45 protein-coding genes, 1 tRNA gene and 3 rRNA genes (2 of these 49 running past the window's edge) are annotated in these 57671 nt (G+C 31.6%); 30 read left to right on the forward strand and 19 right to left on the reverse strand.

Annotated elements, in window-relative coordinates; genetic code table 11:
• The 7 genes from ABXG81_RS00505 to rrf form a co-directional block, all read left to right on the forward strand.
• On the forward strand, positions 1-357 hold the final stretch of the coding sequence (locus ABXG81_RS00505) for an ABC transporter substrate-binding protein (RefSeq protein WP_316115689.1). The gene continues 1032 nt to the left of window position 1, outside the view; 357 of the gene's 1389 nt are visible here — the last part of the coding sequence; the start codon falls outside the window, past its left edge; it ends in the stop codon at positions 355-357.
• Complete coding sequence (locus ABXG81_RS00510) at positions 357-1214, forward strand: sugar ABC transporter permease (protein ID WP_209814185.1); 858 nt, start codon at positions 357-359, stop codon at positions 1212-1214. Before ABXG81_RS00505 ends, ABXG81_RS00510 begins: the two co-directional genes overlap by 1 nt.
• Positions 1201-2076: a carbohydrate ABC transporter permease gene (locus tag ABXG81_RS00515; RefSeq protein WP_353528867.1), complete on the forward strand. Its 876-nt coding sequence runs from the start codon at positions 1201-1203 to the stop codon at positions 2074-2076. Before ABXG81_RS00510 ends, ABXG81_RS00515 begins: the two co-directional genes overlap by 14 nt.
• A gap of 3 nt (positions 2077-2079) precedes the next feature.
• Positions 2080-3306: an ABC transporter ATP-binding protein gene (locus ABXG81_RS00520; protein ID WP_353528868.1), complete on the forward strand. Its 1227-nt coding sequence runs from the start codon at positions 2080-2082 to the stop codon at positions 3304-3306.
• A 722-nt stretch (positions 3307-4028) separates the two neighbouring features.
• A 16S ribosomal RNA gene (locus ABXG81_RS00525) occupies positions 4029-5557 on the forward strand.
• Between the two features lie 147 nt (positions 5558-5704).
• A 23S ribosomal RNA gene (locus ABXG81_RS00530) occupies positions 5705-8856 on the forward strand.
• A gap of 38 nt (positions 8857-8894) precedes the next feature.
• Positions 8895-9011, forward strand: a 5S ribosomal RNA gene (gene rrf, locus ABXG81_RS00535).
• Together the 16S, 23S and 5S rRNA genes form the textbook arrangement of a ribosomal RNA operon.
• Before the next feature lie 490 nt (positions 9012-9501).
• Here the strand turns inward: rrf and ABXG81_RS00540 are convergent.
• On the reverse strand, positions 9502-9750 hold the full coding sequence (locus tag ABXG81_RS00540) for a zinc ribbon domain-containing protein (RefSeq protein WP_353528869.1): 249 nt from the start codon (positions 9748-9750) through the stop codon (positions 9502-9504).
• A gap of 228 nt (positions 9751-9978) precedes the next feature.
• On the reverse strand, positions 9979-10521 hold the full coding sequence (locus tag ABXG81_RS00545; RefSeq protein ID WP_353528870.1) for a hypothetical protein: 543 nt from the start codon (positions 10519-10521) through the stop codon (positions 9979-9981).
• Positions 10522-11148: 627 nt separating this feature from the next.
• Here ABXG81_RS00545 and ABXG81_RS00550 point away from each other — a divergent pair.
• Positions 11149-11224 (forward strand) — tRNA-Gln (locus tag ABXG81_RS00550).
• A gap of 337 nt (positions 11225-11561) precedes the next feature.
• On the opposite strand, the gene ABXG81_RS00555 is transcribed toward ABXG81_RS00550, so the two are convergent.
• Together ABXG81_RS00555 and ABXG81_RS00560 are read right to left on the reverse strand one after the other, a co-directional pair.
• Positions 11562-12308 carry a ZinT/AdcA family metal-binding protein gene (locus ABXG81_RS00555; RefSeq protein WP_353528871.1) on the reverse strand — a complete coding sequence of 249 codons (747 nt, stop codon included), beginning with the start codon at positions 12306-12308 and terminating at the stop codon, positions 11562-11564.
• A gap of 360 nt (positions 12309-12668) precedes the next feature.
• Positions 12669-13175 (reverse strand): Na/Pi symporter, encoded by a 507-nt coding sequence (locus ABXG81_RS00560; RefSeq protein ID WP_353529230.1) that lies wholly within the window; start codon positions 13173-13175, stop codon positions 12669-12671.
• A gap of 659 nt (positions 13176-13834) precedes the next feature.
• Here ABXG81_RS00560 and ABXG81_RS00565 point away from each other — a divergent pair.
• The 5 genes from ABXG81_RS00565 (at position 13835) to ABXG81_RS00585 (ending at position 27035) form a co-directional block, all read left to right on the forward strand.
• Positions 13835-15211 (forward strand): CAMP factor family pore-forming toxin, encoded by a 1377-nt coding sequence (locus tag ABXG81_RS00565; protein WP_117522289.1) that lies wholly within the window; start codon positions 13835-13837, stop codon positions 15209-15211.
• 37 nt (positions 15212-15248) lie between these two features.
• Positions 15249-16640, forward strand: a complete 1392-nt coding sequence (locus ABXG81_RS00570) for a CAMP factor family pore-forming toxin (protein WP_117522288.1) — start codon at positions 15249-15251, stop codon at positions 16638-16640.
• A gap of 65 nt (positions 16641-16705) precedes the next feature.
• Positions 16706-24622: an MG2 domain-containing protein gene (locus tag ABXG81_RS00575; RefSeq protein ID WP_353528872.1), complete on the forward strand. Its 7917-nt coding sequence runs from the start codon at positions 16706-16708 to the stop codon at positions 24620-24622.
• A gap of 63 nt (positions 24623-24685) precedes the next feature.
• Positions 24686-25402 carry a hypothetical protein gene (locus ABXG81_RS00580; RefSeq protein WP_353528873.1) on the forward strand — a complete coding sequence of 239 codons (717 nt, stop codon included), beginning with the start codon at positions 24686-24688 and terminating at the stop codon, positions 25400-25402.
• 82 nt (positions 25403-25484) lie between these two features.
• A complete protein-coding gene (locus ABXG81_RS00585) occupies positions 25485-27035 on the forward strand; it encodes an IS1182 family transposase (RefSeq protein WP_353528659.1) in 1551 nt (516 codons plus the stop codon).
• Between the two features lie 177 nt (positions 27036-27212).
• Here ABXG81_RS00585 and ABXG81_RS00590 read toward each other — a convergent pair whose 3' ends face one another.
• Positions 27213-27440, reverse strand: coding sequence for a hypothetical protein (locus ABXG81_RS00590; RefSeq protein ID WP_353528874.1), 228 nt, complete (start codon positions 27438-27440; stop codon positions 27213-27215).
• Between the two features lie 198 nt (positions 27441-27638).
• Positions 27639-27773 carry a hypothetical protein gene (locus ABXG81_RS00595; RefSeq protein WP_281063106.1) on the reverse strand — a complete coding sequence of 45 codons (135 nt, stop codon included), beginning with the start codon at positions 27771-27773 and terminating at the stop codon, positions 27639-27641.
• Between the two features lie 388 nt (positions 27774-28161).
• Between ABXG81_RS00595 and ABXG81_RS00600 the strand changes: the two genes are divergently transcribed.
• From ABXG81_RS00600 to ABXG81_RS00615, 4 genes are all read left to right on the forward strand, one after another.
• Entirely contained in the window at positions 28162-28245 is an 84-nt protein-coding gene (locus tag ABXG81_RS00600; RefSeq protein WP_353529231.1) for a DUF4368 domain-containing protein, read from the forward strand.
• Positions 28246-28717: 472 nt separating this feature from the next.
• Positions 28718-29476: a polymorphic toxin type 35 domain-containing protein gene (locus ABXG81_RS00605; RefSeq protein WP_117522284.1), complete on the forward strand. Its 759-nt coding sequence runs from the start codon at positions 28718-28720 to the stop codon at positions 29474-29476.
• Positions 29473-29850 carry a hypothetical protein gene (locus ABXG81_RS00610; protein ID WP_117522283.1) on the forward strand — a complete coding sequence of 126 codons (378 nt, stop codon included), beginning with the start codon at positions 29473-29475 and terminating at the stop codon, positions 29848-29850. Before ABXG81_RS00605 ends, ABXG81_RS00610 begins: the two co-directional genes overlap by 4 nt.
• A 79-nt stretch (positions 29851-29929) precedes the next feature.
• Positions 29930-30448 (forward strand): helix-turn-helix domain-containing protein, encoded by a 519-nt coding sequence (locus ABXG81_RS00615; protein WP_353528875.1) that lies wholly within the window; start codon positions 29930-29932, stop codon positions 30446-30448.
• Between the two features lie 301 nt (positions 30449-30749).
• Here ABXG81_RS00615 and ABXG81_RS00620 read toward each other — a convergent pair whose 3' ends face one another.
• Positions 30750-31520 (reverse strand): hypothetical protein, encoded by a 771-nt coding sequence (locus ABXG81_RS00620; protein ID WP_117522281.1) that lies wholly within the window; start codon positions 31518-31520, stop codon positions 30750-30752.
• A 208-nt stretch (positions 31521-31728) separates the two neighbouring features.
• On the opposite strand from ABXG81_RS00620, the gene ABXG81_RS00625 reads away from it, so the two are divergent.
• Together ABXG81_RS00625 and ABXG81_RS00630 are read left to right on the forward strand one after the other, a co-directional pair.
• The gene (locus ABXG81_RS00625) at positions 31729-32970 is read left to right on the forward strand and encodes a putative DNA modification/repair radical SAM protein (protein WP_117522280.1); all 1242 of its coding nucleotides are present in this window, start codon (positions 31729-31731) and stop codon (positions 32968-32970) included.
• Positions 32971-32972: 2 nt separating this feature from the next.
• Entirely contained in the window at positions 32973-33695 is a 723-nt protein-coding gene (locus ABXG81_RS00630) for a TIGR03915 family putative DNA repair protein (RefSeq protein WP_353528876.1), read from the forward strand.
• Positions 33696-33995: 300 nt separating this feature from the next.
• Here ABXG81_RS00630 and ABXG81_RS00635 read toward each other — a convergent pair whose 3' ends face one another.
• Both ABXG81_RS00635 and ABXG81_RS00640 read right to left on the reverse strand, forming a co-directional pair.
• The gene (locus ABXG81_RS00635) at positions 33996-35582 is read right to left on the reverse strand and encodes an ABC transporter ATP-binding protein (RefSeq protein ID WP_353528877.1); all 1587 of its coding nucleotides are present in this window, start codon (positions 35580-35582) and stop codon (positions 33996-33998) included.
• A complete protein-coding gene (locus ABXG81_RS00640; protein ID WP_353528878.1) occupies positions 35563-36888 on the reverse strand; it encodes a radical SAM protein in 1326 nt (441 codons plus the stop codon). Before ABXG81_RS00640 ends, ABXG81_RS00635 begins: the two co-directional genes overlap by 20 nt.
• Positions 36889-37539: 651 nt before the next feature.
• Between ABXG81_RS00640 and ABXG81_RS00645 the strand changes: the two genes are divergently transcribed.
• The 11 genes from ABXG81_RS00645 to ABXG81_RS00695 all read left to right on the forward strand — a co-directional run bounded on the left by ABXG81_RS00645 (position 37540) and on the right by ABXG81_RS00695 (position 47162).
• Entirely contained in the window at positions 37540-38211 is a 672-nt protein-coding gene (locus ABXG81_RS00645) for a response regulator transcription factor (protein WP_117522278.1), read from the forward strand.
• Positions 38201-39313, forward strand: coding sequence for a HAMP domain-containing sensor histidine kinase (locus tag ABXG81_RS00650; protein WP_117522294.1), 1113 nt, complete (start codon positions 38201-38203; stop codon positions 39311-39313). The genes ABXG81_RS00645 and ABXG81_RS00650 overlap by 11 nt, the downstream gene beginning before the upstream one ends.
• A gap of 47 nt (positions 39314-39360) precedes the next feature.
• Entirely contained in the window at positions 39361-39507 is a 147-nt protein-coding gene (locus ABXG81_RS00655) for a CD1871A family CXXC motif-containing protein (RefSeq protein WP_181965157.1), read from the forward strand.
• Positions 39500-40393 carry a 4Fe-4S binding protein gene (locus tag ABXG81_RS00660; RefSeq protein WP_353528879.1) on the forward strand — a complete coding sequence of 298 codons (894 nt, stop codon included), beginning with the start codon at positions 39500-39502 and terminating at the stop codon, positions 40391-40393. The genes ABXG81_RS00655 and ABXG81_RS00660 overlap by 8 nt, the downstream gene beginning before the upstream one ends.
• On the forward strand, positions 40347-41027 hold the full coding sequence (locus ABXG81_RS00665) for a TlpA disulfide reductase family protein (protein WP_353528880.1): 681 nt from the start codon (positions 40347-40349) through the stop codon (positions 41025-41027). Before ABXG81_RS00660 ends, ABXG81_RS00665 begins: the two co-directional genes overlap by 47 nt.
• 94 nt (positions 41028-41121) lie before the next feature.
• Entirely contained in the window at positions 41122-41859 is a 738-nt protein-coding gene (locus tag ABXG81_RS00670; RefSeq protein WP_353528881.1) for a hypothetical protein, read from the forward strand.
• A gap of 225 nt (positions 41860-42084) precedes the next feature.
• Positions 42085-42531 (forward strand): MaoC/PaaZ C-terminal domain-containing protein, encoded by a 447-nt coding sequence (locus tag ABXG81_RS00675; RefSeq protein WP_353528882.1) that lies wholly within the window; start codon positions 42085-42087, stop codon positions 42529-42531.
• 419 nt (positions 42532-42950) lie between these two features.
• Complete coding sequence (locus tag ABXG81_RS00680; RefSeq protein ID WP_316111367.1) at positions 42951-44186, forward strand: dicarboxylate/amino acid:cation symporter; 1236 nt, start codon at positions 42951-42953, stop codon at positions 44184-44186.
• A gap of 84 nt (positions 44187-44270) precedes the next feature.
• A complete protein-coding gene (gene sdaAB / locus ABXG81_RS00685; RefSeq protein WP_117522272.1) occupies positions 44271-44933 on the forward strand; it encodes an L-serine ammonia-lyase, iron-sulfur-dependent subunit beta in 663 nt (220 codons plus the stop codon).
• Positions 44934-44942: 9 nt separating this feature from the next.
• A complete protein-coding gene (sdaAA, locus tag ABXG81_RS00690; RefSeq protein ID WP_117522271.1) occupies positions 44943-45821 on the forward strand; it encodes an L-serine ammonia-lyase, iron-sulfur-dependent, subunit alpha in 879 nt (292 codons plus the stop codon).
• A 186-nt stretch (positions 45822-46007) separates the two neighbouring features.
• Complete coding sequence (locus ABXG81_RS00695; RefSeq protein WP_353528883.1) at positions 46008-47162, forward strand: iron-containing alcohol dehydrogenase; 1155 nt, start codon at positions 46008-46010, stop codon at positions 47160-47162.
• Positions 47163-47263: 101 nt separating this feature from the next.
• On the opposite strand, the gene ABXG81_RS00700 is transcribed toward ABXG81_RS00695, so the two are convergent.
• The 10 genes from ABXG81_RS00700 to ABXG81_RS00745 form a co-directional block, all read right to left on the reverse strand.
• Positions 47264-47851, reverse strand: coding sequence for a GNAT family N-acetyltransferase (locus ABXG81_RS00700; protein WP_353528884.1), 588 nt, complete (start codon positions 47849-47851; stop codon positions 47264-47266).
• A 104-nt stretch (positions 47852-47955) separates the two neighbouring features.
• The gene (locus ABXG81_RS00705; protein WP_353528885.1) at positions 47956-48945 is read right to left on the reverse strand and encodes a sugar kinase; all 990 of its coding nucleotides are present in this window, start codon (positions 48943-48945) and stop codon (positions 47956-47958) included.
• A complete protein-coding gene (locus ABXG81_RS00710) occupies positions 48946-49572 on the reverse strand; it encodes a bifunctional 2-keto-4-hydroxyglutarate aldolase/2-keto-3-deoxy-6-phosphogluconate aldolase (protein WP_117522267.1) in 627 nt (208 codons plus the stop codon). It abuts the gene before it with no gap.
• A gap of 9 nt (positions 49573-49581) precedes the next feature.
• Positions 49582-50994 (reverse strand): glucuronate isomerase, encoded by a 1413-nt coding sequence (gene uxaC, locus ABXG81_RS00715; protein ID WP_353528886.1) that lies wholly within the window; start codon positions 50992-50994, stop codon positions 49582-49584.
• A gap of 11 nt (positions 50995-51005) precedes the next feature.
• A complete protein-coding gene (locus tag ABXG81_RS00720; RefSeq protein WP_316122491.1) occupies positions 51006-52307 on the reverse strand; it encodes a TRAP transporter large permease in 1302 nt (433 codons plus the stop codon).
• Between the two features lies 1 nt (position 52308).
• Positions 52309-52962: a TRAP transporter small permease gene (locus ABXG81_RS00725; RefSeq protein ID WP_353528887.1), complete on the reverse strand. Its 654-nt coding sequence runs from the start codon at positions 52960-52962 to the stop codon at positions 52309-52311.
• Position 52963: 1 nt separating this feature from the next.
• Complete coding sequence (locus tag ABXG81_RS00730) at positions 52964-54007, reverse strand: TRAP transporter substrate-binding protein (RefSeq protein WP_353528888.1); 1044 nt, start codon at positions 54005-54007, stop codon at positions 52964-52966.
• Positions 54008-54067: 60 nt separating this feature from the next.
• Entirely contained in the window at positions 54068-55162 is a 1095-nt protein-coding gene (locus ABXG81_RS00735; RefSeq protein WP_316111925.1) for a mannonate dehydratase, read from the reverse strand.
• A 27-nt stretch (positions 55163-55189) separates the two neighbouring features.
• Complete coding sequence (locus tag ABXG81_RS00740; RefSeq protein ID WP_353528889.1) at positions 55190-56770, reverse strand: mannitol dehydrogenase family protein; 1581 nt, start codon at positions 56768-56770, stop codon at positions 55190-55192.
• A 252-nt stretch (positions 56771-57022) separates the two neighbouring features.
• On the reverse strand, positions 57023-57671 hold the 3' portion of the coding sequence (locus ABXG81_RS00745; protein ID WP_353528890.1) for a LacI family DNA-binding transcriptional regulator. Its footprint extends 353 nt past the window's final position; the window shows 649 of its 1002 coding nt (coding positions 354-1002); its start codon lies off the right edge, out of view; its stop codon occupies positions 57023-57025.

Genomic DNA, 57671 nt, shown 5'->3' on the forward strand with positions numbered 1-57671 from the left:
AAGGAAAAGATGGAAGGTACTTGGGATTTTATTAAATTCCTAGTAAATGTAGATTCTCAAACATATTGGAATGCGAATACAGGTTATTTCCCAGTAAATAAAGGCGTATTAGATACAGATAAGTTTAAAGAATTAATAAAAGAGTCTCCACAATTTGAAACAGCTATAGATCAATTGCACGACTCAACACCGGATGATCAAGGAGCTCTTTCAACAGTATTCCAAGAATCTCGTCAGGTTATGGAAAAATATATAGAAGAAATGCTAAATGGAAATGTGAGCCCAGAAGATGCAAGTAAAAATATGGCAAAAGAAATGGATGATGCTCTTGAATCTTATAATAAGGTTAACAAATAATGAAAGAATATAACAATAAAGCCTACTTATATATGCTACCAGCATTGGCTCTATTAATAATATTTGTATTTTATCCTTTTGTACAGACTATAATCCGTAGTCTGTACACTACGGATAATATGGGTGCTAATACACTATTTGTTGGATTAAAAAATTATTCTAATCTTTTATCATCAGCGTCTTTTTGGAATAGCATAAAAGTAACTTTTATATATGTATTAATAGTTGTAATAATTGGAGTATTACTTGGATTTGCTACGGCCTTATTATGTAGAGTTAATTTTCCGGGTATTAGAATATTTTCAGCAGCTTATTCTCTTCCTATTGCTATAGCTTCATCAGGTATGGCTCTTGTATTTAAAGTTATGCTTAATCAATCAGTTGGTATTTTAAATGTAATTTTAAATACACACATTAACTGGATTGGAGATCCTAAATGGGCTTTAGTGAGTGTTGGTATTCTTACAGCTTGGTTAAACTCGGGTATGAACTTCTTATACTTTTCATCAGGACTTGCCAGTATAGATGATAGTTTATATGAGGCGGCATCTATAGACGGTGCAAATTCTTGGAATCAATTTATACACGTAACCTTACCATCAGTAAAACCTATTATGTTTTTTGTTGTAGTAACAAATATTATAAATGCATTCCAATCTTTTGGACAGATTAAACTTCTTACCCAAGGAGGTCCTGGAGAAGCAACCAATGTCATAGTACATGATATTTATAAAAATGCCTTTATGAACTATAGATATGGTTATGCTTCAGCAGAATCTGTAGTTTTATTTTTTATAGTAATGATTCTTACTATTATAGCCTTTAGATCAAATGGAGATAAGAATGCAAGTAAGTAGTAATAGAAATCAATCTAGAATGTTAAATGCAAAAATAACCAATAAACAAAGTGTGGACGGCTCTAGAGTTTTTAGGCTTATTTTAAACATTATAGTAGTAATTTTAGTTCTATTTCCAATAATATATGCTTTTGTAATGAGCGTAAAACCTAGTCATGAATTGTATGATAAGACATTTTTTACTGCAAACCCAACTTTGCAAAATTATGAAGATGTTTTTAAGATAGCGCCTATTGAAGGGTATATAATAAACTCTTTAATAGTTTCAATAATTATTACGGTATTCCAAATGATAACTGCAATACTCGCAGCTTTTGCTCTACATTTTCTAAATTTTAGAAAAAAAGGTTTGCTTTTTGCTGTTATAATGGCAACCACTATGATACCAGGTGAAACAACTATAATTTCTAATTTTCTGATGATTTCGGGCTGGGGTTTTACAGATTCATTCTTTGGTTTAGTTGCTCCATATCTAACAAGTGCTATGGGAATATTTTTATTTAGACAAGCCTTTCAATCTTTTCCAATGGAAATATATGAAGCAAGTAAAATGGATGGTGCAAGTGATTTGGGTTTTATATTTAAAATACTAATTCCTTTATCAAAACCCACTATTGGAGCTTTGGCGGTCCAATCATTTTTGGGAGCTTGGAATATGTATATGTGGCCACTACTAATTACAGGATCTGATAGATATAGGACGGTTCAAATAGGTATATCTATGTTAAATTCAGCGGATTCTCAGTCTATGCTTTTAATGATAGCGGGGGTAGTAATTTGTATGATACCGTCACTAATAATTTTCATGTTCGCACAAAAAAATATGGTAAAAGGATTAACGACAGGAGCGGTAAAGGGTTAAAATATGGCAAGAGTAAGATTAGATCACGTATCAAAAGTTTATGAAAATGGATTTGAGGGAGCAAAAGATATAAATCTTGATATAAAAGATAAGGAATTTGTTGTCTTGGTTGGACCATCTGGTTGCGGGAAATCGACAACACTTAGAATGATTGCAGGTCTTGAGTCTATAAGCTCAGGTGACTTCTATATAGATGATACAAAAATGAACAATGTATCACCAAAAGATAGAGATATAGCAATGGTATTTCAATCATATGCACTATATCCACATATGACGATAAGGGAAAATATGGGCTTTGCACTAAAAATGCAAAAAATTGATAAAAATACCATTAATCAAAAAGTAGAATCAATAGCTGAAACATTGCAACTTAAAGATTTATTAGATAGAAAGCCAGCTCAATTATCTGGTGGACAAAGGCAAAGAGTTGCATTAGGTCGAGCTATGGTAAGAAATCCTAAAGTGTTTTTGTTGGATGAGCCATTATCAAATCTAGATGCAAAATTAAGAGTTGAAATGAGAACTGAAATAGTTAGACTCCACAACAAACTAGACACAACTTTCATTTATGTAACCCATGATCAAGTAGAAGCAATGACAATGGGTGATAGGATAGCTGTACTCAACAAAGGTGAATTAGTACAGTTCGATACACCCTTAAACCTATACTATCGTCCCAAAAATAGGTTTATAGCAGAATTTATAGGTTCACCAAAAATGAATATAGTAAAGACTACACTTAATAGAGACGGATCAAGCTTTTATGTAAACTTATTTGGTAAGGAAATTCCACTTCCGGCTTTCAAGGTAAAAGACTTACTAAATTATAAAGGTGACGGTAATAAGATTCTAATAGGTATTAGATCAGAAGAATTTAATTATAATGAAAACTCGGAAATAAAAGTTAAATTTGATAATGTAGAATATATGGGATCAGATACTTATGCTTATATGATTACTAGCGATGATACAGTTATAGCTATGAGATTTAATTACTCTAGCCCAATAGTATCAAATAAAGAAATTCCAATTAATATTAATATGGAAAATACATATCTATTCGATGTTTTAACGGAGGAGTGTATATCTTTTCCAGAAAAAACTCCTGATCCACAGAATATAAAAATATTGAATCAAGACTTAAATAAAAGATACGACTTAAAAGATAAGGCTAATAGAGCAGTAGATAAAAAAGAAATGTTGGAAGCTGGGACTGTTGCAGAATGAATAAATCGTCCCAAAATCATTAGAAGAACTTCTACGGAAAATTTACAATTATAAGTCGGCAGGCTATGTAAAAAATTCCTAAGAGAACTTTCTAATGATGAGACGATAATTATCCATAGTTTTGCAAGATGATATCCAAAATAAAAAGCATATTTAACTATCCTACTTGGAATATATAAAGATTAATATTAGGCATAGTTAAATGTGCTTTTGTTATTTATAAATATATTTGGAAATAGAATCATAAAAGATAAAAAACATAGCATAAAATAAAACTTGACATTTAAATAAAAAGCTAGTAACATAAATATCACCACTTAGAAAGACTGTTTAAAAAATAATTTAGAAAATATTTGACAATAGCTTCTGGATGGTGTATACTATAAAAGTACCGCATTTGCTGAAACAACGAATTTCAGTAAAAAAGTTAAAATATTGCAAAAAATATTTGACAAGAGATTTTAAACGTGGTACCATATATTTTGTCGTTGAGAGGCGACAACAATGAACCAGATAAGCAATAGCTTATCTATAATTAAATAGTAATTAAACTTAAAACAATTAATTTGAGTAACCTTAAATAATGATTCCAATCTATTTGTATATAGATTAGAATAAATATAAATCACGCATTGATTGAAAAAATCAGTGTAAATGAAGAGCTTGAATCAAAAAAGCTTTTATGAATAAAAAAGAAAACTACGTTAAGTAGAGAAAATATTTTTCATGAGAGTTTGATCCTGGCTCAGGATTAACGCTGGCGGCGTGCATAACACATGCAAGTCGAACGATGAAACTTTAATGAACCCTTCGGGGAGAATTAAAGCGGATTAGTGGCGAACGGGTGAGTAACGCGTGAGTAACCTGCCTTACACAAGGGGATAGCCTTTGGAAACGAAGAATAATACCCTATAAAACCATAAAAGCACATGCAATTATGGTCAAAGTGATAGCGGTGTAAGATGGACTTGCGTCTGATTAGCTAGTTGGTGAGATAAAAGCCCACCAAGGCAACGATCAGTAGCCGGCTTGAGAGAGTGTACGGCCACATTGGGACTGAGACACGGCCCAGACTCCTACGGGAGGCAGCAGTGGGGAATTTTGCACAATGGGGGAAACCCTGATGCAGCGACGCCGCGTGATTTAGAAGGCCTTCGGGTTGTAAAAATCTTTTGTATAGGAAGAAAATGACAGTACTATACGAATAAGGTCCGGCTAATTACGTGCCAGCAGCCGCGGTAATACGTAAGGACCGAGCGTTGTCCGGAATCATTGGGCGTAAAGGGTACGTAGGCGGCTAGAAAAGTTAGAAGTCAAAGGCTATAGCTCAACTATAGTAAGCTTCTAAAACTATTTAGCTTGAGAGATGGAAGGGAAAGTGGAATTCCTAGTGTAGCGGTGGAATGCGCAGATATTAGGAGGAATACCGGTGGCGAAGGCGACTTTCTGGCCATTTTCTGACGCTGAGGTACGAAAGCGTGGGTAGCAAACAGGATTAGATACCCTGGTAGTCCACGCCGTAAACGATGAGTGTTAGGTGTCTGGAGTCAAATCTGGGTGCCGCAGCAAACGCATTAAACACTCCGCCTGGGGAGTACGCACGCAAGTGTGAAACTCAAAGGAATTGACGGGGACCCGCACAAGCAGCGGAGCATGTGGTTTAATTCGACGCAACGCGAAGAACCTTACCAAGTCTTGACATATTTTAGAAGCAATTAGAGATAATTGCCTATATCTTCGGATAACTAAAATACAGGTGGTGCATGGTTGTCGTCAGCTCGTGTCGTGAGATGTTGGGTTAAGTCCCATAACGAGCGCAACCCCTATTGCTAGTTACCATCATTAAGTTGGGGACTCTAGTAATACTGCCGGTGACAAACCGGAGGAAGGTGGGGATGACGTCAAATCATCATGCCCTTTATGACTTGGGCTACACACGTGCTACAATGGCAGGTACACAGGGAAGCAAGACTGTGAAGTTAAGCAAAACTCAAAAAGCCTGTCCCAGTTCGGATTGCACTCTGCAACTCGAGTGCATGAAGTTGGAGTTGCTAGTAATCGCAGATCAGAATGCTGCGGTGAATGCGTTCCCGGGTCTTGTACACACCGCCCGTCACACCATGGAAGTTGGCAATACCCGAAGCCTGTGAGCGAACCCTTTGGGGCGCAGCAGTCGAAGGTAGGGTCAGTAACTGGGGTGAAGTCGTAACAAGGTAGCCGTATCGGAAGGTGCGGCTGGATCACCTCCTTTCTAAGAGAACACCAATGGGGGTACGCTCCCATTGGTAGAGAATGATACGTTATTCTCTGACTATTAGAAACACTAAGTTACTCAAATTAAGTTATTACTATTTATAAAAAAACGAACCATAAAAACTAAATAGCAAACAATATTTCCAGTCAAGAAGAAAAGGGCTTAAGGTGAATGCCTTGGCACATGAAGACTAAGAAGGACGTAAGTGAACGAAAACTAGGGAAAGCTCACAAAAAGCATCGACCCCTAGGTATCCGAATGGGGAAACCCGTCTGTGGAAGACACAGACATCATAAAGTGAATACATAGCTTTATGAAGTAAGACCCTGCGAACTGAAACATCTAAGTAGCAGGAGGAAAAGAAAGAAAACTCGATTTTCCAAGTAGCGGCGAGCGAAAAGAAAACAGCCCAACCCAGTAAGAAATATATATTCTAGTAGAATCATTTGGGAAAATGAACCAAAGAAAGTGAAAGTCTTGTAAACAAAAGAAAATATATTGTGGGGGCAAGTAGCAGTGAACACGAGAAATTTGCTGTGAAGATAGGGGGACCATCCCCTAAGGCTAAATACTAACATGTGACCGATAGCGAACAAGTACCGTGAGGGAAAGGTGAAAAGAACCCCGAAAGGGGAGTGAAACAGAACCTGAAACCTTAAGCCTACAAGCAGACAGAGGGCAAAAGCCTGATGTCGTACCTTTTGTAGAATGGGCCAGCGAGTTATCATATATAGCAAGGTTAAATCTTTAAGAGATGAAGCCAAAGCGAAAGCGAGTCTTAATAGGGCGAAAGTTAGATATGATAGACCCGAAACCGGGTGATCTATCCATGGTCAGAGTGAAGGTGAAGTAAAATTCACTGGAGGCTCGAACCGGGTGCGGTTTAAAACGCATCGGATGAACTGTGGATAGGGGCGAAAAACCAAACGAACCCGGAGATAGCTGGTTCTCCTCGAAATAGCTTTAGGGCTAGCCTATGATTAAAGATTTAAGGAGGTAGAGCACTGACTGGCCTAGGGCGGCTAACCGTACCAAAGCCTATCAAACTCCGAATGCCAAAAAATCAGATCATGGAGTCAGACTTAGAGGGATAAGCTCCTAAGTCGAAAGGGAAAGAGCCCAGACCGACAGCTAAGGTCCCAAAATCTGGATTAAGTGGAAAAGGATGTGAACCTACTAAGACAACCAGGACGTTGGCTTAGAAGCAGCCATACATTTAAAGAATGCGTAATAGCTCACTGGTCAAGTGGGTTTGCGCCGAAAATAAACGGGGCTAAAATTCAGTACCGAAGCTTCGGATTGATAGAGGATTTAAATGCTTGACCTAACTTGATTTATGAAATAAATCAAAAGTAGGTCAGCCGCAGGCTTTCCCAAGAGAGCAAAGCTCGATTGGCAAGAAAGCTACGCGCAAACAAAGGTAAAACTTAGACGGAAATATTGAACAATACAATCAAGATAAACGAGTTATAAACGAAAATTATTTACGCAAATATCACAAGTAAATGGTAAGTTGTATATAACTACGATATCACCGAATGAACAGTCATAAAACAAAAAGTTTAAGATGACAACTGGTTAAAATATCGTCAAAGTATTTACCCAAGCATTTAAATACTCTATCAGTGGTAGAGGAGCATTGTATTAGGGAAGAAGCCTAAGCGAAAGCAAGTGTGGACTTAATACAAGAGAGAATGCTGGCATGAGTAGCGATAAGGAGTGTGAGAATCACTCCCGTCGAAACCCTAAGGACTCCTGAGCAAGGCTCGTCCCCTCAGGGAAAGTCGGGACCTAAGGCAAGGCCTAAAGGCGTAGCCGATGGATAACAGGTTTATATTCCTGTACCGCTTAAAGTCGCAATAAGAGACGTGATGACGCAAGAGGATAAACTATCTGCCCGATGGAAGGCAGTCTAAGCACAAAGGCCGATTAGTAGGCAAATCCGCTAATCATAAAGCTGATGTGTGATAGGTATCGAAAACATGAGTAGAGAAGTAGTCGATTTCAAATTGCCAAGAAAAGTCACTATCAAGACAAAAGCGCCCGTACCAAAACCGACACAGGTAGGGAGGTAGAGAATACCAAGACGCGCGGAAGAACCTTTGTTAAGGAACTCGGCAAAATGTCCCCGTAACTTCGGGAGAAGGGGAGCCAGAGCGATCTGGCCACAGAAACCAGGCCCAAGCGACTGTTTACCAAAAACACAAGTTTCTGCAAAATCGAAAGATGAAGTATAGGAGCTGACACCTGCCCGGTGCTGGAAGGTTAAGGGGAAGGCTTAGCATAAGCGAAGGCTAGAACTTAAGCCCCAGTAAACGGCGGCCGTAACTATAACGGTCCTAAGGTAGCGAAATTCCTTGTCGGGTAAGTTCCGACCCGCACGAAAGGTGTAACGATTTGGGCACTGTCTCAACAAAGGATCCGGTGAAATTGTAGTAGTCGTGAAGATGCGACTTACCCACGCTAGGACGGAAAGACCCCGTGGAGCTTTACTGTAGGCTGATATTGGATTTTGAGATTAGACGTACAGGATAGTTGGGAGACAAAGAAACTTGCACGCCAGTGTAGGTTGAGTCAACCTTGGGATACCAACCCTCTAATATCAAAATTCTAACATTGACCCCTAATCGGGGCAAAGGACATTGTCAGTCGGGCAGTTTGACTGGGGCGGTCGCCTCCCAAAAAGTAACGGAGGCGTTCAAAGGTTCGCTCAGAATGGACGGAAACCATTCGAAGAGTACAAAGGCAAAAGCGAGCTTAACTGCGAGAGATACATCTCAAGCAGAGTAGAAATACGGACTTAGTGATCCGGTGGCACCGCATGGAAGGGCCATCGCTCAACGGATAAAAGCTACCCCGGGGATAACAGGCTTATCTCCCCCAAGAGTCCACATCGACGGGGAGGTTTGGCACCTCGATGTCGGCTCGTCTCATCCTGGGGCTGAAGTAGGTCCCAAGGGTTGGGCTGTTCGCCCATTAAAGAGGCACGCGAGCTGGGTTCAGAACGTCGTGAGACAGTTCGGTCCCTATCCAGCGTGGGCGTAAGAAATTTGAGAGGACCTGTCCTTAGTACGAGAGGACCGGGATGGACATACCACTGGTGTACCAGTTGTTCCGCCAGGAGCATAGCTGGGTAGCTAAGTATGGCACTGATAAGTACTGAAAGCATCTAAGTACGAAGCAACCCTCAAGATAAGATTTCTAAGAGTACGTAAAGAAAATACGTTTGATAGGTCCAAGGTGTAAGTGCAGTAATGTATTAAGCTAATGGATACTAAACTTTAAATCTTGACTGGAAATATTGTCTGCTATTAAAAGGTTCATAAATTAAATATATGGTGATTATGGCATGAGGGATACACCTGTTCCCATACCGAACACAGAAGTTAAGCCTCATTACGCTGATGGTACTCGGAGGGCAACCTCCCGGTAGAGTAGGAAATCGCCAAATAATTAAGGCTTAGTCGTTTGACTGAGTCTTTTTTAGTATATAAGGATATACCTAAAGCTCTGATGGTAATGAATCTTAGCTGTTCTCATTCGCTAGAACTGAGCCTTTTAATAGAGTGAGAAATTGTCAAATAATTACGAAATAGTTGCTTGAATAGTTCTTTTTTATTTACGGATTACATCTTTATATTAGCTCGTCCGGATAGTGAAGGAAAATTTGCATTCCACATTATGGAACTCAAGTAGTGGATTAACGAGAAAGAAAATCCATCCTGATGATTGAGGATGGAAGGGCTTAATTATTTATAATAATCTGATTTGCTGATAGTTGCTGAACTATTAGAATTTATTCGTCTTCGTAATTTTTATAATTAATCACTACTATTTTGATTTTTTATAAACACAAATATCTTAATCAAACAAAAAAAGAATCCTTAGAAACAATGTACATAATATCTTCTTTGCTTCTAGAATTCCTATGTTTTTATAGCTTATTCATTATCTTTTAACTTTGTACCACAATTCCTGCAGAATATTTCATCTTTTCCTACTGCTTTATTACAAGATGGACATAGAAATTCTTGTTTCTGAACCTCTCTTACTTTTGCTCCACATTTTATACAATAAGTAGAGTTTATAGGAATTTCAGATCCACGATTATCACACACTATTACATTTCTAAGGCTATTTATTTCTTCTTTTAGTTTGTCGATTCTTGATAGGCTGTTATTAACTTGCAAAATTCTATCATGTTCTTCAGCGTTGATGTCATTTTTGTGAGCTTCGTAATATGATTTTCCAATAAAATAAAATAATTGATTTATTTTAACTTCTTCTTTTTCTATTTCGTAGAGTATAATTATGCTAATAGATAAAATTTATTTTATTAAAAAGCCCATAAAGTTTAATTGAGATAGCTTTTATGGGCTGGGTTACTTATTTAAATCATTTATTTAAATTTTATATTTTTATTCGTAAATTGTAATTTCTGTTATTAGGCCATCTTTTACTTCTATATTTATAGCATAGCCTAAATCTTTAACTTCATCATAGTGTTTAAGAAATTCATCTTCATCATAGAATTGTGGATTTACAGAGCCACCTTGAACATTATACACAGTATTATTACTTACAGTAAAAAAGTGAGTTTGGTTTTCAAGCATTTTATCTACATTTGTAGAATCAGGATCTTTGTTATAATCCAAAGTTCCCTTTACTTCTAAGACATCTGCATATTTATTGATTTCATAGATTGATGGACTTTCAAATTCTTTATCTCTTTTACCTGCATTTTTAGAAAGTAATTGAGCAAAGTAAGAACCATCTTCTTTTTTTAAGTAATTTTCATCAGAAGTTGGTGAATTTTTAGTTTCCTTATTAACTACTTGGTTGACATTCTGTTTATTACTATTTTCACCAGCAGCATTTACCTTGCTCATATTAGATCCATATACTAGACTTGTTGATAAAGCAGTTACTAATAGTAATTTATTTAATTTTTTGTAATTCATTTTCTCCTCCTAATTATATTCATCATTGTCGTATAATCTAGATATTTAGACTAGATGAATTAGTTTTAGAATAATCTAAACTTCAAATTATATGTTTAACTTTTAATATTTGAAGTAAGTACTTAACTTCAACAAATATTATACCCGCATAATTTATCACGTCCACATTGTTAGATAAATAAATATCTAATAAGATACATGCGAATAGATACTTTGTTAATAACGTTATATAGAAATAAATTTTAATTGGAAACTATTAATATTATATAAAGATATGCTAAGAGATAAAATAAAACTATTACTAAATATTTATAAACTATTTTTATAATTGAGAAAAATGTAAGATCATTGAAAACTTGACTAGTACAGTGTCTTTAATTAAAATAAACCAACTAGGTACAATAGATAATCTAATTACATTTTACGCTTAACGTAATGGAATATAAAATTTAATTAGCTAATTTACTTAAGAATATCTACATAACTAACTATATTATTTTATTTATCATCACTATTTACTTTACTTATAGTTATTATTGATTTTCATGATACTTCTTTATAAAAAAAGTCCAATAGGGCTTTTATGCTAACTCTTTAAATGATATAATTATTATGTTATAGAATTATTGGGATATAGCCAAGCTGGTAAGGCACCAGATTCTGACTCTGGAGAGCGTAGGTTCGAGTCCTACTATCCCAGCCATAAAAATTTTAATGTAGAATTATATTATTATTTAAATAATATAGTAATTTTAAATTGTTAATAATCAAGAGAATAGGGAGTGTTGACTAAAAAATTTTATAAAAGCCAAAGGTAAATTAATATTTGCTCAATAGTATTTAGCTTTGTAAATAGAAATATTTATATAAAAGTTTGTATTGATGAAAAGGAACTGCCATGTAACTATAAAAACTTGTATTTTGTAATTTATCAATATTTTCAAATTAGATAATATTACTAAATATAATAGTAAAAGCTATTACAAATAATTACACAGCAGTTCCTTAAAGTAAATTTTAATTAAGGAATAATATAAGTATTATTCTGTAATCTCATCTATTAATTGTTCATTGGTAGTTTGTGGGGATACTACTGTTGGAAACCAGCTTTCTTTATTTAGTATTTCATCTAAATCATTTCCATATCTGAAGTGGAAATGTAGTAAATCTTCATTAGGATCTATTTTCATCAAAGTCAGATATTTATATGGAGCATCTTCATTTGTAGCTTCAAATATATTCCAAGTTATTTTATGCTCTCCTAGCATCTGTTCCTCTGTTTTAGAAAATTTATAAGTACCTTCTCCTATAGTTTTTCCATCTTTTTTTGGAAAGTTATCCAAGAAAGTTACTTTGTCAGCATCTATAATAAGACCAGCAAAATCTGCTTTTCTTTTTGCCAGATAATCTTCTTTTGCTTTATCTTCATCAATTTCTTCATTTTTTGCTAGAGTAGAATAAGCTGATTGAATCTCAGGATCTTCTAGATATTCATACATACTATTCCAATCTCCTTGCCAATCAGATAAACTTACACTAGATTTTGCATCTTTATTATTTTCTCCATCTTTTGTGACGTTTTCTTCATTGTTATTAGAAGCATCATCTTTTTTTTCTGTATCACTAGTTGCAGCACTAGTTGCAGCGGGAGTATTTTTAGTTTCTTCTACTTTTTGAGTGGAATCATTTGTAGATTTATTATCTTTAGCTTCGTCTTTGCTGCAAGCACTAAATATTAATCCAAATGATAAAATGCTGACAATTGCTAATTTATTTTTATTTTTCATATAAACTCCTCTTTTTAAAAATATTATTTTAGCTTTTTATAAAATAATATTAACATTAAATTGATATATAGTCAATAATGATATTCATTATCAAATATTTAAACTATTTTTGAAAAATTTGACGCTCGTAGTAGTAGCACTATTAATAGTGTGTGCAAGTTAGCTAATTGTTCAGCTGGTAAAGGTCTAGAAAATTTTAATGCCATTTGATCTATTGGTATAAATAGTGATAATAGAATAAAAATAATAGTTCCAACAATATTAAAAAGTACATGGCGAGAGCTGCTCTCTTAGCATTTTTGGAAGCTCCAAGTGATGACAAAACTGATGTTATGTAAGCTTCGATATTAAAACCAAATACTATATACATAAATGATTTGAATGATAGCTAAAGCTTGTAATATACCCAAAGAAGCAGATAATGACGTATGATAGCGGTTTTATAATAGCACCAGCTAATACACCTAGAATAGGATTTTGAATTTGGTCATCAAAGTTATAAATCTTGGATAATCTTTTAAAGCTTCCATGATCTTGCTCATAAATTCTATGCTTATAAATAAGAAGCCTAGATCCCATTATTGTTCTACCTGGAAAATTCTTTTCTTTTTTAGAAAATGCGTTCAAAGTAAATCCTATAAAAGCAATTATTGAAGCTAGTTGAGGTATATTTAACTCTACAAGCTGACCTGTAATAGTTGTACCTATATTTGCTACCATTATTATTCCTACTGCTGGATAGATATTCATAAAACCTGCATTAACAAAACCAACTACCATAACTGTAGTAGCGGATGATGATTGTATAATTGCAGTTACAAAAGTTCCTACTAATATGACCTTAAAAAATTGGAAGTCATTTTTTATATTACAATTCTAAGCCTATCACCTGCGACAACTTCAATACCATCATCAATTCCATTCCATATAAGAAAAGAGCAAGGCATCCCAGAAACTCGATAAAATAGTTAATTGACATATACCCTCCATTATCATTCATTAATTTATCTTTTATTGATTATTTAAGATTTATCACAAATATTGAAGCTAAAATTTGATTTATAGATATTAAGAACTTTGACTATTAATTCAGGTGAAAATAAAAAATTAGCCATGTGAAAAATAGTTCATAAATAACATCTTATCTTAAATTCTTTATTATTTTTTCTTATTGATCTAGATACATACTAATAAAGTGTATATAATTTAAATAAAATTTGATTAAAGAACTCTCAAAGTTTATAAGAAAACGACTTCCAGTATTGACATTTGCGGGCTCTAGTGCTAACCTATAGTTAGGTAAAGATATATAAAAAATTTTATTAACAATTCTAAAGTTTAATTGGATTAGATTATAATAAAGTAAATAATGGTCTTAAAAATTTAGTTATTTTAATAAATAGATTAGATTTTTATTTACAACATATTATAAATAACCCATAATGTATATCTTTAATTCTATTTATAAAGTCTATAATTATATTAAAATCTATAGAAATGGCACAGGTACATCAAAAGGAGGGATAATGAAGAAAAAATATCGTGTTCTCTCATTGCTAAGTGTAATCACATTCTTATCTACATCTTTTGCTTTTGATTTTTATAGCAATTCATATGCTATGCAAGAAGTTGAAAGTGTAAATAATGATGATTTATCCTATCTTTATCAGATAAATGAAGATTACGAACTAAACTTAAGCGATGAGGAATTAAGACAAGAGTCAGATTCTTTGCAAGGAGCTAGAATTGAAGGAAATAAAGCTTATGAAATTCCTTTAATGCAGCAAGCTCAACTAGATTTGGCAGAACTAAGCGAAGACAGAGCTATTAATTTACCATCGGGTATAAATACTACTAATCCACAGCAATTCTTTTATATAGGTTCTATTGGAGTTAGAATTCAACTTTTAAGGAAAGTCAACCATTTTATAAATCAAATGACTACTGAGTATATTTATAAGATTCAAGAAGCACATAATCTTGCTGCACAAGTATGTTTTGAAGCAGTAATGGTTGCTATAAATCCATTTAATGGAAGAAAAGATGTTCTTGCGGCTATAGAAAAGCTAGATAATAATATTGAAAAGATCAAAAATATAAGAGATATGACTTCTGGAGACTTAGCTACACCATATGTAAAAAAATTAATGTATAAAAATATTAGAGAAGCTAGGAAATCTCAAAATAAATTTTTTGACCAAGATAATTATGGAACTCGTGGTAAGGAAGAATATATCCAAAGTATTTATAGAAATGAAGTAAATGATATAAATAAACAGGTTGGACAAAAAATCACTTTTGGACAATTGTTAGAACTTGATGCAAGGTTAAAATCTGCATCTTCATCAGCACTTTTATCTAACGAAGTTATTGCAAATCCAAAATGGCTTAATGATACAGTTACTAAAGAAGTTAATAACCAAAATAAAATAAAGGCACAGTATAGAAATCAAATCAGCAAAGAAGACTTTGATACTTGGCAAAATCTTGTAAAAAAAGTAATTGATAGAAAAGTGGAAAAAAATCCTAGATATGACAAGATCACAGAATCAATATATGATTTATGGGACTTCAATGCTGAGTTAATAAATAAATATCCACAAGTTTTTTCTGGGGAAGTATTTGGAGATTTCAATCTAGAAAGACCATCTTCATATATAGAACCATATCAAGTGGCAGGTATAAAATGGATAGTACAACCAACCTTTGATAAAATTCCTGCTGGTATGCAAGCCTCTGGCTCAAGCATAATAATAGGGTTTGGAGGGCAAAAGGCTCAATACGGAGATTACAAAAGTTATATAACAAACAGAAGCACTTTAAGAGATGAAGTAGTTACAACAAATATGGATGGTAAAAATCCAGAATTAATATATCCTGATTTTACTGACCCAAGCAAATAAATAAAAATGTATATTTAAAATTTTTAAGGAGAATAGTATGAAAAAAAACAAAGTTTTTTCATTAGCAATTGCATTTCTAATGTTATTTAACATAGCAGCTCCTGCTATAGCAAGTGCTGATAGCGAAGAAAGCTATGAATCTAATTCATTAATGGAAGAATACCAAAACAAATTACCTCAATTATCTGAATCTAAAATGCTAGAAGGAGCTACAGTACTAGAAGAAAACAAAGTTAAAGACGTTCCTTTAATGAAAGCATATCAAGAAGATTTACAAACTTTAGCTGAAGATAGAGCTTTTGATCTACCACCAGCTGCACAAAAATATAATCCAGATACTATCTATGATCTAGATTCTATAGCACCTAGAATTAAATTATTAGGACTTACAGGAATATTTATACACAGATGTTCAACTGAACTTATATATAAGGTTCAAGCAGCTCATAGTAAGGCAGCAGGAGAAGTTGCTATAGCTATAATCACAGCTTTAAATCCATTTGCTTCAGTTGATGATATAGAAGCAGCTAGTGAAAGAATCTCAACTGCTATGGATGAGTTAGTACAAATGCCTGATTTAACAGCTGATGATTTTGCAACAATTTATCTTAAGAAAGTATTTAACAAAGACGTAAGAGAAGCTAGAAAATTATTAAATAATTATTATAGAGATGATTTATCTGAAGTTGGAGTTAAAGGTAAGAGAGAATTTGTAAGAAGTTCCCTTTCTAAAGAAATTAACGATGTATACAAAAAAGGTAATAGTCAAATTCAAGTTAAAAATTTAATTGAACTTGATGCAAGACTAAAATCAGCTTGTCAATCAGCTTTACTTGAAAGAGATGTTTATGCAAGTCCAAAATGGCTAAGTGGAACAATTGATAAAGAAATTAGAGATATTAGAAATATCAAAAATAAAACAAGTAGATATCTAACAGCAGATGAGAGAAATGCATTTGAAAATGAATTAAGAAAAGCTAATGATGTAAGAAGAGCAAAAGACGTTTCTTACTCTAGAGCTGCTGAAGGTGTTTATATTTTAAGAGATTATGTAAACGAATTAAGAGCTAAACATCCACAAGAATTTGAATCTGTCCTAGCATTAAGAGAAGGCGAAGCAATTTCTTGGAGAGAATTCAATGTTCAATCTGAAATGCCAGATCCTGCAAGAATATCTAAAATCATTTGGTTAAACAGCCCATCATTTGATTTCCTACCAGATGGATTTAAACCAAGTGACAATGAAGAAATAATTGTTGGTTATGGTAATGAAGAAAATAAACTTCAATATGGTTCTTATGAAACATATACTTATAATAGAGATAGATTAAGAGCTTCTGAAGAGGTCGTAGCACCAGACTTTGGTGATGAAGAAGATACCGATAACTCAACAGTAAGTGGTGGCTATTTAATATTTAACTTTAATTAATCTTTACGGAGCATTTTGCTTTTCAATAAGAGGGCTTATGCCCTCTTTTATATTAAGGAGGAAAAATGAGAAGAAAATTTAAAATTTTCTCAATTCTTTTAAGCTTTAGTATTATATTACAAGCTACTTATCCATCTTTTGCTGCTAATAATGACTCAAACAATACTAGTAGTGATTTAGTTGACTTTAAGGAAACTGATAAAAGTAATGTTAAAGAGAAAGAAGATATTGATCTATCAGCTAAAGGCATTGAAAATAAGGAGTTCAATGATAAATCAATAGAGAAAAATTCGTTAAAACAAGACCCCTACGACTTATATACTGACTATTCGTCAATTGATAAAAAGACCAAAAGAAAGAAGTTTCCTAGTGTATTTACTAGGAATATGGTTCTACCAGCTATAGAAACGAAATATGACCTTAGAGATGAAGGAAAGGTTACAAGTGTAAAAGATCAAGGTCCAAATGGATCTTGCTGGGCTTTTGCAACCTATGGTTCAGCAGAATCCGTTCTCATGCCGGATGAGAGAATGGACTTTTCAGAAAAACATATGAGGAATACTCACGGTTTTGATTGGGGACCAAGTGAGGGTGGTACAAGAACAGTATCATCAGCGTATCTAGCTCGTAGATCTGGACCCGTTTTAGAAAAAGATGATCCCTATGATATTTTTCAATCTAATTCTCCAGAAAATCTTCCGGTAGTAAAAGAACTTACTCATGCTATATTCATACCAGATAAGAGAGATGCTACTGATAATAATCTTTTAAAGAAGATGATTACAGAAAATGGAGGTATCTACTCAGCTGTAATGGGCGGAGACCAATATTTAAATAAAAGTACTATGGCTCATTATTATTCTGGAAATCAGGTGCCGAACCATGCTATAACTATAGTAGGATGGGATGATAATTATAGTAGAAAAAATTTCAAGACTACACCTCCTGGGGATGGAGCATGGATTTGCAAAAACTCTTGGGGAACTAATTGGGGTAATCAAGGTGGTTACTATTATGTATCCTATTATGATAAGAATATAGGAACTCAAAACTCTCAGTATATATTAAAAGATATAAACGAGAATGAAAAAATTTGGCAGTATGATAAGTTAGGTATGACTAGTCAAGTAGGACTTGGTGAAGAATCTTACTATGCCAATGTATTTGGTCCTGTAAAAGAAGACACTTATCTTAGAAATGTTGGTTTATGGACATCCGCAAATAATGCAGAGTATGAAGTATTTGTAAATACAAATATTGAAAACAATGCTGGTCTTTCTGATAAGACAAGTATTGGTGAAGGCAAGATGGAATTTGCAGGTTATGAAAAAGTAAAAGTAGAAGATACTTTCATACCAAAAGGTTCAAAATTTGCGGTAATAGTTAAAATGAAAACTCCAGGATATAAATATCCCATACCAATAGAACGTCCCATAAAAGGATTTTCATCTAAAGTTACAGCGGAGCCAGGTCAATCTTTTGTAAGTAAAGAAGGCGAAAAGTGGACTGATCTAACAGATCAAATAGCAAACGCTAATGTATCATTGAAGGCCTTTACAGTGGGCGCTGATTATATTGACCAAAATGATGAGCAAAGCAAGAAAATTACTAGCATAAACTTTAAACAAAAAGAAAAATTAATGAAAATCGGAGAAGAAGCTACTCTTTCGGTAGATATAAAACCTTCTGATATAAAATCATCTGATTTAAGATGGGAAAGCTCTGATAGAACAGTTTGTGAAGTAGATAAAGAAGGCAAGATAAGAGCTATTGGTTATGGTGAATGTGTCATAACAGCAAAGGCTAAGAACTCCTCAAAAGTCTTTGATACCATGAGGGTTAAAGTAGATGAATCTAATGCTGAGTTTAAAGCAAATATAAATGCGGATAGACAAAATTATCTGCAAGGAGAACAAGTAGGCATAAATATAGGCCTAAGAGATCAAGATAATAATCAGATAGTAAATAAAGATATAGTTTGTGAAATTGTAACAAGCCATAATCAAGAGTTCAAATACGATCTAAAAACTAACCTTACAGGTGAAGCAAACTTTAATGTAAGGCTCGATAATAATGCAGCTATAGGTAAATATAGAATCAACATCTACTATAAGAATAAGCTAATTGGGATAAATACTTTTAATGTAGAAAGTAAAGACTTTGCTCCTACAGTAGAAAACCCACTATTTGTTACAAATACTTTAGATAAAGATAAGATTAGACCAAATGATTCGATAAAACTCACTTCTCATGTAGAGGATAAATATGGTCAAATTAAAAGATATGCGAAGGTAGAATTAACCTTAACTACACCAGAAGATAAACAGATAAAGAAAAGTCTATACACTAATAAAGACGGTGATGCTATCTTTGATTTAGGATCCGACATATTTAATCAAGAGGGGAATTATAAGCTAAAAGTAGATTCAAGTTTAAGCGGTTTTGATAGCTTTAGTGAAAACTTAAATGTATTAGTTGATAGAAATACAGCCGAAATGGCAAAACTTGATTTTGACATTACTATGGAAAAAGATGAGATTATGGCAGGTAAAGAAAGCGCTGATATGAACTTTACAGTAAGTCATGAAGGAAAGCCTATATCAGATGCAAATATTAGACTTACCATAACTGATCCAAATCAAAAGTCTTATGAATTAGATTTAAAGACTGATCAAAATGGTAAAGCAGTATTCTCTATGGATATAACTAGCCAAAATGCAACTGGTATGTATAAGATAGATGCTACAGCTTATAAGGATGGCTACTATGATATAGAAAAATCATCTAATTTCTTTGTTAAAAGAGAAGGTAAATATCTAAATATATCATTTGATTCTGCTAAAAAAGATTATAAATTAAATGAGTCTGCTTATATAAAAGTTCAAGTAAGAGATGAAAACAATAATCCAAAGAGAAATGCTTCAGTTGAATTAAGCATAATAGATCCTAATCAAAAAGAAACTAAGATGAGAAAAGTTTCTGATTACAATGGTTATGTATTTATCTATATGACCCCAAAAGCGTATACTTCAGCTGGGGAATATGCTATTAGCGCCTATGCAACAGCTTATAACTATCCATCAGCACGAGCTAATTATAAGGTGAGATTTGGAGAAGAAAATCCAGACTATAAAGACTTAGGCGTAGAAGCTAAAAATAAAAAAGATAAATATTTTGTAGACGAAAAGCCAGAAATTTACATGACATCTGTAGATGAATTTGGTAACTCTGTAAATAATGCAGATATCAATGTGTCTATCAAATCACCAGATAATAAGGTGATTGTAGATAGGATAAAAACGGACGATAAAGGAAAAGCTACATGGTCTTATAAACTAGCAATGGTTCCAGGAAAATATGAAGTAAGCTTTAAGGCAGATAAATCTAACTACAAATCTACTAGCAAAACTGTAAGCTTCTTGGTAGAGGAAAGACCAAAGCTTACAAAGATGGATGCAAAAGTATCTACCGATAAGAAAGTTTATGAAGTATTAGGAAAAACAAAAGTAAACTTAGATCTTGTAGATGAAAAAGGTAAAAAAGTTTCTGATGCAAATGTAAAGGCAATACTAAGCACAAGAGAGGAAAAGAAGGAGCTTAAATCAAAAACAGATAAAGAGGGACATACATCTTTTGATATTGATTTAGATAAAGAAGGCAAATATGTTCTTAACTTTGATATAAGTAAAGACACTTACGAAAATAAATCTTTAAGAGATGTAATTTTTGTAACTAATAAGCCTATAGCAAAAACAGGTGAAACATATATAGGAAAGATAAAGGCAGATCAAGTTGATACTTATATTGCAAATAATAAGCCGTTTATCCTAGATATTAGACCAAAATCAGCATATGATAGAGCTCATATAAAAGGCTCATTTAATCTTGATTACAATGACAGCGACTTTAATCTATTCTTAGATAATTTAAGTAAGGATTCAAGCCTATTTGTAGTGAGCAATCTAATAGATACAGATAATATTATAAAAGAGTTAAAAGAAAAAGGATTCAAATCAGTACGCCTTATAGAAGAAGGTATGGAAGAATATATAAAGATATCTGATTTAACCAATGACTCTTATAATAAGAATCTAGATTTAACGATAAACAGAGATAAGGAAACTTATAATCCTAAAAATGATATTACATTTAAGCTAAGAAGTACAGATACAAATAACAATTATATTGCAAACGCAAATGTAAGTTATAAAGTTTTAGATCTAGCAAATACTATCCTTGATAGTGGAGAAATTAAAACAAATAATATAGGCGAAGCTAACCTTAAACTTAAACTTGCTGATAATACTTATCCAGGCAAGTATAAAATACTTGCTAAAGTAAGTAAAGATGGATATAAAGACTATAATTCTATAGCAATTTTTAATATAGCAAGCAAGGAAAATGCTGATAACTTTAAGGATTATGATTCAGCTAAAAAAGCTCAATACTTTGAACATCTTACAGGAGATACATCTAATCAGAAAGTAATTAAAAATCTCTATGGAAAAAATCTATTAGCAGCACCTATCAAAAACTTGGACGGTAAAGCGGAGATGCTAGGAGATAATTTTGATTTAGATAAGATAAGTCTAATCTTATTTACAGAAGATAAAGATCCTAGTTTAGAGAAATTTGCTAAACTATCGCATGAATCTTATAACTTTATAAGAATAAGCCCTAAATCAGATTTGGCTTATTTGGAAGAAAATAAAATAAAGAGATTGATAGGTTATAGTAAAGTAGATGAAGCAAATTCTCTTAGAAATGATAGGCTGAAACTTGGTAAAACTTCCAAGATACTTGTACTAAATAAAGATGGAAGAGTAATCAATCTTTTAGATGCAAAAGACTTTGATAATATAAATGAAATTCTTGCCAAAGAAAACATTAAGGTAAATAACACTAATGTAGATCCTAATGATAAAGTGTTAGACCAATCAAAGGCAAACATCTCTGTAAGTGCTCCAAGCTCTAGAATTAAACGTAGAGATGTAGTAGAAGTAAATGTTGAATTAAAGGATGCTAGTAATGGTACTGCTCTTGCTAATAGGAATATAAAGTATACTTTAATGGATCCTTTTGGAAGAAGTGTATCTTATAATAGACAAACTGATAAGATGGGTAGACACATCTTTAAAATAGGAACTAACGATAAGACTAGCCTTGGTAAATATAAGATAAAAGTAGAGCTACTTGATGCTCAATATAAAAATAGCTTTAAGTTCTTTGAATACGAAGTTATAGATGCAAATACTCCAGATATGCTTCAAATGAAAGCAGATATTTCTACAGATAAGACTAAATACGATTTAGGAGATGCTATAAACTTAAGCATAGTAGCAAAAGATCTTAATAATTCCTTATTAGATAAAGCAACAGCAGAAGCTACGTTAGAAGACCCATACGGCAAGGACTTGTATTCTAAGAGCCAGACTTCAGATGCTAAGGGTAATATCAAGATAAGCTTCCCAACATCGGATGAAAATTTCTTAGGTAAGTATAAAGTCAAAATAAAAGTTAATAGAGAAGGTTTCAAGGAATACAAGAAAGACTTAGAAGTTCAACTTGGGGATAGTAGTGTCAGTCCAGATCCAAAACCAGAACCAGATCCAACTCCTGATCCTAAGCCAGAGCCTGATCCATCTGATGATGATAAGCAGAAGCCAGAAAATCCTATAGAAGTAGAAGTTAAAGATCAAAATACTCCATTATCATTTGAGGGTGCATATGCACTAGGTTTCTTTGATACAACAGATAAGCTAACTATGGTAAATTTAAAAGCTAGATATGGTAAAAACTTTAATAATCTAGTCTTATATGATAAAAATAGAAAAGCTGTTAAAATTGGAGATATAATTGATAATAAACGTCCAACAATATTCTTAATGGGTGACAGAGTAGATAGCAATTCTATGAAGATGTTTGAAAATTCATCTAAGATAGATGCAAAAGCCTTTAACTTTGTAAATGTAGTTACAAATGGAAGTGTTACTGACTTAGAAAAAATTAGCAAAGAAAAACTTTACAAAGATTCATTCTACAGAGGTAATTCTCTAAATGGACAATTTAGATCAAACAAAAATCAAGTCGTAGTTTTAGATAAAAATGGATCAGTTATAAATGTATTCCCATATAAATCTAATTACGAAGTACTTAGAAGATTTAATATGTCAAATGGCTACTATGCTGATAATGACAATTATAAACCTTTAAGTCTTGACAAATTTGAAAATAATTATCCTATATCTTTTGATCAAAGAAAAGAAAGAGGAGATTATAAAGGCATGTCAGATGAGGAGATGAGATTTAATAATCTTTACTCTAGAGATTTATCTAATGCAAAATTGATAAAATCTAATAATAGCAGAGTGGAACTTAATGATATAGCTAAAAAAGATGTCAAAATTCTCCTTATAGGAGATTATAGAAAAGATGAAACTATAAAGATGTGGGATGATGCTCAATATATATCTGATGGCGACTATGATTTAGTTAATGTATCTTATCTTGGTAGTCAAACTGCTATAAATGCTGAGAAAGAAAGATTTAAATCCCTTTGGGATGTCAAAAGGGATATCTATGTATCAGGAGCATATAATATATTATTTAATGTAAATAAGCCTACAGTTGTAGCTATAGATAAAAATCAAAGATTCCTGTTTAGCAAAGAATATAAGTCTAACGAAGATATAAAATATGTAATAGATAGAACTCTTAATACTAGTGCATCTGACCAGACTATAACAGATTCTTATAAAGAAATAGGAGATTATGATGTATTAGGTGATATTCCTAAAAAAGAAGAAGATCCAGAGAAGATTCATCCGATGTCATTTGCTCAAAGAAGTGAAAGAGGGGACTATAGAATCTTTGAACCTAACGAAAAAGATGTAAATAAAAAATATTACGGCAAGGATATGAACTTATACCTAATGAATAATATGAATCAAGAAGATATTTACATCAAAGATTTCTTAGATAAAAAAGTAAATGTAATGTTAGTTGGTTCTCCTAACGATAAAAAATCAAGGATTATGTGGGAAAATTCGGCATATCTAAATAGAGATAATATAAACTTAGTTAAGATTTCAAACTATAAAGGCATTGAAGACTTAAATTATATGTTTACATCTTACGATATGAATGATGTAGGCGATAATTTCTATTATGGTGGTGCAAAGTTTGACTTTGATAAGGAAGTTTCATCTCCTTATATAGTAGTAACAGATGAAAATGGTAAATTATTATTTGTTAAAAAATATATGACAAATGAAGATATAGAGAGCTTAGTTAATAGAGCATTAAGGACTAAGTATTCAGCTGAGGATGGAGGAGATGATTTCCCTCCAATAGGAAGCGAAAAAATTTCAAAAGATAATAAAGATCATGAGCCACAATATATCGAACATGTAAGTTCGGAAGAATTAGCAGCAAGTTTTCCTTTGACATATGCTCAAAGAGAAGCTAGAGGGGACTATGGACAACTTACAGAAGAAGAGAAAAAGCAAAATCAAAGATTTTATGGTAGAGATATAAAGAATATAAATCTTTTGCGAAATGATAATACTTACATGAGAGTTTCAAATATAGGTGAAGGTGGACTAACGCTATATCTATTAGGAAACTATAAAGAAGAAAGTTCTTTTGAAATGTGGAATAATACCCATCAATATACAAGTGAGGATTTTTCTATAAAACTTCTAAATTATGCTGGAAGTACTAAGCTTTTAAATGATGCTGTAGCAAGTCATAATTTAGAACTAGGAGAAATTTTTACAAATGGGTCTGCTTTAGCATATCTTAATAATAGAGTAAATAACACTATTATAGCTGTAGATAAAGATTCCAAGGTTATATTTATAAAAAACTATAAGGATAATAATGACTTAAAATATGTCCTAGATAGATGTATTAGAACAAAATATTCAAATGATATAAAGTCAAATGACGTTCCTGATATCTATGATATAAAGCTTAACTAGTATAAAAGTTAACCCTGTGATTTACACAGGGTTAATTTTTTATAGAAATTATAAAGAGTGAATATGGATAGAAATTTATTAAAGCAATTAAAACACGATTTTGATATAAGTGAAGACTTAATTTTGAATGGAAATAATATTTTCACCTATAATCAAAGTAATAAAGAATTTATATACTATAATCAATGTAGTCTTGCTATAAATTGTGCAGGTGACAGCTTACTGGTTCGTTCTTCTAATAAAAAACTTCTAGATGAATTAGAGAAAAGCTATAAAGATTATCCTGCAGTTTGGTTTATGGAATTTGATAATATTAGAAAACTTGAAGAAATTCTTACAAAACACGATATGACTGTAAAAAATATGGGGCCTCTCATGACTACTAGTAGAGATTTTAGAAGAATAGAATCTACTTATGAATTTACTAGACTTAAGAAAAAAGATTTTATTAAATTCAAAGGTATTACTAAATTTGCCTTTGCTTTTGATGATGACGATAGGATGGCTTTAGCTTATTATGATAAGGATAAGTTAATAGCTATAGTTTCTGCAAGCTATAACTCTAAATATTTATGGGAAATAGGGGTAGAAAAATTTTCATATGACCCTATTTATAGAAATGTAGCGTCTTATTTAGTAAATAATTTGACTTTTTTAGTAAAAAAAGAAAATCCAGATGTAAGTACTATTTATACAACGCAATTTTCTCATACAAAGTCTATTAATGTAGCAATAAATGCAGGTTATCAGTTTAGCTTATCACTTATAGCAGCAGATTAAAAAAGGGGCTGTTGCAAAAGTCCTAATATAGAAAAAAGACGAGGAAACTGAAATCCTCGTCTTTTTCTGATACAATGTATTTATGAAAACCGTTAAAAATACATCATCATTAACTAATTTTACACTAGTTAATGATACTATTCAATTAAAAATGAATTTTGACACTGAAATATATGTCAGAGATGATGTTAAGTTAAGGCTTGTAAAAAATATAATTGAAAGGATGGATCTATCAGAATTAAAAAAAGTCTACTCATCATTTGGAAGAAAACCTACAGTAAACCCAGTAACAATGCTACAAATAATAATATTTTGCTACTCTGAAGGAATATTCTCATCAAGAAATATAGAAAAATCATGCAAATATGATTTGAGGATAAAATACCTTTTAGATGGAGAAAATCCACCAGATCATAGTACAATAAACAGATTTAGACAAAAAATCGTAGAACTAGCACCAAACTTGTTAAATCAAATGATTCAAATACTAATAGAAGAAAATCAAATAGACTTATCAAGCATATACATAGATGGAACAAAAATAGAAGCCTACGCCAATAGATATAGTTTCGTGTGGCGAGGAAGCATTGAAAAATGGCAAGAGAAACTAAGAGTAAAAATAATAAAGCACTTTAATTTAAATAGAGAACTAACACCATCACAGGTATTAGCAGTAGTAAGAATAGCATTCAATCAGATAAGTACAGAAAATAAAATAAACTTTGTACATGGACAAGGAAAAAGAAAACACCAACTCCAACGAGACTATGAAAAGCTTAAAGATTGGAAGAACAAACTAGAAAGCTACAGGAAACATCTAGAAATAATGGGAGAGCACAGAAACTCCTACTCAAAAACAGACCATGATGCAAGCTTCATGAGAATGAAAGAAGATCATATGAAAAATGGTCAATTAAAACCAGCCTACAACATCCAACTAGCAAGTTCCTCAGGCTTCATCATAGGAGAAAATGTATCCCACCATCCATCCGATATGTACACCTTAAAACCATTTCTAAATAAATTACTCAAAAACCACCCCGACAAACTAAACAAAATAGTAGCAGATTCAGGATATGAAAGCGAAGAAAACTATGTTTTTCTTGCAGAAAACAAGCTCTTATCATACATAAAACCATCCAACTACGAACAATTAAAAACTAGAAAGTATAAAAAAGAAGAAGAATTCAGAAATAGTCTAAGATATGATAAAACATCAGACAAATACATATCAAAAGAAGGCAAAGAATTCATAAGGTGCACTGATAGATACAGAAAAAGAAAAAGCGGATACACAACAACCAGCAAAGTATACAGATGCTTTAACTGGAACAAAGATGGTCAGAAAACCAAAGGAATCTACATAGCAGAAATCTTTCAAAAATATAGGAAAGAATCCTTAGAAAATATAAGCTCAGACCAAGGAATAGAAGAAAGAATAAATAGATCAATCCAAGCTGAAGGTGCATTTTCCAAAATAAAATCAGGACTAAACTACAACAGATTCCACCATAGAGGAAAATCAAATATAATAAGTGAAATATGCCTCTTATCAATGGCACTAAACCTAAATAAACTGGCATCCAAAATAGAAAACAAGAATTTAGAACTCATAAAATACAAAGCTTCTTAAGAAAAAAATATTAAAAATCTTAGCTGTATTAATTGAGCCTATTTTTATGAAAAATGTGGATAAATTCATTTTCATATTAAAGAAAGATACAGAATTTAATGGCTTGATACCAATATACACTAAAAAAGGTGATGAGCAGAATAGATTTATCTATTCTGCAACATCACCTTTTTATTTTTATGATGAGAATGATACTGTTTGTGCTATACCATCTTTTACTTCAACAATTAATGCAAGACCTGATTCAGTAATTCCCTTGTAATATTCATTGAACTCATCAATAGTAAAAGTTTGAGGTTCAGCCATACCACCAGTTGCTTGGAATTTAGTATTTTCATTTATTTTAAAGTTATAAGTATTGTTGTCTAGTTCTTTAGCGTTTTCATAATCCCCAGGATTTATCATATGATCCATAGATCCCTTAACAGTTAAAGATCCATCTTTCGCCTCAACTGAATAAGTATCTGCAATAGATATTTCAGCATCTCTTACACCTTGTTTGCTAGCTATAAGAGTTGAAACATATCTTCCATCTTCTGTTTCTATCTTATTATTGTCTTCTTTAGTATCAGCTGCTTTATTTTCATCAGCATCTTTTATTGCTTAATCAACAATACCATTGGATTCTTTATGATCCTCTGTGACTACTTCTGTAGAGTCTTTGCTGTTATTTATATCTGCTGTACTATTATTACACGCAGCAAGTGATACAGTAATAAGAGGTTCAAAGTATGGCACAACTTCACACCCATTTATAGGACTTTTAATATATGCAGATTGTGGCAGTAAATTAAATTACAGGGATCTGTCAGAACATAGAGAATAGAGAAAAGAAGTATAATAGTATTATTCTTTTGTATGTCAACACTATAGAATCAGAAAAGACACTTGCTGTATGCGCTATATCAAAGCAAAAACAGTTAATAAAATTCTCTTAAAATCAATCAAGGAAATAACAGACTTTGCCAAAGAAGAAAATAAATACTGTATTTTGAACAAGAAATTGAAAGCTAGCAACGGAGAAAGGTTTACACTGATAAATTACTAAAAAATGATAGAGAAATACACAGATTTAAGGTACTGACCGTACCAATGATAAATGAGTATACGGAAAATATTATAGTCCATGAAGCAACGAGAGGAAAAAGGAAAGAATCGAAAACAACAAATTGATGTGTACTTTAATTTTATAGGACATGTAAAAGTATAAAAAAATTGTTAATAAAATAATGCAATCAATACTTGCAAAAATATTAAGTATAGACGTGTAATGTAGATATAGTTATGAGGGGAAACTTTTAATTAAGAATAGAATTAGAGAACTTAGAAAAGGAAAAAAATTACACAAGAAGAACTTGTTGAAAATTTGAATATTACAAGAAAATATATAAGCTTGCTGGAAAAAGTGAAATGGAAGCATCTATAAAAGTTGGCAAATACTATAGCTAAAATTTTGGAGTATGTATTTACAAGGTGTTTGATTTAGATTGGAAAGATACATATTCTTGTAACCATTGAAAGTGAATTAATTAGTCAAGATTTTTTTTATTAAAATATATTAGAGGGGGTGTAGTTATTATGAAGTATTTTAATCCTTAGAGGTATTAAGAATGGAGACAAAATATTTGTTAATATGTAAAAACGCAATATTTAGAAAAAAATGAAAGGCGATAGGTGAGAACATGAGTAAAAAATATAATAAAATCACTAGTTTTTTATTAGCGATGATAATGATGCTATCGGGAATTTTTTGCAATTCCCATACTTCATATGCACAAGAGGTTAGCAAAGTTATTAATGTTGAAGAAAATACAGTGATAACTCTTGAAGACGGCAGAAAAGTAACTGCCGAGGAATTTTTAGATATACTTGAAAATTATTCTGGTGATATTTATAAGATAAATGACAAAGAATTGGAATCAGTATCTAAAAATATTAGTAGAAGTGAAAATGGTATAGCATTGCGTTCTGCTGGGGCAATTCCAATGAATGATGTAATGAAAATTATGGCAGGGACATGGTATATACCCGGTATTGGGGAGATAGTGGTAGCTGGTGGAGCAATTTTAATCGGAGGAGTCGCTATATATAAAGTTAGCGGATGGATGGCAGAGCAGGTGAAAAACTGGCTCACTTCAAGAGCTGTATCGAAGCAGGCTGAAAGAGCAGTAAATGGTTTAGGAGATGTAAACTCTAATAGAGCTAATCACATTCTTCAAACAAAGCATAAGTGGAGTAGTTTAGTTCCAGGTGGATCAAAGGATCCAAATAGATGGAACAAAATAAAAGAAATTATAAAAAAGGTATTAATTGATGGAAAAGAATCTAAATATGGAAGTGCATATAAAAAGACTTTAAATTATAAAGGAAAGGTTGTAGAAGTAACATTTCAAAAACTCAAAGATGGTGTTATTTCTATTTCAAATGCGTGGGTAAAATGAATACAATATTGGAAGACTATTTTTCTTTTGAAAGCAATATGTTTTTTAGCTCAAATGAGTTGATGGATAATTTGAATGAAGAATTTGTACTGGAGGGAGAGAATTATCTTAGTAAAGAAGGAATAGATACATCGAATATATATTTTAAGTTATTGGCACAATTGTATTATCTAAAAAGTGAAAATAATGTAAGTGCCTCGTTGTTAGCACATGTTAACTATATTATTGCTTATTATGTAGGGTTATTTTTACATCCGATTAATGGAGATTTTCTTGCATTAAAATATATAAATGAAGCTATTGAGTTAGAAAATGATAACAACAAAATAGAAAAATATAAAGAGCTAATTGCTATGATAAAGGAAGAAATATAATAATTGAAATAAAAGTAAACTTTAAGTAATAAAAACGGTAAATCTAATCTGAGCTGAACCCCAAAATCTGGAATATTGATTGAGGGGTTTTTCATGCAAAAATACACAAAAGAATTTAAAATTAAAATATTTATCTGGAGAAACAGGAGGTCATAGAGCACTAGCTAAAAATACGATATTCCTGAAGGTACTATTTGAGGGATGGATAGTTAAATACAATTCTGGAGGATTTGCTAACTTAACTAAAAAGAAAAATAATAAATATACTAATGAATTTAAACTATCTGTAATACAATATAGGAAAATTTATACTACTTCGCTTAGACAGACTGCTGAGTACTTCAATATTGTTAATGGATCTATGATATATAGATGGGAGAAAGCATATCAAAAAAGTGGTTTATCTGGGCTAGAAGATAATAGAGGAAGGCCTAGGAAAAACATGTCTAAAGCAGATAAGAAATTTAAGAACGAAAAGCCAATAGAAGAATCTGAAAGAGAAGAAAATAAATATCTTAAAATGCAAATACTATTCGAAAAAAAATTTCAAGCCTTGCTACTGGAAGAGGAAGCAGAAGCAAGGAAAGAACAAAGATAATACTTCATCTTCTTAAAGAACATCCTTATACAAAAGTAAGTGAATGGATAAAAGTAGCTAAATTTCCTAAATCAGTATACTATGAATGAAAGATTAAATTAGAAAATCCAATAGACAAAGATAAAGAAGTAAGAAAAGAAATAGAGACTTATATTAATGGCACAACTAGGACAGGATAGGATAAAGACAAAATTAAACGGAATATCACCTGCCGATTACAGATTACATTCCGCTTAAAATATTATTAAGTTATTCCTTGTTTAGGGGCTTAGCTCATTTTTAAGCTTTACTCTTTTTATTTTTATGATGAGAATGATACTGTTTGTGCTATACCATCTTTTACTTCAACAATTAATGCAAGACCTGATTCAGTAATTCCCTTGTAATATTCATTGAACTCATCAATAGTAAAAGTTTGAGGTTCAGCCATACCACCAGTTGCTTGGAATTTAGTATTTTCATTTATTTTAAAGTTATAAGTATTGTTATCTAGTTTTTTAGCGTTTTCATAATCCCCAGGATTTATCATATGATCCATAGATCCCTTAACAGTTAAAGATCCATCTTTTGCTTCAACTGAATAAGTATCTGCAATAGACATTTCAGCATCTCTTACACCTTGTTTGCTAGCTATAAGAGTTGAAACATATCGACCATCTTCTGTTTGATAACTCATATCTTCATTATTATTAGTTTGGTTATTATTTTGTTCAATTGTGTTAGTTTCTTGCTCTGTATCTTCAGACTTAGAGACCTTATTTTCTTTCTTTTCTTCTTTATTTACGTCTATACTAGTACTCTTTTCTTGCTCAGAGCTCTCTTTTTTCTCTGCTTCTGCTTTATTAGTATCTTCTTTTTTAATTTCCTCAACTTCATCAGAATCAGCTGCCTTATTTTCATCAGCATCTTTTATCGATTCATCAATAATATCGTTGGTATCTTTATTGTCCTCTGTGACTACTTCTGTAGAATCTGCACTGTTATTTGTATTTGCTGTACTATTATTACACGCAGCAAGAGAAACAGTAAGCATAGCTACTAGAAGTGTTTTATTTAAACTTTTGATCTGCATAAACATCCTCCTACTATATATATTTTACCATATTTTTGCTAGATTTCTGTTAATTTATTATATATAGATACCCAATTAATTTATATTATTTTAATATATGATTTGATATTGTTATATAAATTAGTAATAGACAATGAACGACTTGAAAGTATAATAGATTTATCGCATAAGAAATTCCATAAGATAATATTAGCAAAGGAAATGGAATATGAATATAAGAGAAAAACTTGAAATTTTAGCTGATGCAGCCAAGTATGATGTATCTTGCTCATCTAGTGGATCTTCTAGAAAAAATAAAAATAATGGATTAGGCAATGGGTCAATAGGTGGCATATGTCACTCTTGGTCTGAGGATGGCAGATGTATATCTTTGCTTAAGATTCTAATGACTAATTCGTGTATATATAATTGTGAGTATTGTATAAATCGTAGAGAAAATGAAAGAGTACGTGTTACTTTTAGTCCAGAAGAAGTGGTAAATTTAACAATGAACTTCTATCGTAGAAATTATATAGAAGGTTTATTTTTATCTTCTGGAGTCATCAAAAATCCTGATTATACTATGGAAAATTTAATAAGAGTAGCTGAACTTTTAAGATATAAATATAATTTTAATGGTTATATCCATATGAAAGCTATACCAGGGGCAAGTGAAGATCTTGTAAAGCGTATGGGACTTTTGGTTGATCGTATGTCTATTAATATTGAACTACCTACAAAAGAATCTCTAAAGCTTTTAGCGCCTGAAAAGAAAATAGGTGATATAGTAAGACCTATGGGCAATGTTAAAAACGAGATGATGGTCTATGGAGTAGATAGAAAAGTATTTGCGCATACTCCTAAATTCTTGCCTGCTGGTCAAACTACACAGATGATTATAGGTGCTGGTGGTGAAAGTGATCTAGATATAATAAAAACTAGTGAAAAACTGTATAATAATTATTCATTAAAAAGAGTTTATTATTCAGGATTTGTACCAGTTGTAAAGTCAAAATATACCCAAGGTATTGATAAGACCCCACTATTACGTGAACACAGGCTTTATCAGGCTGATTTTTTGATGAGAGGATATAACTTTAAAGCAAAAGATTTATTAGATAGTAAGAATTTTAATTTAGATTTATCTATTGACCCTAAAAGCAATTGGGCTATTAACAATATTGAAAAATTTCCTATTGAAATCAATAAGGCGCCTTATAGTGAGTTAATGAAAGTGCCAGGTTTTGGTAGGACTTATGCTAATCGTATTATTGAGGCTAGAAAGTTTCATAAGCTAACTTATGATAGCTTAAAAGCTATGAAAATATCAACAAAAAGAGCTAAACATTTTATTCTTGTAAATGGAATTTATAAAGGATTTAAGTTTAATGATCCTAATGATCTAAGAACTCTTATTAGTACATCTGATAATATCAACTATGAACAACTATCTATGTTTGATAGGAGCTAATAATGATTTATAACTATGATGGAAGTTTTGATGGACTACTTACAATTATATTCGTAAAATATAAGGAAATTGGTAAGTGTGAAATCAGTACACAAAGTAATCAGGTTAACTTTTTGGAAAGTGAATTTGTAGAAACTGACTTAGTGAAGGCAGAAAGAGTTATAAGTTCAATAAAGGCTAATATAGGTGAAGAATTTTTTTCTAATGTCTTTAAAGTTTTTAAGTCAAATTTTGCGAAAAGAGAAGAAGTTATTGCAATTACGATAAAATCTTGTCTTCTATATGGAAGAGTATATTTAGGATCATCCAAAAAATCAGCTGTCAAATTTAGAGAGATAGTAAAAAGTTTTAATCATGAAGTTCATTTTTATAAAGGTTTAGCCAGATTTAGAGAAATCCAAGAAGGATTTTTATTAGCAGAAATAGAACCAGATCATGATTCACTAATGCATATAACTGATCATTTTTTAAAAAGAATGCCATCAGAAAAATTTATTATTTATGATAAAAATAGAAAAAAAGCTTCTATTTGTATAAACGGGACTTACGAAGAAGTAGAAATTTTAGAAATGGATGCAATAGAAACAAATGATGAGAAAATTTTTAAAGAAGCTTGGATTGGATTCTATAATTCTATAGGTATAGATGAGAGAAAAAATCATAAGTTGATGGTAAGTAATATGCCAAAGAAGTATTGGAAGTTTCTTCCAGAGAGAAATTTTTAAAAAGTAGCTGTCATAATAGTTAGTTTATAATGAACCGTTTAGATTAAGCTCATAATTTAAATTACTAGTTCTCTTGCTACTTTACATCCATACTACCTTCGTAAGTAATCTAATGATAATCTTATTATTTTTGATAATCTGAAGTTATTTTCAGTATTTATTCAACTTCAGATTATCAATTCATATCATTGGATCAACTTTTATATTAACTGTTTATTAAAAATTTTATAAAATACTAAAGTATATCTAGAATTATCACTAGTTTCAATTTAGTCATATTAATAATGAGTATAATAAATTTTATTTATAATCATTCAAGTTGATGACTTTATCAAATTTACTATATTCTTCTTTATCAATAGTATGTTCTACTATTATAAGATTTTTTTTTATACTATAGAGAGCTTCTTTGACTATTTGTACACTATCAGTATCAAGGTTTCTTAAAGGCTCATCAAGAATAATTAAAGATGATTTTTTGTATAAAGCTCTTGCAATCAAAATTTTCTGTTTTTGACCACCTGATAGATTAGATTGGTTTTCATTGATAATAATATTGTCGTCTAGATCATCAATTTTAAGAAGAGATAATATTTTGTTATAGTATTCTTTGTCATAGTAATTAAAAAGTATTATGTTATTTTTGATAGTGTCATTTATTAAATACATATCTTGAGGTGAATATGAGATCTGTGACCAATAATTCTCTTGATTCAAATTCTTGATATTATGGTTATTATTAATCATAATTTCACCTTCATAATCTGTATGGATTTTCAAAAGAATATTAACCAATGTAGATTTTCCTGAGCCATTGGATCCTACGATTAATAATTTTTCATTTTCTTTAAACTGAAAATTTAAAGGCTTTAAATTAATTAAATTGTTTTTGTGCTTTAAAATCAAATTATGTGCCTCGATTTGTTTAATTTTAACGCTATCAATCTCATTTGTAGTTTCATCTTCAAATATAATTTGTTCTAACTTTTCTTTAACTTTTTTAGTCTTTGAAAATGTAGCCATTACCCTAGAAAATCTATATATAGGCAAGATTATGGAGTTAGCCGTAACTGTGATTGCCAATAATGATGCTATATCTAGTTTATTATTTATAATCAGAATAACACCAATTATATATATTCCAATTTGAATTAAGGTTGCTGATACTTGGTTTATAACTTCAGCGATATCTTCTCTAAAAGTTAGGTTAAAAAGATTTTCTGATATTTTTTCAGATAATATATCGAAATTATTAAGATATTTATTTTTAATTCCATACGTATTGATAATAATAATATTTTTGTTTATTTCAATAATTTTTTTAGAAAAACTTTCAATACTTTTATTTAACTCAAATTGTTGTAAAGATAAAGCTTTTATAACATATCTTTGAATTAAGAGGGTTATGCCAGATATAAGTATTAAGTATATTAATAACTCTTTACTAATATTAAAAATTAATAAAGATGATGAAATAAATGCTACTAAAAAATAAAAAATCTGAATAATACCTTGAATGTAATTATCAGTTATTGTATTTATATCAGTAGTAAATAAGTTTAAGTGCTCGGATTGCTTTTCTTTCCACTTTATAGGGTAATCAAATATAGTCTTTCTCATTATTACTTTATTTAAAGAATCCTTAGATTGAACCATAAATTTATCTAAGTATTTTTCTGAAAAGTAATTAGATAATAAATAGTAAATTAAATATAAAAGATTAATAACTAGTAGATAGCTAATATGAAACTCTCTTACACCCTTAGCCATGTCCATATCGTAAAGAATAACTTTAGATAATAAAGGTTCGTTTAAAGAGAACATCATTAAGAATACAAAACCTAAAATTGCGGATTTTCTATTATTTTTAAATAGAAATTTTAACATTTTTTAACCTACTACACTTAGAATCTATATCTTTTTCATATCCATTTATGGTCTTATTTTTATTCAAAAAACAACCTCCATTACAAAATCCAAGATAATTACAGTTATTGCAAATATAATTATCTACTTTATAATCTCTTATTATATCATATTCTTTAGAATCCCAAATTTCTTTAAATGTCTTATCAAACACATTATCTACAAATACATCATCTATTAATACACAAGCAAGTGCTCTCCCATCTGGCATTATTTCTATGTTAGATTGTGCTGCTTGACAACCACTATACAATTTTGTATAGGTATCCATATAGTAGTCTTCTTCTGAATAAATAGCTGAATAAATCATGCATCCTTCAATAGCAAAGTCAAGTTCTTTTACCGTTTCTTTATCATTTTTTATATTAAAATATAAATCAAGAGCTTTTTCCATAGACATTGGGTCTAGGTCTCTATTCTCTCCAGAGAATATTGCTAATGAATATCTATCGATATCATAATTGTTGCAAAAATCAACTACTTTCTTAATATCATTAACATTTTGATTTACTAATACTGTATTGATTGAAGTTTTTATGTCATATTTTTTAGCTAGAATAATTTTTTCGGTGATTTTATTATGATGTATTCCCATCATTAATTTATTTGAATCGTTCAAAGAATAGATAGAAAAAACTATTCCAATGTTTTTTAAATCTTTTATGCACTCTAGAAGATCTTTATTGATGTTTATTCCATTTGTCGTAACAGTATAATGAATCCCTTTACCTTCTAAATATTTCAGTATATCAATTATATGAGTATGTAAAAAAGGTTCACCGCCTAATAAAGATACAGTTTCAACCCCATTATCAACAAATTCATCAATTAAATATTTTACTTTTTCAAGTGGCATTTCATATTTAGAATTAATCTTTCCTTTCATAAAACAAAATTTACAATCTAATTGGCAAAAATCATTCAAATATAAAGTAAGTTCCATAGGAGCTGAAAGAGTTTTTCTATTCTCCATGTGTTTTATTAAATTTTCAGCGTCGTCAATTAAATTCCCACTGCTAATAAATCTCTTAGCTATCAAATAATTGTTTGATTTTGAAAAGTCAATAGTATTTTTATCTATAACTGGTTCGTACTTTAATAGTAATTTCATATAGTCTAAAGAGAGATTATGATTTTTGCAATGATAATAAAACCATAAGTATAACATATCATCTCTATTTAAATTCCACTTGTCGAAATTATCCCTATTTATAAGCAGCCCTCCATAGAATTCAGGGCGTAAAATATAATTTATATTATTAGTCATATATGTATATCCTTTTTTAAATCGCTATAATTAAAAAGCCATTTCTAAAATGATAGTATATCTTAGAAATGACTTTTAAGAATCTTTAAAGTATTGATATTGCCCTATTCCAACCATCGCCTTTAGCAAAATGACAATAGTTAATTAATCCCATAGCTAAATCAGAGCTAGTAACTTTTTTCATAATTCCTCCTTTCTACATATTTATATATAAATATTTATATTTACACTTTAATTATATATATATATATATATATAATGTCAACCTTGGGAGATTATATATTTGTATACTTAGATTTAGGATTTAATAAAGAAGTTATCAATAGTCAGTAAATTATTATTTGTTTTTTAAAATTGTATTATTCTAACATAGCATATTTTTAATTAACTGTACAAAACTCGCTGTGAAAATGTTAATAACTATCTATACCTTTGAGTAGAAATATTCCTGGATCCCTCCTTATTTCGTAGAGAGATACTAATAGTATAATTATATACAACATAAGAAATACGTAGTGGATTTTATTGCTTAGTTTTCAAAAAAATAAAGTTAAATTATATACAAAACAACCTACCAAAATCAAAAAATCCAGCCTTTTTTTATACAAAATTAATATCCTATATAATATAATTATCTAAATGGAGGTAAATATGCGTGTTTTAGTCGTAGAAGACGATTTAGATTTAATAGATTTACTAGAAGAAGGTTTAACTATGTATGGTTATGCTGTTGATAAGGCCTATGATGGAGAAGAAGCTATTGATATGGCCTATGTAGAAAGCTATGACGTTATAGTTTTGGACATAAACTTACCTAAAAAGGATGGATTTGAAGTCTTAAAGGAGGTGCGCAAGAATGACCAAGAAGTTAATATAATTATGTTAACTGCAAGAAGTGATATAGACGATAGGGTCAAGGGACTAGATTATGGAGCTAATGATTATATGGTAAAACCTTTTGATTTAAAAGAACTTGATGCTAGAATGCGTGCGCTTTTACGCCGTAAATCTGTTACGGAATCAAATATTATAGAAGCTTGCGGTATGAAATTTGATACTACCACCCGTGAGGCTTACGTAGGGGATACTAAGCTTAATTTAACTCTTAAGGAAACAGGAATTCTGGAGTATTTATTTTTAAACCAAGAAAAGTATGTATCTAGTGAAGAGCTTATAGATCATGTTTGGGATTCTAATGCTGATAGTTTTTCTAATTCTGTAAGAGTACATATGTCTTCGCTTAGGAAAAAAATTAAGGAAGTTAGCGGAGAAAATAAAATAGAAAATGTAATTGGTAAGGGCTATAGGATTTATGAAGAATGATAAAGTCTACCAATCTATAGTATTTAAGCTAATAGTAGCGGTTGTAATTATTTTTATATCCATGCTTACTATTACAAATTACATGATAAACCAAAAGCAAATTCAAATGACAGAGGAGATGCTATATCAAATAGAACGCTATATGCCAGCATATAGGAATTCTGTAGTAGTAACGGTAAACAATGCTCATTTACAATCAACAGCTGACTTTAGAATATATTCTTTTGTTGTAACAGGTCTTGTTATTGTAATTGGATCAATGATTTTTGCTGTAATAATATCAAAAATTTTAGCTCCTCTTAAGAGTCTTCAGAAAAATATAGCAAAAATTGACATAGATAAACCAGAAACTTTTTCTGATAATCTATTAGTAGAAGATGGATCAAGCGAGATTGTAGACTTATCCAAAAGTTTTAATAATCTCATGGATAGGATCTATAAGGATTATAGGAGACAAAAGGATTTTTCTGCAAATGTTGCCCATGAACTTAGGACACCTGTTGCAATAATGAAAGCTCAGGTCGATGTTTTTAAGCGCAAGAATAACGATAAATATGCACAGGATTTTGCTGAAAAAATAGATGATAATTTAGAGAAACTTAAAAATCTTATAGAGTCAGTTCTTATGTTTTCTAAAAAGCAGGACTTAAATATAAGTGAAGTTTGTGTAACATCTCTCATAGAAGAGATTTTATTTGACCTTGAAGATAAGATTGCTAAGAAGAATATAAGAATTGATTTTGAAAAAAATGATAATTTATGTTTAAAAACAGATGATGTATTGTTGCAAAGATTATTATTTAATATAATAGAAAATTCTGTAAAATATAATATAAATAATGGGTTTATAAAAATTGATACTAAAAAAGAAGAGAATAAATTAGTTATAGAAGTCTCTGATGGTGGTATAGGAATGAGTGCTGAGCAGAAAGAAAAGATTTTTGATTTATTTTACCAAGCTGATAATTCTAGACACAAGGAAGGCTTTGGTATAGGTCTTGCTCTATCTAAGCAAATAGCTGATACATTAGGAGCTAGGATAGTCGTAAAAGATAATCAACCACAAGGTAGTAAGTTTTTATTAATATTTCCAAATTCTTAACACTAAATTAACGTTTTATTTACTATCATTATTTATGAGGTAAAGATATGACAAAAAAGGATAAAAATTTAATTAGTGGAACGATACTAATATTATCCCTAGGATTTATGGTATATGGAGTCTATAGGGGAGAGGTAAATTCTGTATTTACTAAGGCAATTAATCTGTGTTTGGAGTGTATAGGAATTGGATAAGCTAAGAAATATATCGAGAAACAAAATTCAAGGACTAGTAGCTCTTTTATATAATTTACATATACCAAATTTTTTTAAGGGCAAGATTTATAATGGGTCAACTAAGAAAGTTTGCTTACCTGGACTAAACTGTTACTCATGTCCAGGAGCAGCAGGTTCTTGTCCGATAGGATCCATGCAAGCTGTAATGGGATCTAAAAAATACAGGTTTTCCTATTATGTGTTTGGGATGATGGCGTTTTTTGGTGTGATGGTAGCAAGATTAATTTGTGGATTTTTGTGTCCTATGGGTTTGTTTCAAGACTTGCTTAATAAGATACCAACTAAAAAAGTATCTACAAAGAAGCTGAAACCACTTAGACTTATAAAATATATCATCCTATTTTCACTAATTTTAGCTTTAGGCTTAGTTATGAGAGACAGATATGAAGTAATCCCTCCCTACTTTTGCAAGTATATTTGTCCTCAAGGAATTATCCAGGGAGCCATTCCTTTAGCTATCAAAAATCCTTCCCTACGATTGGGACTTGGAAAGTTATTTAATTTAAAACTTGGTATTTTGATAACTACTATTATTCTATCTATAATATTTTACAGACCATTTTGTAAGTGGATTTGTCCACTCGGTGCTTTTTATTCATTTTTCAACAAATACTCCTTCTATCAAATGAAAGTGGATGAAAATAAGTGCATAGATTGTGGCAAATGTGCTAGAGTTTGTAAGATGGATGTAGATATAAGAAAAAATAATGCTCACTTGGAATGTATAAGGTGTCATGAATGTACTAAAGCTTGTCCTACAAAAGCCATATCTTCCTCTTTGTTACAAAGGAGAGAAAATGGAAAAGATAAACAAATATTATTTACTAATTCTAGCAGGTCTTAGTCTTGCTGCTTGCACAAGCAACCAAAAAGCAGATAGACTATCAGATAATAAAACAGAAACTAAAGTTGAGAATAAAGAAGAAGTACCAGCAAAACAAGCAGGTATGAATGATCATTCAAAAGCAAAGAAAGAAGAAAGTACTGAGATAAGCGAAAAGTCAGATTCTAATAAAAAACTTCCAGTATTTACATCTAAAGATCAAGATGGAAATCCATTTTCAAATGAAGATATAGCTAAAAATGATGCAACTGTAATAAACTTATGGTTTACGGGATGTTCAGCTTGCATAGAAGAAATGGATGAGATGAATGATATAGCAGATGAGATTAAAAAAGAAGACGGAGTTGATTTTGTGTCTATGTGTACAGATGTAAACTACGATGATTCTACAAAAGAAGTTTATAGTAGGATTATGAAAGACAAGAAGCCTACATATAAGGCTCTTGCTGTGGACTATGAGGGGGATATGAAAGATTACTTAGAAGGAATTTTTGTATATCCGACAACAATTGTAGTAGATAAAAATGGAAAGATTATAGGGGACCCTATAGAAGGAACTTTGATTCCACAAGAACAAAAAGATAAGCTTAAAGAAAATATAAATAAGGCAATAGAAAGCTCAAAAGCATCCTAAGGTGGGTGCTTTTTTGAATTTAACGATTATTTCATAACGTTTGGGTATAAAATATAAATAAATATTATAATGTAAAGAGAAGAGAAAGGAAACTATGAAGTATAAGAAAATTTTAGCTACATCATTATCATTAGGACTAGTTTTTGCAGGAGCAACCCAAGTTTATGCATCAGAGGATTACATTGAAGAAGCAAATAATAATGTGCTTTCAACTTCAAATGGAGGTCAAGGATTGGAAAAAGCTTGGAATAAAGAAGACTTAGAAGAAACTAATAAGCTAGAAATAAATCCTAAATATGTTGCAGATAATACTCAAAAACTTGGAGCTAGTAGAGAAAGTAGAATTATCGGTGAAGATAATAAAGGCAATAAGGCAGAATCTTCTGCAGTTAAAACTAAAAAAAATAATAATGAAGGTAAAAAGCCAGTTATAATTGAAAAACCAGCAACAAATGATAACAAAAATCAAGATCCTACATCAGAAGCTGGATCAAAAGGAGATTCAACAAATAATAATGGCAACGAAGGTAAAGAGCCTGTAATTATAGATAAAGAAACTTCTGATGATAACAAAGGAAATGAAAATCCTTCTAACACAGCTGATGGATCGCAAATATCAGATGAAAGTGGACTAACAAATGGAGCAAAAGGTCAGGCTTATCCAAAAGGAACAACAATAGAGATTACAAAAGTTTCTAATAATAAAAAAGAAGAGAAAAATACGAACACAGAAGCTGGAGCTAATCCCAAAACAGGTATTTTTGCATCAAGCTCAGTAATTGGAGTTCTTGTAGCAGCAAGTGCAGCTTATACTGGCAGTAAAAGAAAATAATAAACTAATAAGGAGTTGTTGCCAATTATCGTCCCATCATTATATAAGTTTCTCTTAGGAAATTTTTTACATAGCCTGTCGACTCGTGTAGGCAAAATTTCCGCATAGGTTCTTCTAATGATTTTGGGACGATTTATTTACTCTGCAACAATTTCTTTTAGTTTGCAAATATACATAGATATTTATTATCAATCTAGGGTATATATAAAATGAAGTGAGGTAAATATGTATTTTGAAGACTATAAAATTGGTCAAATTTTTGATCAAGAGATAGAATCTTTATCTTTTAGTGAAGATGAACTTATAGGATATGCCAAAAAATATGACCCTAGACCAATCCATATAGATAAAGAAGTTGCAAAAAAATCTCGTTTTGGAAAGATAATAGCATCGGGGTCTTTTGCGAATATGGCTTTTTGGGCTCAATGGGTAAAGACAGGCATAGATGCTGATGGAGTTGTGGCAGGTGTTAGTGTAGATAAGGCAGAGTGGTTAAAGCCAATTTACCCTGATACCCTTTATGATATTAAGGTAGAAACTGTAGATAAAAAAGTACGAATAGAGGGAAAAGATGGTTTTGTAAGCCAAAAGCTTATGGTTTACAATCCAGAGGGAGAACTTTGCTTAACATATATTGGTAGGGCTCTGGTTAATTTTAAAGAAAATAGATAAAATGATTAATTAATAATGATATTTGCTAATAGCGAAGGTAGTGTCTTTTTTGAAAGATACTGATAATATTAAATATTACCAAAATAGAAAAAATTTTATTATAACATTTGGAGGATTTTAAGTCACAATTTATTTTTAGAATATAAGATAACTTTAGGGATGCGTAAATCAATTACTTTAAAACAAGCTAAGTCTTTTGATAACTAGTTATAAAACTTGTTATCTTATATAGGCTTACAATATTAATTGATAAAATTTGATAAATATAAGTCACGAATTAGTCATATTTTAACAAAAATTTAAGCTCTATGTGTAAATCATGGGAATATTTTTGAAAAGTATTTCTTTTTTTTATAAAGTATGATACAATCATTATTGCAAAGGTTTACATATAATTTTTAATTTAAGGAGAAATTTTTATGGCAAGTTCGAAGAAAAAAATCGGATTAGTTCCAAAAATGCTTGTAGCAATTCTTTTAGGTGTACTAGCTGGTAGATATATGCCAGAATGGTTTATCAGAATTGCAATCACATTTTCAAGTATTTTCGGATCATTTTTATCATTTATTATTCCTCTAATGATCTTAGCTTTTGTAACAAAAGGTATATCAGATCTAGGAGATGGTGCAGGGAAACTTTTAGGTGTTACAGTTTTAATATCTTACTTATCAACTCTAATTGCTGGTAGCTTATCATATATTATGTCTAGTAACATATTCCCTAAATTTATTACACAAGAACAAATAAACTCTATAATAGCAACAGAAGGGTCAGACCTTGAGCCGTTTTTTAAAGTACCTATTACACCATTTTTTGATGTAACAAGTGCTTTGATATTTGCATTTATGATGGGTATTTGTATTTCATGGTTAAGAAAAAATGGAAGCGGAGAAGTATTATACAAAGGCTTTAGCGAATTTAATGCAATTATTACTCAAGTATTAGCAAGAGCTATAGTACCGCTTTTACCATTTTTCATTTTTGGTAACTTCTCAGAAATGAGCTATAATGGTTCTGTATTTGCAGTACTTAATATCTTCTGGAGAATATTTATTTGTATTATTATTCTTCACTTATTATATGTAACATTGATGTTTGTTCTTTCCGGTTCTTACACTGGTAAGAATCCTTTTGCTATGATTAAGAATGAAGTAAAAGGATATATGACAGCTGTAGGTACTCAATCATCAGCTGCAACAATACCGGTGAACTTAGAATGTGCAGCAAACAATGGTGTTAGTCGTGAGATAGCAGATTTCGTAGTTCCTCTTGGAGCAACAGTTCATATGCCAGGATCTATGATTACAATTACAGGTTGTACATTCACTATTCTTTATATGTATAATATGCCTCACTCATTTGGTATGATGTTATCACTTATAGCTACTCTAGGAGTTGCTATGGTAGCAGCACCAGGTGCTCCAGGTGGAGCTGTTATGAGTGCTCTTCCATTTATGCCAATGGTAGGTATAGCTCCAGAATCAGCTATGGCAAGTTTACTAATTTCACTTTATCTAACCCAAGACTCATTTGGTACAGCAGCAAACATCTCAGGTGATGTGGCTATTGCTAATGCAGTAGACAAAATATATAATAGAAAAATAAAGGGTGACAAAAATTGGAAACCAATACCAGTAAATCATGATGCAGAATAATACTGGTTTAGCCTTTGCAAAACAAAATCAAGGTAGCATTTAATTGCTACCTTTCTCTTTGAAAAATAAAAAAAGGAGTTTATAATGGCAGTTAATGCTTCAATTTTTGATATAATAGGTCCAGTAATGGTTGGACCAAGCAGCTCACACACAGCAGGAGCTTGCAAAATTGCTAATGTAGCACAAAAAATGGTAGATCCAGGATTTAATGAAGTAGATTTTTATTTACATGGATCTTTTGCAAAAACTTATAAAGGACATGGAACTAATAGGGCTCTAGTAGGTGGAGTATTAGGTTTTGGTCCAGAAGATGATAGAATTATAAATGCATTTGAGTATGCAAAGATAAAAGGATTAAGCTATAAATTTATTGAAACAGATCTTGGAGAAGTACATCCAAATACTGTTAGAATGATATTTAAGTATCCTGATGGTAGAGCACCTATAGATATTCAAGGATCATCTATAGGAGGTGGTGCTATAGTTATCAATAGAATCTATGGTAATCCTATTGAATATTATGCAAAAAGACCAACTTTATTTATGGCTTATGGTGAACAAAAAGGTGTTATAGCTTTTGTATCAAGTATACTTTATAATGATGGTTATAATATACATGAGATGAAAACTATAAAAGATGGAGATAATGTAATGCTAGTTTGTGAGCTAGATGAACCATTAAGAGATGATATTTTTGAAAAGATTAAAGCGGGTAAAGATTTTAACTTTATCAAGTATATAGGTTAGGAAGATATTATGCTTACTAAATTTGAAATTTTAAAAGAAAGATGCAAAAAAGAAGAACTAGAGCTTTGGGAACTTTCTATAATAGATGAAATGGAAAATTCAGATAAAACTGAAGAGGAGATATTTGATAGACTCCAGAGAACTTTAGATGTAATGAAAAAATCAGCTCATGCAGCCCTTGAGGAACCTGTAACATCTGTAACTGGTATGACAGGTGGGAATGCAAAAACTATGAATGATTATTTCTTAGGTGGACAATCAATCTTAGGAGAAACTGCAGCTAAGGCTATGGCAATGGCCTTATCAACATCAGAAGTAAATGCAGCAATGGGTAGAATAGTTGCAGCTCCAACTGCAGGAGCTTCAGGTATTCTACCAGCTACACTTATGACTATGTATCATAAATATGGTTTTGACGATAGAAAGCTTATGGAAGCGATGCTTGTAGCAACTCAAGTAGGTCAAGTAATTTTTGATAACGCTACATTTGCAGGAGCTGAAGGTGGATGTCAAGCAGAAACAGGTTCAGCAGCAGCAATGGCAGCAGCAGCAGCATGCTACTTAAGAGGATCTGATATAGAAACTCAAGAAAAAGCAGCAACTTGCGCTCTATTAAATATTATGGGTTTAGTATGTGATCCAATAGGTGGTATGGTAGAATTCCCATGTAACCTTAGAAATGCTAATGGAGTTATGAATGCTCTAGCAAGTGCTGATATGGCAATGGCTGGAGTTAGAATGTATGTAACCTTTGATGAAGCAGTAGATGCAATGAAGAGAGTAGGAGATGCTCTTCCAAGTGGACTTAGAGAAACAGGTCAAGGCGGTATAGCAGTATGTCCATCAGCTTTAAAATTAAAAGAAAAATATATTGATGGAACAGTCTAAAAATAAATATTAATGAGAGAAGGGTAAGCCAATTAGGTTTACCCTTTTTATGTACAAATTTATATTTATGCTTAGAAATACACTGTTTAAATTTTGCTATAAAGAATATGGTCTATTATTTGACAAAATTAATGATTTATAATAAAATAATGATAAATAAATAATTAACAAAAGGAGATGAGGATTATGCCACTAAAAACTTACAGTGTTCCAAGAGTTATTGTGCATGGTAAAGATGCACTAGATTATCTAAAAGAACTTGATGGCAAAAAAGCTAGCATAGTGACCGGGGGATCTTCTATGAAAAAATTTGGATTTCTAGACAAGGTCAAGGAAATTCTTGAACAAGGGGGAATGGAAGTTCAAATAATAGATGGAGTAGAGCCTGACCCTTCTATCAAGACTTGTATAGAAGGTGGGAGAAAGATGGCAGAGTTTAAGCCTGATTGGATTGTTGCCTTAGGCGGTGGTTCTGCTATGGATGCAGCAAAGGTCATGTGGGTTTATTATGAACACCCAGACTATGATTTTAATAAGCTTGCTAATTTTGAAAATCCTCCACTTAGAACTAAGGCAAGAATGGTATGTATAGCTTCTACATCGGGTACTGCATCGGAGATTACTGCTTTTTCTGTTATAACAGATACAGAAAGTAAGATTAAGTATCCTCTAGTACATGCTGATTTTATTCCAGATGTTGCTATAGTGGATCCTGAGATTCCTTCAAAAATGCCAGCTCTAATTACTGCTCAGACAGGTATGGATGTTATGACTCATGCTATAGAATCCTATGTTTCAACAGCGGCAGATGATTATACAAAACCTCATTCTCTAAGAGCTATAGAGCTAGTATTTGATAATCTTAAAAAAGCTTATGATAATGGAGATGACCTAGATGCAAGGGAAAAGATGCATGATGCTTCAACACTTGCGGGCATGGCTTTCTCAAATGCCTCTCTTGGTATAGTTCACTCCATGGCTCATAAAATTGGTGGAATTTTCCACTTAACTCATGGCGAGGCAAACGCAATAATGTTACCTTATATAATTGATTACAACAGAAAGGAAAGTGATAAATATGATCAACTAGAAAGGCTTCTCGGTATAGATGATATAGCAGAGGAAGTCAGAAAATTGAACGCTTCTGTAGGTATTACATCATGTATAAAAGATGGTAAAAATACAGAAGTAGCAGAAAAAGATTTTAATGAAGTCTTAGAGGAAATGAGCAAAAATGCTTTTGCAGATGCTTGTACACTGACAAATCCTAGAAATACTTCTGCTAGCGATATCAAAAGGATATATAGAGCAGCTTACTATGGAGAAAAAGTAGACTTCTAGAAAATAAATTACTCCTTAAATAACAAATGGTTTATAAAAAATCGGCTATTACATTTAACTGGTAAAATGTAGTAGCCGATTTTGTTTTTTTTTAAAAAAGTTTATAGATAATTGGGTTTAATGTTTATATTTTTATTATGATTTAATAGAATATTTAATGTGCCAGCTTCCTTGGTATTCATATTTGTAGTAAAAACTGTTTTTTTATAAGCTTTAAAGCCACATTTTTTCTGGAGATTTCTGGACGCTTCATTGTAAGCGAAATAACCTGCTAATAAAAAATCATAGTTTAGAGTATTAAATAAATATTCAATGATTTTAAATATTGCCTCACTCATAAGACCACATCTCCAATAATTCTTGCTTAATACAAAGCCTAATTCTCTACCAATATAACTTTTGAATTCTATAAGTTCCTCTTCTGGTCCATATTTTTCTACGCCAATAGATCCTATAGTTTTATTATCTTTCTTATGATAAATAGCAAAGGTTTTATTATCCTCTATAAAATTATCTAAGATGTTCTTTGACTCTTCCTTGCTCTCATGGTGTTTCCAACCGGCTTTTTCTCCCACTCCAGCGATAGAAGCATATTCATAAAAATCATCCAAGTCATATTCTTCAAAAGCCCTTAGTATAAGTCTATCCGTTTCCAAAATTTTTCCATCAATCTTAAAATTAGCATTCATCTTTAACTCCTAATGCTTAGATATTTTTGATGATTTTACTACATATATAAAATTTATAAAGTTAAAGAAAAGGAGATAATGTATTAAAAAAGTTACGGTTTAAGTTACCTTTGTACTAAAGTAGATCCTCCATTTGAAAGCTTTTCTATTTCCTCTTTACTTAAAACATTAGCATCTCCTAATATAGTATGTTTCCATACGCTTGTAGCTGTGGCAAATTCTAGAGTTTCTTGAGTATCTTTACCATCTAATAATCCTGATATGAGACCGCTTGTAAATGAATCTCCTCCACCAACTCTATCGACTATATCAAAGCTATATTCTTTACTCGTGTATAGTTTTTTGCCATCGTAGAGTCTTGCGTATAAGGAGTTGCGGTTTGCCGAATGGCTTTTTCTAAAGGTAGAGACTGCGGTTTTAACTCCATAAGTTTCAACCATTTTCTTTAGTAATTTTTCATGTTTGTCATCACTTAAGTCTTCTTTAATTTCTAATAGGATATCTGGACTAAAACCTATAATTATATCAGCATATTTGAGTAAGTCTTTCATAGTCTCGTTAGCAACTTCTAGACTCCACATTTTTGCTCTGTAATTTACGTCTATAACTATAGTTAATCCCCTTTCTTTGGCAAATTCTAGAGCCTTTTTTGTAAGTTTACAAGCATTAGGACTTACTGCTGGACTTATACCTGTAACTAAGAATAAGTCAGCTTTATCAAAAATTTTATCAAAGTTAAAATCATCGATTTTCACATTAGCAAAAGCTGAATCTGCTCTGTCATAAATTACATTGCTAGCTCTTACAGAGTATCCCTTTTCTAGATAGTATAAACCTAATCTATTTCCACCAAAAATAACATTTTCTGTGTGAACACCGTATTTTCTTAGAGAATTTATTGCAGCATGGCCTATTGCATTGTCTGGTACTTTTGTTACAAATTGAGTTTCATAACCAAGATTAGAAAGGGCTATTGCTACATTTGCTTCTGCGCCTCCATAGTTTATGTCAAAGCTGTTTGCTTGCAGAAATCTTTCATATCCTGGAGGTGAGAGTCTTAGCATAATCTCTCCTAAGGTTACTATTTTTTTCATTTAGCTACGTACCTTTTTTATAGTTTCTAGATATTTTTTAGATTGATAGACTATGTCATCATGGTTACCTTTTACAAGGTTTGATCCAGCTCCTACTGCAAAGACTCCAGCATTAAACCATTCTTCAAGATTATCTAAGTTAACTCCGCCTGTGGGCATGATATTTGCTGTTGGAAGTGGACCGTGAATTGCTTTTACATAGGATGGTCCTGCTAGAGAACCTGGGAATAGTTTTATTAAATCTACTCCATATTCCAATGCTTTTGTTATTTCTGTAAAACTCATACAACCCGGTATATATGGTAGTTGGTATAGATTACACATTTTTGCAACTTCTTTATCAAATCCTGGGGATACTATAAATTTTGCTCCATTTAAGATTGCAAGTCTTGCAGTTGTGCTATCCATCACAGTACCTGCTCCAAGAGTAACTGTTTCAGGAAGCTCTTCATTGAGTTCTTTAAATACATCTAAGGCATTTGGTATAGTAAAAGTTACTTCAAGTATATCTATTCCGCCATCGATTAGGGCTTTACAATAATCAAGGGCTTCTTTGCTTGAATTTCCTCTAATAACTGGAACAATTCCTAATTCGTGAACTTTATTTAATACGTCATATTTTAACATTCTTGCCTCCTACAAGTCTATTTTTATAATGTTTTTAGCATTATTAAAACAAATATCTTTTACCATATTTCCTAAGAATTCTTCATCCCATGGATATTCACCATCAGCTATAATTTCTCCTATAAATCTACATAAAAGTCTTCTAAAGTATTCATGTCTTGGATATGATAGGAAGGATCTTGAGTCTGTTATCATACCTATAGATTTTGCAAAAGCAGATGTTGCAGACATAATTTTCATCTGATCAAGCATTCCTTCCTTATGGTCTATGTGCCACCAGCTCGGTCCTATCTGTGCTGTTAGAACATTTTCATCATTCCCTCTATTAAATGAACCTGCAATTGTCGAAGCTGGGTAGAATTCGGCTGGGTTAAGTGGGAATATTATAGTTCTTGGAATTGCTCCTTTTTGCTCAATTATATCTAAGAGATTAGCAAGATTTTCTGCCCAAGGCTCATCATTTGTTGCATCTGCTCCAACATCATTACCGAGTTTATTGTAAAGCTTAGTTGAGTTATCTCTTATAACACCTATATGAAGTTCCATAGCCCAATTAAGTTCATTATACTTACTACCTAACCATATCATAAGAGCAGTTTTATAAGCATCTTCTTCCCTTATTTCAAGTTTTTCTCCATTTAATTTCTTTCTTATAATCTCATTTACTTCTTTATCACTTATTTCTTCAAATGGAATGTATTTGAAAGCTTGATCGCTTGCTTCACATCCTTTTTCTTTAAAAAAATTCATTCTTTTTTCTAAAGCTTCTTTTAATGTATCAAATGAATTAATCTCTACTCCTGCTACTTCTGATAATTCTTTTATATAGCTAGTGTAGCTATCTTTTTCTATGGATATGGCCTTATCTGGTCTAAATGCTGGTTTTACTTTTGTTTGAAAACTTTCATCTTCTGCTAGTAAGTCGTGATAGTGAAGATCATCTATAGGATCATTTGTAGTACACACTGCAGCCACATTGCTCATTTTGATAAGTTCACGTGGTCTAAAATCATCTTGAGTTAATTTTTCGTTTGTAATATTAAATATTTCTTCTGCCGTATCAGGCTCTAGGCAATAGTCTATATCAAAATATTTTTTTAGCTCTAGATGTGTCCAATGATAGATTGGATTGCCTATTAGGTTAGGCATTGTAGCAGCATAGGATTTGAATTTATCAAGGTCCGATGCATTTCCTGTTATAAGATCTTCATCTATACCAACTGCTCTCATCACTCGCCATTTGTAGTGATCTCCTCCAAGCCAGGCCTTTGTTATAGAATTTATTTTTTCGTTTTTATATATTTCTTCTGCTTCAAGGTGGCAGTGCCAATCAAAAATAGGCATATATTTTGCATAGTTATGATAAAGTATTTTTGCATATTCTGTATTTAATAGAAAGTCATTTGTTAAAAATTTTTTCATCTAAAGCTCCTTTATAGTAATCCTGCACTTTGTGGCCAAGCTAGCGTTATAGCAGGAATATAGGTAACAAGTACTAGTCCTATTAGTATGAATAGATAGTATCTAATCATATATGGCATGACTTTGGATAGGGAAGTATCTCCTACTTTGATGGCCACAAATAAAGTGTTTCCAACCGGTGGAGTAATATTCCCTATACATAGGTTATAAATTATTATAAGCCCAAATTGAACTGGATTCATTCCAAAGGATTCTACTATTGGTAAAAATAATGGTGTAAATATAAGTATAGCTGGAGTTACATCCATAAAGGTACCTGATACGAGTAGGATAATATTCATTATTAAAAGTAGGATGATTGGATTTTCTGTTACTGATAATAGAGCGTTTCCTATCATTTGTGGTATACCTGTAAAAGCCATAACCCAAGATAAGATATTACTTACACCTATTAAAAATACTACAATTGCACTCATTTTCGCTGATTCTATAATGATGTCTATTATTTTATTAAAGTTAAGATTCTTATATATAAGCCCTAATATGAGTGAATAAACTACTGATATAGCTGATCCCTCTGTAGCTGTAAATACTCCAGCTACAATTCCACCTATTACTATAAAGATTAGTCCAAGAGCAGGTAGTGCAGCAAGAGTTGCACGTCCTAGATTTGCCCAAGAAAACTTATCTTTATCACCTTGATATCCTTTTTTTCTTGCGATATGAACTGCAACTATTATGCAGGCAAGAGTCCATATAAGTCCTGGTATATATCCTGCAAGGAATAAAGCTGCTATTGAAGTACCACCTGAAACTAGGGAATAGGTTATAAGGGCATTGCTTGGGGGTATAAGTAGCCCTGCTGGTGCACTTGCTGCATTTGTTGCTGCAGATAGAGCATTGTCATATCCCATTTCCTCTTCTCCTTCTTTTACCATGGAACCAACCGCTGCAGCAGCAGCTGAGGCTGATCCTGAGATTGCTCCAAAAAGTGCATTAGCTCCCGCATTTGTTACAAGGAGTGCACCAGGAAGTTTGCCAAGTATTGCCATTACAAAATTCACAAGTCTTTTTGCTATACCACCCTCGTTCATGAGGTTGCCAGCTAGTATAAAAAATGGAATTGCTGTAAGGGTAAATGAGCTCATTCCTACAAATGTTCGTTGGGCCGCAGTAAGCACTGCTACATTTAAATCTATAGTTGATAATATTGTTATAATTGAAGCTATACCTATTGAAAAAGCTATTGGTACACCTAATAGTAAGAGTATAGCTAATGATATTAAAATTACTGCTAAGGCTTGTCCACCCATTTTACTCTCCTTTGTTGCTATTACTTTCAAATACTAATTTATCATCATTTTGAGGTATCTTATAATCTGATTTTTTAGTTTTTGATTTGTTTTCTTTTAGCTTATCTATATCATTTTCGTTTTTAAACTTGGCAACACTTGCTTGCTTTGCTATGCGTTCAGAACTAGCCGCTGCTGATTCGACTTGGATAAAGGCCACCCTTCCTTTTGCTATATCAACTATGTTCATTAGAGAATAAATCATGTTGATAATTCCGGTAAAGGGGAGTGGGATATAAAATATTCCTATAGCTACTCCTAAAGATGAGGTCATTTGGTTTAAAGCAAGCTTTGTAATTCTTATTCCACCATATGTGAGAACAAAAAGTGAAAATAAAAATATCATTATTTCAGAAAATATAGCCATGTTTTTTTGAAAAACTGGACTTTTCGTTTCTACAAAGGCAGGTATATTCATATGATCGCGTTCGCTTACTATAAGGCTTGCTCCAAATAAGGTAGTCCAAGCAAAGAGAAAGCTTACAAGCTCTTCTGACCAAGTTGATGGATTTTTAAGTATATATCTAGTGAATACTTGCCATATTACAAATATAAGCATTACAAAAAGGGTAGCTGCAGATAAGAATCTATTTATTTTATCTAATACTTTCCTCATTTTACTCAATCTCCTTTTTTGCTGGATATTCTTTGTTGTATTTTTGTATTGCATTATAGTAAAGCTGAAGTTTGGTATTTCTTTTTAGAACTTCATCTGTAAGGGGTGCAACTTTTTTTACAAATTCATTTTGGTCTGGATATATGAATTCTACTCCTTGTTCATTTGCTGCCTTTTTCTTGGCGTTTTCAACGGCTATTACCCATTCTTTTCTTTGGGTCTCATTTAGTATCTTGAACCCTTCTTCAAACACTTTACGATCTTTTTCAGGTAGCTTATTAAGCCAGTCATAGTTTGCAATTACTATATCTGGAACCATTTGGTGCATATCATATGAATAGTATTTACAAATATCGCCATGCCCATTATCTGTTAAGGACATTTCATTATTCTCAGCACCATCTATAATTCCTGCCTGTAAAGCTGTATAAACTTCGCCAAATCCCATAGGAGATGCAGAACTGCCTAATAAGCTCATCATCTTTACATTAGTAGGAGATTGCTGTACTCTAATCTTAAGTCCTTTAAGGTCATTCGCACTTTCTATAGGCCTATCTTTGGTATAAAAGGAACGGCTACCAGCATCTAGCCAAGTTACAGCCTCAAATCCAGCATCTTTTGTAGATGTAAAGATTGGATTTGTTATAGATTTATCATCCATAACATGGTGGTAGGATTCAGGAGAAACAAATAGATAGGGTAAGTTAAATATTTCGTATACATTATCAAATGTTTCTAGTATTGCATTACTAGCTACGCATATATTTATAGCTCCTGTTTGTGTAAGCTGCACCATATCTGTTTGAGACCCCAATAGTTCTGATGGGAATACCTGCACATCGTATTTATCGCCTAAGTTATCTTCTATGTATTTTTCAAAGGCTATAAGACCTAGATGAGTAGGGTGTTTTTGCGATTGGTTATGACCTACTCTTATGATAATTTTATCGGTATTAGTCTTACTATTGGTTTTATTTGATCCACAAGAAGTCAAAATAAGTCCAAAGAATAAAACTAGAGTTATTAATTTCTTATTAAATTTCATTGTTATCCTCAAATTTCAATTATTTAGATGATCTAACATTAGTCAGACCATCTAAATCATCTAATACTTCTTCTTAGAATCGTATCTATCTTCGTCTTTTTCGATTGCTTCTAAAAGACCATTCAGATATGTTACTCCTAAGGCTCTATCATAAAGACCATAGCCTGCGCGTCCTTCTTCTCCCCAAATCATACGTCCGTGATCTGGTCTAATATATCCATCAAATCCAGCATCTTTGAGGGATTTCATGATTTCATACATATCTAGAGAACCATAATCACTCTTATGAGCTGCTTCATAGAATTTTCTATCTCCTGTAAATTTGATGTTTCTAGCATGGACTGCTCCAATTTTTCCTCTTTTAGCAAAGTCATATAGTATAGCAGGAATATCATTTTCTTTGCGGGAGCCAAGAGAACCAGTGCATACACAAAGGGTATTGGATGGGCTATCTACTAAATTTACAATTTTTTCTAGGTCTTCTACAGTAGAGGTTATTCTTGGTATATCAAATATTGGCCAAGCTGGATCGTCTGGATGGACTGCCATTTTGATTCCTAGATCTTCGCAGATTGGAATAATAGCTTCTAGGAAGTATTTATAGTTTTCACGAAGCTTCTTTTCGTCGATATCCTTGTACTTTTCTAAAACTTCTTCTAAAAGCTCAAGCCTTTCTGGTTCCCAGCCAGGTAATTGAAAGTCTCCAGCGCCTTTAAGAATTCCATCTACCATATCACGAGGCGTAAGTCCTTCTACCATTTTTTGGTCAAAGGCTAAAGTATTTGAGCCATCAGGAAGTCCATGTTTAAGCTCTGTCTTAACCCAGTCAAATACTGGCATGAAGTTATAGATTACAGTTTTCACACCGCATTCTGCAACATTTCTAAGTGATTGTTTATAATTTTCTATATATTTATCACGTGTTGGAAGACCCATTTTAATGTCTTCATGAACGTTAATTGATTCTATGATTTCGCATTCAAGACCTGCTGCATGAACTTCATTAACATATTTTTGAAAAGTTTCCTTATCCCAAATTTCGCCAGCTTCAAACTCATTCATCATACACATAACTCCAGTTACACCTGGGATTTGTTTGATATATTTAAGCTTTATAGGATCGTCATTACCATAATGTCTAAATGTCATTTTCATAAGTTTTATTCCTTTCCATTTTTAATCTTACAGATATTTTTCTAAAGTTTTACGAACAGCTCCAGGTCCTGCTATTAGCTCTCTAAAGTATTTAATAACTTTATCATCTAGTCCAGCATCTGCTAAGTTTACACCAAATATTTTTTCGTTTGATAATAGTCTTTGGATAGCTTTGATATCTTCTAACTCTTCTCCTAATTTTATATTAGCAAAAATTTCTCTTAATTCATCCCTTAGTGGATCAGGAGAAAGTTCAAAGTCATTTCCCTTATCGTCAACTCCTAGTAAATATCTTAGCCAGCCTGCTATTGCAAGAGGAATATATGTGAGAGTTGCTGAATCTAGTTTGTCATTTTCCATATATCTTTTTATAGTTTCACCGAATCTTACTGATATTTTTTGACTTGTATCAGTTGCAATTCTTTGAGGAGTATCAGGCATGTTTGGGTTTGGAAATCTTATATTAATTACTTCATCTATAAATTCTTTTGGACTTATAATTTTTGGATCGATAACCACTGGCAATCCTTCATCATAGCCGATTTTTTTGATAAAGTCTACGAGTTCCTTGTCTTTCATTTCTTCTGCAATAGACTCATATCCAAGTATACAACCATAAGTTGCAAGAGCTGTGTGAAGTGGGTTAAGACAGGTTGTAACTTTCATAGTTTCAACTTGATTTACAGTATATCTATCTGTCATATACACACTAGCTTCTTCGAAAGGAGGACGACCATTTTTGAAACTATCTTCTATTACTAGATATTCTGCCTCCTCACTATTCACGAATTGCGCAATGTAGGTATTTTTTTCTGTAATAACTGTATCCATATTACTAAATCCAAGATCTTCTACGTATTTAGCTACTATGCCAGCAGGTCTTGGTGTGATTTTATCTATCATAGAAAGTGGGAAAGATATATCGTTTTTAAGATATTCTAGGAAATTATCTTCGACTTTGCCATTTTCATTCCACTTTTCAGCAATCATCATGACAGACTTTTTAACTAAATCACCGTTATGGCTAGCATTATCTAAGCTTAATAGGGTAAGAGGAGACTTGCTATCTTTATATCTTTGGTATAAAAGGTTTGTAACTATACTCATGAGATGTCTAGCATCTTCTGGGTTAGAATCTAGATCGTTTTTTACTATATCAATAAGTTCTCCAGTAGAAGTGTATAAGTTGTAGCCTTTTTCTGTGATTGTAAAGCTCATTAGTTCTAAGTTTTTGTTAAGTGCGATCTCTTTTATTCTATCTTTATCAGCAAGAGTAAGAGCTTCGGCAAGATTTGATATTAAATTTGTATCAAAGTCCCCATCTTTATGAAGGGTTACTGATAATGCTAGGTTATCAAAAGGTTTATAAATTTTTTCTATGATTTCTGGATCAAAAGTTTCTACAACAGAGATTCCTCTATCAAATTTGCCTGAGTTAATCATATCTTGACCAACACGAGCTATAAAGCCTCGAAATATGTTACCAGATCCAAATGCAAGCCATTTTGGATCTTTTATAGAATCTTTTCTTAGTTTTTTAACATCATAATTAATTTTATGATCAACTTTTTCTTTTATTTGATCTATATTTGTAAGTTTAAGTTCCATTATTATTCCTTTCTATAATTTTATTAAGCAAAGTATGGGAGTAGCTTTAATGCTAAATTCATTTACTTTTGAAACATAATACTGACATATATTCTACTGAAATTTTTAACCCTATATGTAACCGCTTACAATTGTAATAAAAAAAATAAATTAATTTCAGAGATTGAATTTTTTATTGCTTATCCCATATTTTAAAAATAAAGTTTTTAAAATAATGGGATAAGTAATATAGAATTATTTAACTAATATTTATCAAGTTGTTTCTTTAATAATTAGTTTTGTTTCTATCATATTGCTATTTTTTTCAAGTTCTTTATTATCAATCAAATCTATAAGACTTTTGGTTGCTATATCTGCCTGTAACGCTACATTTTGATCTATTGATGTAATTTTTTTACTAGCATAATTGGTAGCATCAATATTATCAAAACCTATAATACCAATATCATGAGGAATATTTACTCCTTGATTAATCAAATACTTAAAGGCTGGAATTGCTAGAAAGTCTAGTTCAAAGCAAATTGAATCTATTTTCGAGTTAACTTTTAAAAATTCATTTAATTTTTTTAAATCTTTTTCTAAATCCTTTATTTTAAATTCAATATAATCAGAACTTTTATAAAGTTCATCAAGTGCTTCTATAAAGCCAGCTTTTTTAGCTATGTAAGACCTCGTAGCATAGTTTTTTTCATAAGAAACAAACATAGGTTGCTTATAGCCTTTTTGATAAAGGTGAGATAAAGCTTTTTTCATAGCATCAATCTCATCTATATAAACATAACTTATATTTTTACTTTTATTAATTGGATTGGAATTTACCATAGCAAAAGGAATCTCATCTGATAATTTTAGGATTTCATCATAAAAATCATTCTGCTCGTAGGTTGAACCAACACATACT

Origin of the sequence: Anaerococcus nagyae, from assembly GCF_040364225.1 — a bacterium.
GTDB classification, from domain to species: Bacteria; Bacillota; Clostridia; order Tissierellales; family Peptoniphilaceae; genus Anaerococcus; species Anaerococcus nagyae.

Excerpts from the sequence above, each read along its gene's own strand:
- ABXG81_RS00510 (WP_209814185.1), top strand. The coding sequence starts at position 357 with ATGAAAGAATATAACAATAAAGCCTACTTATATATGCTACCAGCATTG.
- ABXG81_RS00720 (WP_316122491.1), bottom strand. The coding sequence starts at position 52,307 with ATGGGTGGACAAGCCTTAGCAGTAATTTTAATATCATTAGCTATACTC.
- ABXG81_RS00705 (WP_353528885.1), bottom strand. The coding sequence starts at position 48,945 with ATGAAAAAAATAGTAACCTTAGGAGAGATTATGCTAAGACTCTCACCT.
- ABXG81_RS00590 (WP_353528874.1), bottom strand. The coding sequence starts at position 27,440 with ATGATAAATCCTGGGGATTATGAAAACGCTAAAGAACTAGACAACAAT.
- ABXG81_RS00515 (WP_353528867.1), top strand. The coding sequence starts at position 1,201 with ATGCAAGTAAGTAGTAATAGAAATCAATCTAGAATGTTAAATGCAAAA.
- ABXG81_RS00730 (WP_353528888.1), bottom strand. The coding sequence starts at position 54,007 with ATGAAATTTAATAAGAAATTAATAACTCTAGTTTTATTCTTTGGACTT.
- sdaAB (WP_117522272.1), top strand. The coding sequence starts at position 44,271 with ATGGCAGTTAATGCTTCAATTTTTGATATAATAGGTCCAGTAATGGTT.
- ABXG81_RS00570 (WP_117522288.1), top strand. The coding sequence starts at position 15,249 with ATGAAAAAAAACAAAGTTTTTTCATTAGCAATTGCATTTCTAATGTTA.
- ABXG81_RS00655 (WP_181965157.1), top strand. The coding sequence starts at position 39,361 with ATGACAAAAAAGGATAAAAATTTAATTAGTGGAACGATACTAATATTA.
- sdaAA (WP_117522271.1), top strand. The coding sequence starts at position 44,943 with ATGCTTACTAAATTTGAAATTTTAAAAGAAAGATGCAAAAAAGAAGAA.
- uxaC (WP_353528886.1), bottom strand. The coding sequence starts at position 50,994 with ATGAAAAAATTTTTAACAAATGACTTTCTATTAAATACAGAATATGCA.
- ABXG81_RS00545 (WP_353528870.1), bottom strand. The coding sequence starts at position 10,521 with ATGAATTACAAAAAATTAAATAAATTACTATTAGTAACTGCTTTATCA.
- ABXG81_RS00670 (WP_353528881.1), top strand. The coding sequence starts at position 41,122 with ATGAAGTATAAGAAAATTTTAGCTACATCATTATCATTAGGACTAGTT.
- ABXG81_RS00585 (WP_353528659.1), top strand. The coding sequence starts at position 25,485 with ATGAAAACCGTTAAAAATACATCATCATTAACTAATTTTACACTAGTT.
- ABXG81_RS00645 (WP_117522278.1), top strand. The coding sequence starts at position 37,540 with ATGCGTGTTTTAGTCGTAGAAGACGATTTAGATTTAATAGATTTACTA.
- ABXG81_RS00580 (WP_353528873.1), top strand. The coding sequence starts at position 24,686 with ATGGATAGAAATTTATTAAAGCAATTAAAACACGATTTTGATATAAGT.
- ABXG81_RS00680 (WP_316111367.1), top strand. The coding sequence starts at position 42,951 with ATGGCAAGTTCGAAGAAAAAAATCGGATTAGTTCCAAAAATGCTTGTA.
- ABXG81_RS00725 (WP_353528887.1), bottom strand. The coding sequence starts at position 52,962 with ATGAGGAAAGTATTAGATAAAATAAATAGATTCTTATCTGCAGCTACC.
- ABXG81_RS00625 (WP_117522280.1), top strand. The coding sequence starts at position 31,729 with ATGAATATAAGAGAAAAACTTGAAATTTTAGCTGATGCAGCCAAGTAT.
- ABXG81_RS00735 (WP_316111925.1), bottom strand. The coding sequence starts at position 55,162 with ATGAAAATGACATTTAGACATTATGGTAATGACGATCCTATAAAGCTT.
- ABXG81_RS00605 (WP_117522284.1), top strand. The coding sequence starts at position 28,718 with ATGAGTAAAAAATATAATAAAATCACTAGTTTTTTATTAGCGATGATA.
- ABXG81_RS00600 (WP_353529231.1), top strand. The coding sequence starts at position 28,162 with ATGAAGCAACGAGAGGAAAAAGGAAAGAATCGAAAACAACAAATTGAT.
- ABXG81_RS00520 (WP_353528868.1), top strand. The coding sequence starts at position 2,080 with ATGGCAAGAGTAAGATTAGATCACGTATCAAAAGTTTATGAAAATGGA.
- ABXG81_RS00610 (WP_117522283.1), top strand. The coding sequence starts at position 29,473 with ATGAATACAATATTGGAAGACTATTTTTCTTTTGAAAGCAATATGTTT.
- ABXG81_RS00555 (WP_353528871.1), bottom strand. The coding sequence starts at position 12,308 with ATGAAAAATAAAAATAAATTAGCAATTGTCAGCATTTTATCATTTGGA.
- ABXG81_RS00575 (WP_353528872.1), top strand. The coding sequence starts at position 16,706 with ATGAGAAGAAAATTTAAAATTTTCTCAATTCTTTTAAGCTTTAGTATT.
- ABXG81_RS00665 (WP_353528880.1), top strand. The coding sequence starts at position 40,347 with ATGGAAAAGATAAACAAATATTATTTACTAATTCTAGCAGGTCTTAGT.
- ABXG81_RS00565 (WP_117522289.1), top strand. The coding sequence starts at position 13,835 with ATGAAGAAAAAATATCGTGTTCTCTCATTGCTAAGTGTAATCACATTC.
- ABXG81_RS00695 (WP_353528883.1), top strand. The coding sequence starts at position 46,008 with ATGCCACTAAAAACTTACAGTGTTCCAAGAGTTATTGTGCATGGTAAA.
- ABXG81_RS00675 (WP_353528882.1), top strand. The coding sequence starts at position 42,085 with ATGTATTTTGAAGACTATAAAATTGGTCAAATTTTTGATCAAGAGATA.
- ABXG81_RS00635 (WP_353528877.1), bottom strand. The coding sequence starts at position 35,582 with ATGTTAAAATTTCTATTTAAAAATAATAGAAAATCCGCAATTTTAGGT.
- ABXG81_RS00630 (WP_353528876.1), top strand. The coding sequence starts at position 32,973 with ATGATTTATAACTATGATGGAAGTTTTGATGGACTACTTACAATTATA.
- ABXG81_RS00700 (WP_353528884.1), bottom strand. The coding sequence starts at position 47,851 with ATGAATGCTAATTTTAAGATTGATGGAAAAATTTTGGAAACGGATAGA.
- ABXG81_RS00740 (WP_353528889.1), bottom strand. The coding sequence starts at position 56,770 with ATGGAACTTAAACTTACAAATATAGATCAAATAAAAGAAAAAGTTGAT.
- ABXG81_RS00640 (WP_353528878.1), bottom strand. The coding sequence starts at position 36,888 with ATGACTAATAATATAAATTATATTTTACGCCCTGAATTCTATGGAGGG.
- ABXG81_RS00620 (WP_117522281.1), bottom strand. The coding sequence starts at position 31,520 with ATGCAGATCAAAAGTTTAAATAAAACACTTCTAGTAGCTATGCTTACT.
- ABXG81_RS00650 (WP_117522294.1), top strand. The coding sequence starts at position 38,201 with ATGAAGAATGATAAAGTCTACCAATCTATAGTATTTAAGCTAATAGTA.
- ABXG81_RS00710 (WP_117522267.1), bottom strand. The coding sequence starts at position 49,572 with ATGTTAAAATATGACGTATTAAATAAAGTTCACGAATTAGGAATTGTT.